63 protein-coding genes and 2 rRNA genes (1 of these 65 only partly in view) are annotated in these 54,759 nt (G+C 49.9%); 23 read left to right on the top strand and 42 right to left on the bottom strand.

All coding sequences use genetic code 11. The features are described 5' to 3' along the window. The 4 genes from ACI1P2_RS06780 to ACI1P2_RS06765 all read right to left on the bottom strand — a co-directional run. Nucleotides 1-170, bottom strand: the 5' end (the start) of a protein-coding gene (locus ACI1P2_RS06780) for a DRTGG domain-containing protein (RefSeq protein ID WP_355318091.1). It extends 1,165 nt beyond the left edge of the window; 170 of the gene's 1,335 nt are visible here — the first part of the coding sequence; its start codon is at nt 168-170; its stop codon lies beyond the left edge, outside the window. 434 nt (nt 171-604) lie between these two features. Next, nucleotides 605-871 (bottom strand): hypothetical protein, encoded by a 267-nt coding sequence (locus ACI1P2_RS06775; protein WP_355318089.1) that lies wholly within the window; start codon nt 869-871, stop codon nt 605-607. Nucleotides 872-1,014: 143 nt separating this feature from the next. Further along, the gene (locus ACI1P2_RS06770) at nt 1,015-1,149 is read right to left on the bottom strand and encodes a hypothetical protein (protein WP_355318088.1); all 135 of its coding nucleotides are present in this window, start codon (nt 1,147-1,149) and stop codon (nt 1,015-1,017) included. A gap of 4 nt (nt 1,150-1,153) precedes the next feature. Beyond that, nucleotides 1,154-1,498: a YlbF family regulator gene (locus tag ACI1P2_RS06765; RefSeq protein WP_355318087.1), complete on the bottom strand. Its 345-nt coding sequence runs from the start codon at nt 1,496-1,498 to the stop codon at nt 1,154-1,156. Nucleotides 1,499-1,689: 191 nt separating this feature from the next. Between ACI1P2_RS06765 and ACI1P2_RS06760 the strand changes: the two genes are divergently transcribed. The 6 genes from ACI1P2_RS06760 to ACI1P2_RS06735 all read left to right on the top strand — a co-directional run bounded on the left by ACI1P2_RS06760 (nt 1,690) and on the right by ACI1P2_RS06735 (nt 8,506). Then, entirely contained in the window at nt 1,690-3,057 is a 1,368-nt protein-coding gene (locus tag ACI1P2_RS06760; protein WP_355318085.1) for a YheC/YheD family endospore coat-associated protein, read from the top strand. Nucleotides 3,058-3,113: 56 nt separating this feature from the next. Next, nucleotides 3,114-4,280, top strand: a complete 1,167-nt coding sequence (locus ACI1P2_RS06755; protein ID WP_355318083.1) for a YheC/YheD family endospore coat-associated protein — start codon at nt 3,114-3,116, stop codon at nt 4,278-4,280. Between the two features lie 62 nt (nt 4,281-4,342). Continuing rightward, nucleotides 4,343-5,713 carry a YheC/YheD family endospore coat-associated protein gene (locus ACI1P2_RS06750; protein WP_355318081.1) on the top strand — a complete coding sequence of 457 codons (1,371 nt, stop codon included), beginning with the start codon at nt 4,343-4,345 and terminating at the stop codon, nt 5,711-5,713. Beyond that, nucleotides 5,710-6,819, top strand: a complete 1,110-nt coding sequence (locus ACI1P2_RS06745; protein WP_355318079.1) for a YheC/YheD family endospore coat-associated protein — start codon at nt 5,710-5,712, stop codon at nt 6,817-6,819. Before ACI1P2_RS06750 ends, ACI1P2_RS06745 begins: the two co-directional genes overlap by 4 nt. Nucleotides 6,820-6,839: 20 nt before the next feature. After that, complete coding sequence (locus tag ACI1P2_RS06740; RefSeq protein ID WP_355318077.1) at nt 6,840-7,277, top strand: GNAT family N-acetyltransferase; 438 nt, start codon at nt 6,840-6,842, stop codon at nt 7,275-7,277. Beyond that, the gene (locus tag ACI1P2_RS06735; protein WP_355318075.1) at nt 7,259-8,506 is read left to right on the top strand and encodes a YheC/YheD family endospore coat-associated protein; all 1,248 of its coding nucleotides are present in this window, start codon (nt 7,259-7,261) and stop codon (nt 8,504-8,506) included. The genes ACI1P2_RS06740 and ACI1P2_RS06735 overlap by 19 nt, the downstream gene beginning before the upstream one ends. A gap of 28 nt (nt 8,507-8,534) precedes the next feature. Here the strand turns inward: ACI1P2_RS06735 and ACI1P2_RS06730 are convergent, their stop codons facing one another. The 11 genes from ACI1P2_RS06730 to ACI1P2_RS06680 all read right to left on the bottom strand — a co-directional run bounded on the left by ACI1P2_RS06730 (nt 8,535) and on the right by ACI1P2_RS06680 (nt 18,272). Then, nucleotides 8,535-9,221 (bottom strand): HAD family hydrolase, encoded by a 687-nt coding sequence (locus tag ACI1P2_RS06730; RefSeq protein ID WP_355318462.1) that lies wholly within the window; start codon nt 9,219-9,221, stop codon nt 8,535-8,537. Between the two features lie 99 nt (nt 9,222-9,320). Beyond that, nucleotides 9,321-10,643, bottom strand: a complete 1,323-nt coding sequence (locus ACI1P2_RS06725) for a stalk domain-containing protein (protein WP_355318073.1) — start codon at nt 10,641-10,643, stop codon at nt 9,321-9,323. Between the two features lie 255 nt (nt 10,644-10,898). Further along, entirely contained in the window at nt 10,899-11,111 is a 213-nt protein-coding gene (locus ACI1P2_RS06720) for a hypothetical protein (protein ID WP_355318071.1), read from the bottom strand. Between the two features lie 751 nt (nt 11,112-11,862). Continuing rightward, on the bottom strand, nt 11,863-12,381 hold the full coding sequence (locus tag ACI1P2_RS06715) for a DUF6886 family protein (protein WP_355318067.1): 519 nt from the start codon (nt 12,379-12,381) through the stop codon (nt 11,863-11,865). 139 nt (nt 12,382-12,520) lie between these two features. Next, nucleotides 12,521-13,396, bottom strand: a complete 876-nt coding sequence (locus ACI1P2_RS06710) for a metal ABC transporter permease (RefSeq protein ID WP_355318065.1) — start codon at nt 13,394-13,396, stop codon at nt 12,521-12,523. A gap of 3 nt (nt 13,397-13,399) precedes the next feature. After that, entirely contained in the window at nt 13,400-14,314 is a 915-nt protein-coding gene (locus tag ACI1P2_RS06705; protein ID WP_355318063.1) for a metal ABC transporter permease, read from the bottom strand. Beyond that, nucleotides 14,311-15,048: a metal ABC transporter ATP-binding protein gene (locus tag ACI1P2_RS06700; protein WP_355318061.1), complete on the bottom strand. Its 738-nt coding sequence runs from the start codon at nt 15,046-15,048 to the stop codon at nt 14,311-14,313. The genes ACI1P2_RS06705 and ACI1P2_RS06700 overlap by 4 nt, the downstream gene beginning before the upstream one ends. A gap of 1 nt (nt 15,049) precedes the next feature. Then, on the bottom strand, nt 15,050-16,015 hold the full coding sequence (locus ACI1P2_RS06695; protein ID WP_355318059.1) for a metal ABC transporter solute-binding protein, Zn/Mn family: 966 nt from the start codon (nt 16,013-16,015) through the stop codon (nt 15,050-15,052). 197 nt (nt 16,016-16,212) lie between these two features. After that, nucleotides 16,213-17,121: a Vgb family protein gene (locus tag ACI1P2_RS06690; RefSeq protein WP_355318058.1), complete on the bottom strand. Its 909-nt coding sequence runs from the start codon at nt 17,119-17,121 to the stop codon at nt 16,213-16,215. A 227-nt stretch (nt 17,122-17,348) separates the two neighbouring features. Then, nucleotides 17,349-17,771, bottom strand: a complete 423-nt coding sequence (locus ACI1P2_RS06685; RefSeq protein WP_355318056.1) for a nuclear transport factor 2 family protein — start codon at nt 17,769-17,771, stop codon at nt 17,349-17,351. A 36-nt stretch (nt 17,772-17,807) separates the two neighbouring features. Beyond that, entirely contained in the window at nt 17,808-18,272 is a 465-nt protein-coding gene (locus tag ACI1P2_RS06680; RefSeq protein ID WP_355318054.1) for a DinB family protein, read from the bottom strand. 214 nt (nt 18,273-18,486) lie between these two features. On the opposite strand from ACI1P2_RS06680, the gene ACI1P2_RS06675 reads away from it, so the two are divergent. Both ACI1P2_RS06675 and ACI1P2_RS06670 read left to right on the top strand, forming a co-directional pair. Further along, nucleotides 18,487-19,398 (top strand): LysR family transcriptional regulator, encoded by a 912-nt coding sequence (locus ACI1P2_RS06675; protein WP_355318052.1) that lies wholly within the window; start codon nt 18,487-18,489, stop codon nt 19,396-19,398. 98 nt (nt 19,399-19,496) lie between these two features. After that, nucleotides 19,497-19,670 carry a hypothetical protein gene (locus ACI1P2_RS06670; protein WP_355318050.1) on the top strand — a complete coding sequence of 58 codons (174 nt, stop codon included), beginning with the start codon at nt 19,497-19,499 and terminating at the stop codon, nt 19,668-19,670. A 91-nt stretch (nt 19,671-19,761) separates the two neighbouring features. Here ACI1P2_RS06670 and ACI1P2_RS06665 read toward each other — a convergent pair whose 3' ends face one another. Continuing rightward, nucleotides 19,762-19,977, bottom strand: a complete 216-nt coding sequence (locus ACI1P2_RS06665) for a hypothetical protein (RefSeq protein ID WP_355318048.1) — start codon at nt 19,975-19,977, stop codon at nt 19,762-19,764. Between the two features lie 195 nt (nt 19,978-20,172). Then, on the bottom strand, nt 20,173-21,585 hold the full coding sequence (locus ACI1P2_RS06660; protein ID WP_355318046.1) for a helix-turn-helix domain-containing protein: 1,413 nt from the start codon (nt 21,583-21,585) through the stop codon (nt 20,173-20,175). Nucleotides 21,586-21,799: 214 nt separating this feature from the next. Here ACI1P2_RS06660 and ACI1P2_RS06655 point away from each other — a divergent pair, with 214 nt between their 5' ends. Next, nucleotides 21,800-22,873, top strand: coding sequence for an SDR family oxidoreductase (locus tag ACI1P2_RS06655; RefSeq protein ID WP_355318044.1), 1,074 nt, complete (start codon nt 21,800-21,802; stop codon nt 22,871-22,873). A 22-nt stretch (nt 22,874-22,895) separates the two neighbouring features. On the opposite strand, the gene ACI1P2_RS06650 is transcribed toward ACI1P2_RS06655, so the two are convergent. After that, a complete protein-coding gene (locus tag ACI1P2_RS06650) occupies nt 22,896-23,285 on the bottom strand; it encodes a winged helix-turn-helix transcriptional regulator (RefSeq protein WP_355318460.1) in 390 nt (129 codons plus the stop codon). A gap of 209 nt (nt 23,286-23,494) precedes the next feature. Between ACI1P2_RS06650 and ACI1P2_RS06645 the strand changes: the two genes are divergently transcribed. From ACI1P2_RS06645 to ACI1P2_RS06635, 3 genes are read left to right on the top strand one after another with little or no spacing between them, the layout of a single operon-like run. Continuing rightward, nucleotides 23,495-23,809: a PadR family transcriptional regulator gene (locus tag ACI1P2_RS06645; protein WP_355318042.1), complete on the top strand. Its 315-nt coding sequence runs from the start codon at nt 23,495-23,497 to the stop codon at nt 23,807-23,809. Nucleotides 23,810-23,827: 18 nt separating this feature from the next. Further along, nucleotides 23,828-24,472, top strand: coding sequence for a hypothetical protein (locus ACI1P2_RS06640; protein WP_355318040.1), 645 nt, complete (start codon nt 23,828-23,830; stop codon nt 24,470-24,472). Between the two features lie 21 nt (nt 24,473-24,493). Further along, entirely contained in the window at nt 24,494-25,105 is a 612-nt protein-coding gene (locus ACI1P2_RS06635) for a DedA family protein (protein WP_355318038.1), read from the top strand. A 71-nt stretch (nt 25,106-25,176) separates the two neighbouring features. On the opposite strand, the gene ACI1P2_RS06630 is transcribed toward ACI1P2_RS06635, so the two are convergent. Further along, a complete protein-coding gene (locus tag ACI1P2_RS06630) occupies nt 25,177-25,812 on the bottom strand; it encodes a DUF1349 domain-containing protein (protein WP_355318036.1) in 636 nt (211 codons plus the stop codon). A gap of 87 nt (nt 25,813-25,899) precedes the next feature. On the opposite strand from ACI1P2_RS06630, the gene ACI1P2_RS06625 reads away from it, so the two are divergent. Together ACI1P2_RS06625 and ACI1P2_RS06620 are read left to right on the top strand one after the other, a co-directional pair. Then, a complete protein-coding gene (locus ACI1P2_RS06625) occupies nt 25,900-26,142 on the top strand; it encodes a DUF6199 family natural product biosynthesis protein (RefSeq protein ID WP_355318034.1) in 243 nt (80 codons plus the stop codon). A 39-nt stretch (nt 26,143-26,181) separates the two neighbouring features. Next, nucleotides 26,182-26,307, top strand: a complete 126-nt coding sequence (locus ACI1P2_RS06620) for a hypothetical protein (RefSeq protein WP_355318032.1) — start codon at nt 26,182-26,184, stop codon at nt 26,305-26,307. On the opposite strand, the gene ACI1P2_RS06615 is transcribed toward ACI1P2_RS06620, so the two are convergent. Continuing rightward, nucleotides 26,308-26,436, bottom strand: a complete 129-nt coding sequence (locus tag ACI1P2_RS06615) for a hypothetical protein (RefSeq protein ID WP_355318030.1) — start codon at nt 26,434-26,436, stop codon at nt 26,308-26,310. Nucleotides 26,437-26,463: 27 nt separating this feature from the next. Between ACI1P2_RS06615 and ACI1P2_RS06610 the strand changes: the two genes are divergently transcribed. Then, the gene (locus ACI1P2_RS06610) at nt 26,464-26,883 is read left to right on the top strand and encodes a DUF1259 domain-containing protein (RefSeq protein ID WP_408976155.1); all 420 of its coding nucleotides are present in this window, start codon (nt 26,464-26,466) and stop codon (nt 26,881-26,883) included. Between the two features lie 472 nt (nt 26,884-27,355). Here ACI1P2_RS06610 and ACI1P2_RS06605 read toward each other — a convergent pair whose 3' ends face one another. The 8 genes from ACI1P2_RS06605 to ACI1P2_RS06570 all read right to left on the bottom strand — a co-directional run bounded on the left by ACI1P2_RS06605 (nt 27,356) and on the right by ACI1P2_RS06570 (nt 34,997). Next, complete coding sequence (locus ACI1P2_RS06605; RefSeq protein ID WP_355318026.1) at nt 27,356-27,925, bottom strand: manganese catalase family protein; 570 nt, start codon at nt 27,923-27,925, stop codon at nt 27,356-27,358. Nucleotides 27,926-27,955: 30 nt separating this feature from the next. Next, nucleotides 27,956-28,243, bottom strand: coding sequence for a spore coat protein CotJB (locus ACI1P2_RS06600; protein ID WP_355318024.1), 288 nt, complete (start codon nt 28,241-28,243; stop codon nt 27,956-27,958). A 2-nt stretch (nt 28,244-28,245) separates the two neighbouring features. Continuing rightward, nucleotides 28,246-28,470, bottom strand: coding sequence for a spore coat associated protein CotJA (locus ACI1P2_RS06595; protein WP_355318458.1), 225 nt, complete (start codon nt 28,468-28,470; stop codon nt 28,246-28,248). A 246-nt stretch (nt 28,471-28,716) separates the two neighbouring features. Next, a complete protein-coding gene (gene ytvI, locus ACI1P2_RS06590) occupies nt 28,717-29,748 on the bottom strand; it encodes a sporulation integral membrane protein YtvI (RefSeq protein WP_355318022.1) in 1,032 nt (343 codons plus the stop codon). A gap of 21 nt (nt 29,749-29,769) precedes the next feature. Beyond that, complete coding sequence (locus tag ACI1P2_RS06585) at nt 29,770-31,116, bottom strand: hemolysin family protein (protein ID WP_355318020.1); 1,347 nt, start codon at nt 31,114-31,116, stop codon at nt 29,770-29,772. 43 nt (nt 31,117-31,159) lie between these two features. Further along, nucleotides 31,160-32,293, bottom strand: a complete 1,134-nt coding sequence (yfkAB, locus tag ACI1P2_RS06580; protein ID WP_355318018.1) for a radical SAM/CxCxxxxC motif protein YfkAB — start codon at nt 32,291-32,293, stop codon at nt 31,160-31,162. Nucleotides 32,294-32,404: 111 nt separating this feature from the next. Further along, nucleotides 32,405-33,514 carry an HD-GYP domain-containing protein gene (locus tag ACI1P2_RS06575; RefSeq protein WP_355318016.1) on the bottom strand — a complete coding sequence of 370 codons (1,110 nt, stop codon included), beginning with the start codon at nt 33,512-33,514 and terminating at the stop codon, nt 32,405-32,407. A 43-nt stretch (nt 33,515-33,557) separates the two neighbouring features. Next, nucleotides 33,558-34,997, bottom strand: a complete 1,440-nt coding sequence (locus ACI1P2_RS06570) for a bifunctional metallophosphatase/5'-nucleotidase (protein WP_355318014.1) — start codon at nt 34,995-34,997, stop codon at nt 33,558-33,560. Nucleotides 34,998-35,161: 164 nt separating this feature from the next. Here ACI1P2_RS06570 and moaD point away from each other — a divergent pair, with 164 nt between their 5' ends. Both moaD and ACI1P2_RS06560 read left to right on the top strand, forming a co-directional pair. Continuing rightward, a complete protein-coding gene (gene moaD / locus ACI1P2_RS06565) occupies nt 35,162-35,893 on the top strand; it encodes a molybdopterin converting factor subunit 1 (RefSeq protein ID WP_355318012.1) in 732 nt (243 codons plus the stop codon). A gap of 79 nt (nt 35,894-35,972) precedes the next feature. After that, nucleotides 35,973-37,031: an HD-GYP domain-containing protein gene (locus ACI1P2_RS06560; RefSeq protein WP_355318010.1), complete on the top strand. Its 1,059-nt coding sequence runs from the start codon at nt 35,973-35,975 to the stop codon at nt 37,029-37,031. 68 nt (nt 37,032-37,099) lie between these two features. Here ACI1P2_RS06560 and sufB read toward each other — a convergent pair whose 3' ends face one another. The 6 genes from sufB to ACI1P2_RS06530 all read right to left on the bottom strand — a co-directional run bounded on the left by sufB (nt 37,100) and on the right by ACI1P2_RS06530 (nt 43,216). Continuing rightward, nucleotides 37,100-38,497, bottom strand: a complete 1,398-nt coding sequence (gene sufB, locus ACI1P2_RS06555; RefSeq protein ID WP_355318008.1) for a Fe-S cluster assembly protein SufB — start codon at nt 38,495-38,497, stop codon at nt 37,100-37,102. Nucleotides 38,498-38,586: 89 nt separating this feature from the next. Next, complete coding sequence (gene sufU / locus ACI1P2_RS06550; RefSeq protein WP_355318006.1) at nt 38,587-39,009, bottom strand: Fe-S cluster assembly sulfur transfer protein SufU; 423 nt, start codon at nt 39,007-39,009, stop codon at nt 38,587-38,589. Next, nucleotides 38,999-40,222 carry a cysteine desulfurase gene (locus ACI1P2_RS06545; protein WP_355318004.1) on the bottom strand — a complete coding sequence of 408 codons (1,224 nt, stop codon included), beginning with the start codon at nt 40,220-40,222 and terminating at the stop codon, nt 38,999-39,001. The genes sufU and ACI1P2_RS06545 overlap by 11 nt, the downstream gene beginning before the upstream one ends. Continuing rightward, the gene (sufD, locus tag ACI1P2_RS06540) at nt 40,219-41,529 is read right to left on the bottom strand and encodes a Fe-S cluster assembly protein SufD (protein ID WP_355318002.1); all 1,311 of its coding nucleotides are present in this window, start codon (nt 41,527-41,529) and stop codon (nt 40,219-40,221) included. The genes ACI1P2_RS06545 and sufD overlap by 4 nt, the downstream gene beginning before the upstream one ends. Nucleotides 41,530-41,552: 23 nt before the next feature. Continuing rightward, nucleotides 41,553-42,335 (bottom strand): Fe-S cluster assembly ATPase SufC, encoded by a 783-nt coding sequence (gene sufC / locus ACI1P2_RS06535; protein ID WP_355318000.1) that lies wholly within the window; start codon nt 42,333-42,335, stop codon nt 41,553-41,555. A gap of 347 nt (nt 42,336-42,682) precedes the next feature. Next, entirely contained in the window at nt 42,683-43,216 is a 534-nt protein-coding gene (locus tag ACI1P2_RS06530; protein WP_355317998.1) for a YbhB/YbcL family Raf kinase inhibitor-like protein, read from the bottom strand. Between the two features lie 176 nt (nt 43,217-43,392). On the opposite strand from ACI1P2_RS06530, the gene ACI1P2_RS06525 reads away from it, so the two are divergent. After that, a complete protein-coding gene (locus ACI1P2_RS06525; RefSeq protein WP_355317996.1) occupies nt 43,393-44,058 on the top strand; it encodes a GntR family transcriptional regulator in 666 nt (221 codons plus the stop codon). 140 nt (nt 44,059-44,198) lie between these two features. Here the strand turns inward: ACI1P2_RS06525 and ACI1P2_RS06520 are convergent, their stop codons facing one another. Together ACI1P2_RS06520 and ACI1P2_RS06515 are read right to left on the bottom strand one after the other, a co-directional pair. Continuing rightward, a complete protein-coding gene (locus ACI1P2_RS06520; RefSeq protein WP_355317994.1) occupies nt 44,199-44,771 on the bottom strand; it encodes a DUF1802 family protein in 573 nt (190 codons plus the stop codon). Then, entirely contained in the window at nt 44,768-45,238 is a 471-nt protein-coding gene (locus ACI1P2_RS06515) for a Dps family protein (RefSeq protein WP_355317992.1), read from the bottom strand. The genes ACI1P2_RS06520 and ACI1P2_RS06515 overlap by 4 nt, the downstream gene beginning before the upstream one ends. Before the next feature lie 354 nt (nt 45,239-45,592). Here ACI1P2_RS06515 and mtnK point away from each other — a divergent pair, with 354 nt between their 5' ends. Further along, the gene (mtnK, locus tag ACI1P2_RS06510) at nt 45,593-46,816 is read left to right on the top strand and encodes an S-methyl-5-thioribose kinase (protein WP_355317991.1); all 1,224 of its coding nucleotides are present in this window, start codon (nt 45,593-45,595) and stop codon (nt 46,814-46,816) included. Continuing rightward, on the top strand, nt 46,813-47,886 hold the full coding sequence (gene mtnA / locus ACI1P2_RS06505) for an S-methyl-5-thioribose-1-phosphate isomerase (protein ID WP_355317989.1): 1,074 nt from the start codon (nt 46,813-46,815) through the stop codon (nt 47,884-47,886). The genes mtnK and mtnA overlap by 4 nt, the downstream gene beginning before the upstream one ends. An 80-nt stretch (nt 47,887-47,966) precedes the next feature. On the opposite strand, the gene ACI1P2_RS06500 is transcribed toward mtnA, so the two are convergent. Then, nucleotides 47,967-48,269 (bottom strand): YunC family protein, encoded by a 303-nt coding sequence (locus ACI1P2_RS06500; RefSeq protein WP_355317987.1) that lies wholly within the window; start codon nt 48,267-48,269, stop codon nt 47,967-47,969. 206 nt (nt 48,270-48,475) lie between these two features. Between ACI1P2_RS06500 and ACI1P2_RS06495 the strand changes: the two genes are divergently transcribed. Further along, nucleotides 48,476-49,012, top strand: coding sequence for a hypothetical protein (locus ACI1P2_RS06495; protein WP_355317985.1), 537 nt, complete (start codon nt 48,476-48,478; stop codon nt 49,010-49,012). A 61-nt stretch (nt 49,013-49,073) separates the two neighbouring features. On the opposite strand, the gene ACI1P2_RS06490 is transcribed toward ACI1P2_RS06495, so the two are convergent. Continuing rightward, nucleotides 49,074-49,457: a DUF423 domain-containing protein gene (locus ACI1P2_RS06490; protein ID WP_355317983.1), complete on the bottom strand. Its 384-nt coding sequence runs from the start codon at nt 49,455-49,457 to the stop codon at nt 49,074-49,076. A gap of 141 nt (nt 49,458-49,598) precedes the next feature. Between ACI1P2_RS06490 and ACI1P2_RS06485 the strand changes: the two genes are divergently transcribed. Next, nucleotides 49,599-50,447 (top strand): DegV family protein, encoded by an 849-nt coding sequence (locus tag ACI1P2_RS06485; RefSeq protein WP_355317981.1) that lies wholly within the window; start codon nt 49,599-49,601, stop codon nt 50,445-50,447. Between the two features lie 160 nt (nt 50,448-50,607). Next, complete coding sequence (locus tag ACI1P2_RS06480; protein ID WP_355317979.1) at nt 50,608-52,218, top strand: S-layer homology domain-containing protein; 1,611 nt, start codon at nt 50,608-50,610, stop codon at nt 52,216-52,218. Between the two features lie 56 nt (nt 52,219-52,274). On the opposite strand, the gene ACI1P2_RS06475 is transcribed toward ACI1P2_RS06480, so the two are convergent. The 4 genes from ACI1P2_RS06475 to ACI1P2_RS06460 all read right to left on the bottom strand — a co-directional run. Next, nucleotides 52,275-52,574 (bottom strand): hypothetical protein, encoded by a 300-nt coding sequence (locus ACI1P2_RS06475; RefSeq protein WP_408976154.1) that lies wholly within the window; start codon nt 52,572-52,574, stop codon nt 52,275-52,277. Continuing rightward, nucleotides 52,544-52,915: a hypothetical protein gene (locus ACI1P2_RS06470; protein WP_355317976.1), complete on the bottom strand. Its 372-nt coding sequence runs from the start codon at nt 52,913-52,915 to the stop codon at nt 52,544-52,546. The genes ACI1P2_RS06475 and ACI1P2_RS06470 overlap by 31 nt, the downstream gene beginning before the upstream one ends. 171 nt (nt 52,916-53,086) lie before the next feature. Then, nucleotides 53,087-53,203 (bottom strand): 5S ribosomal RNA (gene rrf, locus ACI1P2_RS06465). A 186-nt stretch (nt 53,204-53,389) separates the two neighbouring features. After that, nucleotides 53,390-54,759, bottom strand: a 23S ribosomal RNA gene (locus ACI1P2_RS06460); the annotation flags it as partial.

Here is a 54,759-nt window from a genome sequence, read left to right as displayed (position 1 = left end):
ATGACAATCCCCAGATTCTCCGCTTCCTTGACGGCACGGTAAGCCGTTCCTTCGCTGACCCCGGTCTCCCTGGCCAGCTTCCGCACGGATATTTTGGACCCGATCTTCAGCTCCTCAATATGCCGCAAAAGCTGCTCATGCTTCGTTACCGTTTCATCATAACCCTCCAAAACTGTTTCACCCCCACGGTTCGATCTGTATTAATCTGTATCTATTATACCCACTCCCTACAGCAGAAGTAAAACTAAGAAGGGATGCCTTAAAGTAATATTTCATTCAGCGAGATTACCTCTCTTTTTTAAGAACGTAAAAAAGTCAAGAACAAGGAAAAAATCTACACCTTGTTCTTGACCATTTAACCCTAATGCAGAAGTCCCTGGAAGTCCCTTTTGACCGCAGCAGCAACTCCTTATTTTTCAAGTGGGAATAAGCACGCAGTCAGCGGAGAGGACGAAGCAATTCCGGAAAAGCGGAGCGTTCGCCTTTGGCCCGGAGGGTCAACAGCGATTGTAGGAATGCTTCGTTCTCGGAGCGCTTAGGACCGCTTATGGGCACACAAAAGGGGAGCCCCCAGGTCAACAGGACCTTTCGGGACTCCCCACGATCATCTTCCGCGCTCCTTGTCCAGCTGCAGCTGCCACTGCTGCAGTTTCGCTTTGCGAACTCTTTCCAGCGCTTTGCGCTTCTCGTCGTCCACGCCCAGCAGGAAATAAAGATTTGCGCCAATGACCATCAGCGCAAACAGCACCCAGACAATGCCAAACCCGTTGACAAGGTTCAAGCCTCCGGTCAACGAAATGCGCGGCACGGCAATGAGCACCATCGCCAGGGCAATCAACACATAAACACCGTGTTTCCACTTCTTGTACATACCATACCGGTCCCCTTCCTTACCCCGCAATCAGACTGAACCTGATTGCGAATCTATGTATCTAGTCTATGAGGAAGGGAGCGCAAATATGAGACAAACTTATAGAGGTTGTTCAAAAAGTCATCTTTTGATCACGAAGTAATTCAGGAAGCGGACTCGACGTCGAATCTTGAATTCAGCCGGGACTTCCGATGCTCACGTACCCCCAGTACGCTCCGCTCCTCTGTCCCTTGCTTCATCCAACCTTCTCGGTGCTGAAAACCTGACTTTTTGAACACGTACTTACATGGAAGATCCGTACAAATGCTGCATGCTGTCAGTAATAATTTTGTTGACATCCTCAATAATGACGCTCAGGCGGCGTTCCGCATCAAAAAGCCTGCGGATGCTCAGGTTCATGCTGAGCACCTCAAACAGCTTTTCCAGCTTCTCCATCTCTTCCTGATCAGGCATGTCTCCACTCATCATACGCTGCTGCATTTCCATCTGCTGTCCCCGAAAATTATCCAGCATCCGCTTTGCTTCCGGGTCCGCATCAATCAGCTTCATGGCAGAAGTGATCTCCGTTACCTCGGGGCTTTCTTTCAGCGCTTTTGCCAGATCGTGGGCTTTGTCATAAATGTTCATGGTTTGCATTCCTCCAAGTTTTTCTTGCGATCTCAGGAAGCCTGTGCTTCGAAGATTATACTTTCTGAGATCTTAAATAACGGCCAATCACCAAGGGATATATGTCCTCATATGATGAACTACATGCAATGTACTGAAGCAGCCCTTGCCTCCCTCAGACATCGAAGTTGCAGCCCGGAAGGAGATCCATGATGTCCAAAAAAAAAATAACGGTTCAGGTTATGGGATCGGGCATCTTGCAGGATGACGTCCTTATGGTTGGTGACAAACTGCTGAAGCAACTGAAGCTTCAGGCCGGGTATCCTGTTCAGCTGGCATTTGGCTCATTCCGTCAAGAAATGACCACTATCTCTGTCCCGCGTTATGACGGAATACGTCTGGGAAGCGGAACCGCAAGCAGTATGGGAATCCCCTCAGACTGCACGCTTCGCATGCAATATAGCCCGAGAAACAAGACACTTCGGCTGGGCCCGCTGATCAGCGTCCTCATCAGCCGGGATTATCCCGAGCAAAACGACAAGCCTTTTGGTAAGATCACTCAATTTTGCCGTGAACTATCCAGTGCATGCGGTAGACAGGGCGCATTTGTCTATTTTTTTACACCCGATCATATTTCAGGCAATCCAGACCAGGTCGAGGGCTGGGTATTCAGCAATGGCTGGAAAAAGGCTACACTGCCGGCACCCGATGTCGTCAATAACCGCCTGACTTCCCGCAAGCTTGAGAACAAACCTAGCGTACAGTATTTCATGAAAGAAGTAAAATCCCGCTACGGCGCCTACGTGTTTAATGAAAAGTTTCTCGATAAGCACGAGGTTTTTGATGCGTTAAAAGGCAGCAGCATACTGCGGCGGTATCTGCCCGAGTCTCATTTGCTGGACAGCTTTGCCATTTTCAAACGGATGTGCGGCTTGTACAACCAGGTATTCGTCAAGCCGGTGCGCGGCAGCCTTGGCAAAGGGATTATACGCATTAACAAAAATGCCGATGGTTCGTTCACCATGCTGACGACCACCACGGGCTCGCCGCTAAAACAGAACTATCCGAATGCCACCAAAATGTTTGGCGGGCTGTCAGGCAAAATGCGGTCCACCAGCTACCAGATCCAGCAGGGGCTTACACTGATTCATCACAACACGCGCCCTGTGGATTTTCGCGCCCTGGTGCAAAAAAACGGCAATGGCGCATGGAGCGTGACCTCGATCGTTGCGCGCATCGCCGGCGGCAGCCATTTTGTGTCCAACCTGGCCAGAGGAGGTACACTCAGCACCGTAAAGGATGCGGTTGCCAAAACCACCCTTTCGGCTGCGGCAAAAACAAACGCCCACAGCAAGCTGAAGACAGCGGCGCTGCGAATCGCAGCGGGGATCGACCATGCGATCCCCGCCCACTTCGGTGAATTGGGTATTGATTTGGCTATTGATACTTCAGGGCGGGTCTGGCTGATCGAAGTCAATTCCAAGCCGTCCAAAAATGACAACACCCCCCTCGGGGATGTAAAAATTCGTCCTTCCGTTCTGAAAATGCTTGAGTATTCCTGTCATTTGACCGGTTTTTAGGCCGCGGTCCGGTCCATGGTTGCCGGGATATCCGTTCGAGTGAGGAGGTACTCCGTATGCTGGATTTACATGCAGTTTCCAAACCGATGCTTGGCGTGCTGGTCAGTACGGCCAGGGGCTCCGTCCCCATTGGCGAGCCGGGCTTCTGCCGCAGACTGATCCGGATGGGCAGACGGCTGGGTATACATGTCGCTGCCTTCAATGCAGAGGGCATTCACCCGGAAGCCGGGCGAATCGACGGCTTCGTTCATCGTGGCGGGGCTTGGCACACCTGCAGCTTCCCCCTGCCGGACATTATATATAACCGCTGCTGCAATTACCGGGAAGGAAGAACGGCCCGTTCCCGGCTGCGGCGCATGGCTTCCGGAATGGGGCGGCCATGCACCTTTCTCTCGGGCAGCCTGCCCGGCAAATGGCGGGTTTACGTTACATTAAGACATGATTCCCGGCTATCCGGCTATTTGCCTCTGACCGTACAGTTCAGCAGGGACCGCCTACGGGATCTTCTTTCCAGACATCAGAGCGTGTTCCTTAAACCGCAGTCCGGTATGCAGGGAAAAAGAACGCTTTGTTTGCAGAAGGAGGACAATTCCGGCGTGGCTCCGTTCTCCCTCCGGGGACGTGATCGCAGCAACCGGCCATTTTCCCTTGCTTATTCCAGTTTTGATGAAGCATATGACTGGATTGCCGCGTTTATTCGGGGGCGGCTGTATATTATTCAGCCTTTTCTGGATTTACATTCTTCCGCAGGCCGTCCTTTCGATGTTCGTGCCCTTGTACAGAAAGACGGAAAGGGACAATGGACATTGACCGGGACCGCCGTCCGCGAAGGTGAGTCGGGAAGCCTGACTTCCAACCTGCACGGAGGAGGAACAGCCCGGGAAGCTGCAGGTTATTTGCAAGACCAGTTCGGCACACAGAAGGCAAGCAGTGTTCTGAAGAAAATCAATGAGCTGTCTATGTATATACCACCAGTATTAGAGTCCCGGTACGGCCGGCTCGGTGAGCTGGGTATAGATTTTGGCATTGACCGTTCGGGGGGGCTGTGGATCCTGGAGGTAAATTCCAAACCGGGGCGGGCCGTTTTTACAGAGATTGGAGATCAAGCAGGTGCCGTTGCAGCTGTAACCCGTCCGCTTCTGTATGCGCGGCATTTAATGCACCGGCGTACACCGGCTGCAATCCGCACTGGCACACATGCAACTTTCCAAGTTTTCAGCTAAGCTGACCCGGCTGGCGTTCACCGCCGCGGGTTCATGCCCGGCCGGGATAGGAGGATAAATATATGAGGTTGACCCCTTGTAATGTTCATTTCACGGCACAGCCTGATCGAGTCGTCTATATCTCCAATGCGCTGTATAAAAATTTAAATCTCTCAGGAAACAAGTCGGTTCAGCTCAGGTTCGGGAAAGGCCGGATTCCGGCAACCGTGAAGCCGATTAAAAAAGCGGGGCGTCATTTATATCTGGCTTCCGGTATACGAAATGCGATCAAGGTGCCAAAAGCAGGAACTATCTATTTGAGGAATGAAGACGGTGTAATGCACCTCGGACCCCTGATCGGAGTGCTGTCCGACGGTCAAGGCTCCTCCACCAGCCCCTTCGGATCACGAACCGGGTTCATTAAACAGCTTCTGAAATCAGGAAGCAAACAATTCTATATTTTCGCTTTCACGCCGAAGGACATCAACTGGCAGACAGAGAAGGTGCTGGGTTATTTCCTAAATGAGAATGGAACATTTTCCCGGAAATCGGTGCCGCTTCCCGATGTTGTATATAACCGTCTTCCAAGCAGAAGATATGATTTCTCACCTTCCACCAACCAGCTGCGGGAACGTTTTATACGCCGGAAAATTCCTTTCTTCAACTGGAGCTTCTTTAACAAATCTGACATTTACCGCATGCTGGAGAGGGAGGCGTCGGTTGCTCGTTATATTCCGGAATATCACGTAAATCCTGGAAGGGAGCTTATCCAGGAAATGCTTGAACGGCATCAGATGGTGTACTACAAACCGAGCGCCGGCAGTCTCGGCAAAGGCATTTATCGTCTCTCCACACTTTCTCAGCGCGGATACTACGCCCGCTTTCGCAAAAATAAAAGCAATGCCCTGCTCCGCTTTTCCTCATTCAATTCTTTATACAGGATGCTGCAGGGGAGACTGGGATCATCCATGCGCGGATATGTCGTTCAGCAGGGAATCCGCCTGATTGAAATCGACGGCTGCCCTATCGATTTCCGGTTTCACATGCACAAAAACGGCTCCAACAGATGGGTCGTCGTCGGCATTGGAGCCAAGAAATCAGGCCGGGGCAGCGTCACCACTCATATTAAAAACGGCGGCTCTCTTCTGACTCCCGAACGCGCGCTCTCCCGCACCTTCGGAGAACGGTCCGGCGAGGTGCTTGAAAAGGCCAAAAAGGCAGCAATCACGTTAGCGGAAGCTATTGAGCGCCAGCATCCCCACCTGATCGGGGAGCTCGGCTTTGACCTTGGTATTGATCAATCCGAAAAAGTATGGATGTTTGAAGCCAACTCCAAGCCCGGAAGGTCCATCTTCCAGCATCCTTCTCTTCGTGCGGAAGGCAAGGCGTCCGTTGATCATATCCTTGAGCACTGTCTCTATCTCAGTAAGTTCCGCAGGAGGGAGGAAACGTGAACAACAGGAAGCAGGATAAGCCGATTGTCGCCATTCTGACCATGCATGACAACAAACGAATGTTCCGCGGGAATCTGGAAAATTTTCAGGAGATTTTGGAAACCGGATCACGAATGGGACACCTCGCCTATGTCGTTACAGTCAAAGAGCTTGACCCAACAAAATATTCAGTGAAGGGCTACAGCTACAACAGAAGCACGAGACAATGGGAGTCGGGGTACTTTCCCCGCCCCCAGGTTGTCTACAACCGGATTCCAGACAGGGTGGATGAGCACAAACCGTGGGTACGCAGCCGTATTGAGGAGCTGCAGCGGGCCAAGGGCATCTCTTTATACAATTCCGGCTTCTTCAACAAGTGGAATTTGTTTCAGTCGTTAAAGTCTTCCAGCAGAACGCGCGGGCTGGTGCCTGCCACGAGAAGACTGCTGAATTCGGGGGTACTGCTGAAAATGCTGCAGACCTACCCCTCCCTTTACCTTAAGCCGGAGAGCGGAAAAGCGGGCAAAGGCATCATGATGGTGAAGTGCAGCAAGAGGGCCCCAACGACTTATCGACTGAAAGTTCAGACTGACCGCAAAAGCAGTATTTACAAAACAAACAACTTCAACAGTCTGTGGTTACGAATTCAGCGCAAAACAGGCAGCATTCCTTACATTGTCCAGCAGGGCATTGAACTCGCCACCAGCCGCAACCGTCCGTTCGACCTGAGGGTATTGGCCCAGAAAAACCGGAGGGGCCTGTGGCGTGTTACCGGGATCGGAGCGCGGCTGGCCGGCAGCCGCAGCATCACGACCCATGTTCCGCGCGGAGGCAGCATCGAGGATCCGCAAAGACTGCTGTCCGCCAACTTTGGCGCAGAAATGACCGATGCCCACCTGCAGCGCGTTCAGGCATCGGCTCTGCAGATTGCGCGACAGATTGAAAGCAGCGCGAAAGGAATGATCGGGGAAATGTCGATGGACCTCGGAGTTGACCGCTCCGGCAACCTGTGGTTCTTCGAGGCCAACGCCAAACCGATGAAGTTCGACGAACCCGAAATTCGAAAAAAATCACTGGAACGAATTTTTTATTACAGCTCTTATTTGGCCGAACAGCAGAAGGAATAAGTCCGGGAGGTGATCAACGCTTGATACACATCGTTTCCATCAGAAGCTATCCCCCCGACGAATGGCTTGCATTCAGGCGTAAACTGCTGTACCTGGCATACAGCTGGAGCGACAATCACGCGTACCGCACTAAACTGAAGGAAGTCCTGCTTCTGACTCCCGAGCAGCTCCGCCAGCCCGGCTTCGCTCTCGTCTGCGGTTATGTCCGCACCGAGCTGGGACCGGAGCTGGCCGGTTTCAGTCTGATCATGGAGTACGGCACCAGGGCGTCCATTGTGGCGGTCAGACCGGTATACCGCGGCCATGGACTGGGGGCTCGTCTTTTTCATACTGCGCTCAGGCAGTCAAGCAGAAAGCGCAGAACGCCAATCAGCTTTAAGGCTCCGGTTCAGTCTGCAGCCTACCCTGCAGAATCCAGCGCCAAGGCAGGTGAATTGCTATGCAGCAGCCCGTCCTAGGCATTATGACACTCTACCTCAACAAGGCGAAGCAGTTCGAAGACCGGCGGGTTTATCAGAAAATGATTGAGGAGGGCCGCCGGCTTGGCCTGGATGTTTACGTCTTTACACCGGCGGATGTCCATCCGACACGCAGGCATCTGCTGGCGCATATGTACGACCCGTCTCAAGGCAAATGGACCCGGAAATGGCGTGAGTTCCCCCATATGGTTTTCGACCGCTGCCGCATTCAAAGGAACGTGCGGTTCCAGCAGCTGAAAGGGTTCAGGAATAGATACAGCCACCTGATCTACCTGAACCGTCCGCTCCGCAACAAGTGGACGATTCATGAGGTGCTTTCCGCCAGAGCCGCCTTCAAGCCGCACTTGCCGGAAACCGTTTTTTACCGAAGTTACAAAGACATCGAAGAGATGCTCAAAAAGACCCGCCTGGTATATCTAAAGCCTATTAACGGGACCGGAGGGCGGGGAATTCTGCGCATTGAACATTTCGGTACAGATGACAAGTATTATGTAATTCAAGGGCGGAATATGAAACGGCAGATTATCCCCCGCAAACGTATCCACCGGACACGGCTGCAAGCCTGGCTGCATTACTGGAACCTGGACCAATATTTGATTCAGGAAGGCATACCTAATGAGCTGGAAAGCGGGCGGGTACATGATTACAGACTGCTTGTGCAGAAAAACGGCCAGGGCAAATGGGAGGTGACCGGCTGCGCGGGGCGCGTCGGTCCGGTGCGAAGCGTAACTTCCAATCTGCACGGGGGCGGGCGGGCCATTTCCATGAAGACCCTGCTGGAGCACTGGATTAAAAACGACGAACTGCGGGCGCGCGTTCAGGAAGATGCAGGCAGGCTGGGTGTTCAGGTTGCCTCATTTCTGGACTCGGAATATGGCGGGTTATGTGAACTGGCTTTAGACCTGGCGATTAATAAAGAAGGCAACATCTATCTGCTTGAGGTCAATCCCAAACCTTCCAGGGAAGTGTTTGCGCGAATCGGGGAAAAGGATACCTATAGAAAAGCCATCATCCGGCCGCTTGAATACGCATTATGGGTGTATCGCACCAGACTGGCTGCAAGCGAAGCAGTAAAAAGAGTGAAGAATGTGAAAGCTGTGAAAGCTATGAAGAATATGAAAGCCGCAAAGAATGTTAAAGCCATGAAAGTCGTGAAGACTGCAAAGCCTGTCATCGGGAGAAAAAAGAAAAGAAAAGGTCCCGCCTGAGCGGGACTTTCTTTCTCCGGAACAAAGGTCATTGCGCCTCTTTGTAAAGACGAAGCAGTTCTGTAAAATCATTGATGATCACATCAGAGCCCTTCAGCTCATCTGCCCTGCCGAAGCCGGCATATGCGCAGCCGATGACCGTCTGTCCGTTTTCTTTGCCTGCCTCCACGTCAGAGGAACGATCTCCGACCATCCACGCGCTTGATACGCGGTGCTTTTCCAGAAGCAGTTCAACCAGATGGACCTTGGAAAGCGTATTGAACTCCCCGGCGCTGTACAAGCCTTCAAACAGCGGCACCATCTCATGCGCAGCCGCCACCCCTTTGACATAATCCTCAAGTCCGTTGCTCGCTACAAACAGCCGGACTCCCTGATCATGCAGCGCCTGCAGCGTCTCTTTGACCTGTGGATACAGCTGGTGGCTTCCATGCTGCAGCCCTTCGATTTCCAGCTCCAGCAGCAGCTCATCTGCCCTCGCGCGGGCAGCGTCACTCGCTTCAGGCATCACACGCATCCATATATCACTTAGCAGCATGCCGAGACTGTTCAGCATTCTTTCCTCCGGTGGGGTCTCCCCTTCAAACAGCCCTTCCGCGCGCAGCGTATCGAACAACTTGTGGTACGCCGGCAGCAGCAGGGTTTCCGTCTGAAACAAGGTGCCGTCCATATCGAAAATCATTGCTTCCGGCTTCTTCAAGAGCTTCGCGGTTTCCATTCTCACTTATCCATCCTTCCGTATTCCATACAATGTAAGCATCCTCTGTAATCATAAGCAAAAACGGAGAGCCGTGTAAACTAAAGAAGAAGCACTGCCTTAGAAACGGTCGAAATAGCTGCCTGTGTCATCTTTGTTGTAAATATATCCGTACACATTCGCATCAGGGAAGAATTTGAACGCATCATCACGCAGGTCCGACTTGAACGACGATTGGCGGTAGGAGCTTAGGCTGTCCCAATCTTTCTTGGTTACGTACACTTTTACGGTTATTGAATCATCCGCTTTCCCCTCCAGCTTGAAGCTGAAAGCTGCTCCATAATAACTGCCGAAATCATTGGCCAACTGGCTCGCGATGTCCTCAACATCCACATCGGAGCTCAGATTCACCTCTCCTCTGCTGCTGACGGTGAAGGACGACAGTTTGGAGGAATCGTAGATTTTGCCCGTTATTTTGGCATCTTCGTATTCAGCCCGCAGATCATCAACGATGTCCTGCAGATATCTTCTCTGCGTGCCGGTCGAAAGCTCGCGCCAGCCGTCTTTATTCACATCGATTCTGACGGTAATATCGTCTTCGTCACCGTCCAGCGAGATCCGCGAAGAAGTTTTTTTGTATCTGTCATATTCGTCCTTGAGCTCGTCCTCCATCTCGTCCAGATCCATCGCCGAGCTGCCGCTCAGGCTGACTTTGCCGCTGCTGCTGACAGAGAAGGATTCCAGCTTGCCGGAATCATAAATGCCGCCGGAAATATCCGCGTCTTTATATTCATTCAGCAGGTCGTCCACAATGTCCTGAACGAAGTCCTTTTTCACACTGCTGGTCAAATCTCTCCATTTAGACTTATTGACATCAATTCTGACGGTAATATCGTCCTCATCCCCTTTGAGAGAGAATTCGGCATCCGTTTTTTTGTAGTCGCTGTACCTGTCATTCAGTTTTTCCTCCATATCATCGAGGTCGACGGTCTTGCTCTGCTCCGTTTTCAGTTTCTCAATATCCGCCTTCAGAGACGTAATTTGGGAATCCTTGCTTGAAATAGAGGTTTTGGTGGCCGTCAGTTCCTGGTTCAGACTGTTAATCTGGCTGTTTAAAGCCGTTAATGTGGAATTGTCAGCGGACCCTGCCGCCCCGTTGTCAGTGATAATAACCCGTTTATTGTTTCCGTCCCAGGACACATTTTTGTCCAGGGCCGTTCCTACCAGGCGGAGCGGAAGATAGGTCGTGCCATTAATCATAAAAGGCTCGCTTTCGGCATCATAAGAGACCGCAGTACCCTTATACGTAATGCCGACATTGTTATACACCGCCTTAAGGGTCTTGGTGGCTTGAGCCGCGTATGTAGTCTGGCTGAAAATCACTCCGGAGGCGGTAAGTACGGATACTGCTGTCAGGGCAATGGTTTTTTTCTTGGATTTCATGACTGTCGTCTTCTCCTTTTCTATCAAATTTGCTCTCATCCTACTGCTTGATAGATACAGATGCCCAAAATTCATTATGGGACTTAAAAACGCAGTTTTTCCCTCCAAACAGAGAAAAAATGGATAGGCTTATTCTACTAGGGTAACATTAATAGGATGATTTGATAACCCTTTAGGACATTTTTCCGGTTAAAATCTTCCTGTTTTTTTGATGCTTTCTGCAAAAAAAAGACTCTACCGGCGGGCGGTAAAGTCTCATATTTCCGTTCTGAATTCAAATCGGTCCCTGAAGTAAAATCCTCCGTTAATTTTTACAGCTTCGGGAGTAAACTTCTCGATTGGTCCTCCACTATTTACAACTACATCTGAAATATGATCCATCGGCATGACTACATGAACCTTCACTTGAGCTACGACAGCTGCAAATAATTCCAAATCTGTATGTAATATCTTGTATGTAGAGTTCATTTCTATCACCTCGTTTCCTTAGATGTCTGTATTCGACATCTTTTTCCCAATCCCTCCTTTTGAACCATGAAAAAAGCACTGATATTAAAAAAATTTTAGGCACTATTTCTTTCAACTATGTATCGCTTACAGATCAGACCTGCCCGGCGCCCAGCCGACCGCTTGCGACCAGAGATAGGCCCTGTGTAATATATCCCAAACTATAGGCCCTTTTCCTTCGACATACTTTGGACCTTCATTCTTACTAATGCGAGTTCAAAAAGTCAGGTTTTCAGCACCGAGAAGGTTGAATGAAGATAGGGACTGAGGAGCGGAGCGTACGTGGGGTACGTGAGCACCTGAAATGTTTCCGCAGGAAACATGCTTCGGAAGCACCTGCTTAGGCCCGGCTGAATTCAAGATTCGATGTCGAGTCCGCTTCCTGATTTACTTCGTGATCAAAAGATGACTTTTTGAACAACCTTTTATACAGCTGCATGAGACGGTGCTTTTCCCGGGCATACCTCAAGCCGTCCTCCGGATGTGTCCGCAAATAGTCCCTGAAGACCAGGGTTACTTGTTCCGACAAGCCTCACGCTTGCCGTAGATGGATGTGGGTCCTACGTGTTCCCGGCACCTCGCGAAAATACCTTTTCGTCCTGTCCGGATTTTCTTCCCTTAGCGCGAAGCCCACTCTTTCAATTCTGTGCCTGTAACTGGCAAGTCATTATAATCGAAAACGGAAATCTGAATATCGATGAACACCAAAATTTTAAAATCCGCCTTTTGCATTCGCAAATTTATGGATGCCAAAGTATTTTACAGTAGAGTTCACGAGCTCATTTCTTAATGGAACGAGGCTATCCGTAAATCTGAGCTCAACTGGAAGCTGCATGAGTCTGCCCAACAGATGATCAAGGGGTTCTACCTCCAGTGGGATGATGGTTTGAGGAGAAATGTAATATCCTGCAATGTCATCGAACAACTCGAAGGATTCAAAGGGAAAACGGTACCTGTAGATCCTAGTTTTCCTGATTCGTTCATACCAGTCTTTTTCCACCGTGATGACGACATCTGCTGAAGACAATCCGAAAAATTTAATCCGGTCCGCCTCGCTCATATGTTCCGTCCTTCGATACACGATTCTGGGGCATTCCCTGGGAAAAAAGAACGTGAATTCATGGGCCTCATCGATGGCCCAGACGACGGGCGGCATAGTTCTTCGGTTTTCCTTCACCCTGGGTACAAATACATCAATCGAGCTCTCCTCGCTAAAATGAAACAGCTTCATAATATCCCCCCTCCTCTGACAGTCGGTTGACGGACAAAAGAGACTGCCGTCATTTTGCGGCAGCCTCGTATGGAAAAACGTGTAAGTATATTCTATATGAACAGAAAACGGTATAAAAGTCAAGGGAAAAATTATGGCCTTACGCTTCGGCATCCACAGGCCGGACCAGCCTGGCCGCAAGCCCATGCCGCGGCGAACAAAGAAAGCTCACCAAAAACACAATTCCCGTCGAAAATGCCATCGAGCCGGAAATCGAGGTGTTCAGCCACAACGCTATATAATATCCCATGAAGGCAGACAGCACGCCGAACAGCCCGCTCAGCCCCATCATAACCAGCAGACGGTCCGTCCATAAATAGGCTGCGGCGGCCGGGGTAATCAGCATAGCTACAACCATAATGGCACCGACAGCGTCAAATGCAGCCACCGTTGTGATCGAGACGAGAGACATAAATACATAATGCATCAGCACGACAGGGATACCAAGACTGGCGGCCAGCGCAGGGTCAAACGAGGTGATTTTCCACTCCTTATAGAACGCAAGAATGACTGCCAACACGATCATCAGGACCAATGATAACAGAAAAACGGCCTCAGGCACTTCACCGATCCACGGCAGCTCCATCAGCTCCCAGGGAATAAAGGTGATTTCCCCCATCAGCGTATGCTGGATGTCCAGATGGGCATTGCCCACCCGTGTGGCGATCAGCACCACTCCAACCGCAAATAACCCGGTAAACACCACACCGATGGAGGCCTCCTGCTGCACGCCCCGCGCATGAAGCCATTGAACAAACAGTGATGTAAGCAGCCCTGCTGCCACAGCACCGATGAGCATGTGTACTCCGCTTAACTCACGTGTAACGAGATAAGCAACCACGATACCCAGCAGCACCGTATGGCTGATCGCATCCGCCATCATGGCCATTCTGCGCAAAATAAGCAGCACGCCGATAAAGCCGCAGGATAGTCCCACCAGAGAAGCGGTCATCAATATCCATCCGCTGTAAGACATGTGTCATCCTCCCCTTTCAACAGACTCGCGGGCAGGTGTCTGCTTCGTCACTTCCAGCCTTTGGGCACGCTGCTGCAGGAAGGTGACAAGCAGCCCTTTGCGTGAGCCAAACGCCAATGAAACGACAAACAGGGAAGTGGCCGAAAGAACGATAAAAGGCCCTGTCGGCCACCCGTCGCCCAAGGTGCTGATCAGCGTGCCCGCAATGCCCGAGCCTCCCCCGAACAAAGCGGCCAAACCCAGCATCGCTGTATAGGAATGCGTCCAGTAGCGGGCGCTTACGGCGGGAATAATCAGCAGGGCCGCCATCAAAATAACTCCCGCCGCCTGAATCCCGATGACGATCACGAGCACTAGCAGGACCATATACACCGAGTTCATCAGACGGCCGGACAGCCCGAGCCCGCCAGCAAATTGCGGATCGAACAAAAACAGTTTCCATTCCTTCCACCCTGCAAGCGCGGCAATGAATACGAGCAGCGTAATGCCGATCATCGTATACACATCCTGCCTCACCATGGACGCCGACTGGCCGAAAATAAAGCTGTCCAGCCCGCTTTGCTGCCCGCCCGGCATCCTGTTGACGAGCGTAAGCAGCATGATCCCCAGTCCAAAGAAGACGGACAACACAATGCCCATCGCTGCATCCTCCTTGACCCGGCTTGATGTACGTATCCAGTGGATGAACAGGGCGCCCAGCAGGGCGCTTAAGGCTGCGCCGGCGAGCATGAACGGCAGGCTCTTCGCCCCCAGAACAGCGAATCCGGCGACCACACCCGGAAGAGCGGCATGAGACAGCGCATCGCTCATCAGGCTTTGTCTCTTCCAATAGGCAAAGCAGCCCACAACACCGGCAGCCATGCCTAGCAGCATGGTGCTCAGGAGCACCCACTGTGTGTTAGCGGAAAGTATCATCATCCCAGCTTATCCCCCATCCAGCGTAATGAGCCGCCATAGGTTCTCGCGATATTGGACTGATTGAATATATCCTCTGTCGAGCCATGCGCAATGACGGTGCGGTTCAGCATCAGCACGTGGTCAAAATACTCCTCCACCGTCTGCAAATCATGATGAACGACCAAAACCGTCCGTCCCTTACTTTTGAGTGTATTCAGCGTGTCCATAATGACTTTCTCCGTGGCTGCATCCACCCCGGCGAGCGGCTCATCCAGGAAATACAGATCGGCATCCTGCACAAGCGCCCTTGCAAGAAAGACCCGCTGCTGCTGCCCGCCGGACAGCTGGCTGATCTGTCGCTCCGCATAGCTGCCCAGCCCCATCTCTTCCAGAGCGGACAGGGCCAGCTCCCGGTGCTGGCGCCTCGGCCATTTCAGCCAGCCGATTCTGCCGTACAGCCCCATCATGACAACATCCAGCGCATTTGTGGGAAAGTCCCAGTCTACCGTTCCCCGCTGTGGCACATAACCAATCCTTGATTTGACCTGGGTATAATTTGAGTCAAAACAGGACACCGCTCCTGACAAGCGAGGGTGGAGCTCCAAGATAACCTTCAGCAGAGTGGATTTTCCGGCCCCGTTCGGTCCCACAATCGCCGTCAGCGTTCCCGGCTGCACCTGGAAGCTTACATTGTCCAGCACTTTATTTTTGCGGTATGAAGCGGTCAAGCTCTCTACTTTCAATACACTGTCCATGTTACTCCCCCTTTCCGCTCAAGGATTTATGGATCGTAACCACATTATGACGGTACATGCCGATATACGTGCCTTCTTCCGTCCCTGCCGCTCCCATGGCGTCAGAGAACAGCTCTCCGCCAAGCGAGACTTGAAGTCCCTTCTGCCTTGCGCCTTCGATAACCGCGTTGACCGAGGCCGGGTTAATGCTGCTTTCCACAAAAACCGCAGGCACGTTATGCTCCAGCAGAAGATCGACGGTTCGCTCAATATCCGACAGTCCGACTTCATCCTCCGTGCTGAGCCCCTGCAGTCCCACCACCTTAACATCCAGCATGCGCCCGAAATAACCGAAGGCATCATGCGCGGTGATGAGCACTCTCTTTTCCTCGGGAATGCCCGCCATTTTGTCTGTTGCCTCCTGCTTCAAGCGGTCCAGCTCGGCAAAATAGGCCTTCTTATTCGCTTCAAAGTATTCCGCATCCGCAGGAGAGGCCTTCTTCAGTTCCGCCACCGCCGCTTCAAGCGCCTGCTTCCACAAATCAATATCAAACCAGACATGCGGGTCAATCGCTCCCCCCGCATCCTTCAACAGCTGCTCCTCCGGAATGGTATCCCCAATTCCGACTGCGGGTTTGTTCTTCCCAAGCTGCTCGAACACCTTGATCATATTGGCCTCCAGGTGCAGCCCGCTGTAAAGGATCATTTCGGCACCATCAAGCTTCTCGATATCCCCTGGTGTCGGTTTGTATAAATGCGGGTCCACCCCAGGCCCCATCAAGCTCTCTACCTGAACCCGGTCGCCTCCGATGATGGAGACGGGTTCGGCAATTTGGGCAATGGTTGTCACGACATGCAATGGCTGTCCAGGGTCACGGGTTTCCGGCGGGTTTCCCGCCGTTGAGGAACAGGCCGAGAGTATAAGCGCCAGTCCTAATGCCAAACACAGCCTTATCTTCCTTTTGCTTCTGAACATGCTCTTTTTCATAATTTAACTCCCTTCACCACTTTTTTACGAATGCAAAAATGATTGCTTATGTACAATAAGTTTCCCATGAGAAACATTTATGTTTAAATACAAGTTATTTGAATGAAGTCATTTTGTCAATAGTTTTTTTGATAAAAACAGGCAAACAAAAACCGCCTCCGGACAATACCGGAAACGGTTAATATTTAAAGCTTATTTCATTGCTGTTCCCGCTGGGCTGAAACCATCGTTAAACGCCCGATCTGGTCGCACTCCTCAGCAAACCAGACGGAGCCATCCGGGCCCAGCACGATTCCGTGCGGCTCCGCATTTGCTGTCTTGATCGGATACTCTGTGATAAATCCGTCTGTTGTAATCCGTCCGATCCGGTTGCTGCCCCATTCCGTAAACCATAGCTCTCCCTTAATACCGGCAGCAATGGCATGCGGGCGCGCATTTTTAGTCGGAATCTCATATTCGCTGATCTGGCCGGCCGTTGTGATACGTCCGACTTTATTTCCCTTGATTTCGACAAACCAGAGCGCGCCGTCCGGACCGCTTGTAATCCCCACCGGTCCAGCGTTCGCTGTCGGGATTGTGAATTCCGCAAGCTCCCCTGCTGCTGTCATTCTGCCGATTTTGTTGCCCTGGTTTTCCGTGAACCATACCGCGTTATCTGCCCCAACCGTAATAAAAGAGGGATAGCAACCTTCCACAGGCAGCGAATACTCGGCGATCTTTCCATCTGGTGTGATCCTGCCGATTTTATTTCCCGTCATCTCTGTAAACCAGATGGCTTGATCAGGACCCGCTGTGATCCCGAACGGGGAGCAGCCCTCCGTCGGCAGTTCATATTCGTGAAAAATACCTTCCAACGTCAATCTGCCGATTTTGTTAGCGTGATATTCCGTGAACCATAAGTCGCCTTTCATATCTGAAACGATAGACATGACACCGGCCTCGGCGGTTGGTACGTCAAAGAAGCTGTAATCCCCCTGAGTCGTGATGCGCCCAATCCGGTTGCCCTTTTGCTCCGTAAACCAAATAGCCCCATCCCTGCCTGCCGCAATTCCGTATGGGCCGGAATTTAGACTGGGTATCATATATTCATGGAATTTCACCTGCATCCTCATGACCTCCTTGATTTATGTCAAGTACACTGTCATAACTGCAAAGATTAATAGATCATTGGATTGGGTCACCCTTCCATGAATTAGTTCCCCATAACTATAACATAAGTTGCTTCTCCATTGTTGCTTCACTGCTGCGATCACAATGCTCCAACCTCAAGCCAAGCCAGTAAAAAATGGGAGTCGTTCGACATATGAACGATTCCCATTTTTTAAACTCCAGTTTATCTTGAGTGAATGTATTGATTCGAATCCCCTCTAAAAGAATCCTCCAGGGCACCCGTATCTTCAAAACCCCGGAAGTACTTAATCTTGCCGTCCTCCACTTCGCACACGACCGCCCAATAGCTTTCAAACATTTTATTAGTCGGTCGCACCCGATGCTGAAATCTTCCCCAGGCAAAAGCTGTGATTTCGTCGCCCAGTACTTTATGGATTTCAAATTCCTGGGTATCGAGATCTTTTTGAAACTTGGACAATAGCGTCCTTACGCCTTCTACCCCATAATACGTCCCATAAAAATGATGTCTGTCCGTCTCTTGCTCGAATGCGGCGATAAACTTTGCATCTCTGTGAACATAATTGAGTGCACTGTCCATATCCTGTAAATTTTGAAAATACTGTTGTAACACTTGGGCAGCTTTCATATAACATCAGTCTCCTTTTTCGAGATTGAGTTTACCTTATTGCATTGCTTTAAGCAGGCCGGAAGTGGTACCCAGGTGAATTCCTTCGTGAATCAAAGCAAAGTTGAACAGCTCGCCTGCCGTATCGAATTGGAATGGTCCCATAACAAATGGCGATTTCAATGCTGCGTTCAGCATGGAAGGTGTCAGCTCGGATAAACTGGAAAGCTGCATCGTTAACATTTGAATTAATTCTTCTTTGTCTGGGGGAGCTATGGACCAGGATGATGGTTTGGTTCCGGAATTAAACAATGACTCATAATGATCCGGGATCGCAGATGGTATATCGAAGCAAAGCGTGGAGTAACGATCCATCCAATAGATCATGTGACCGACATTCCAGCGGATTGTGTTGTTAAAGCCCTTGGGCTGCACGTCCAGCTGCTCCTCGGAAATCGCTTGAACCTGACCAATGACAACCTGACGAAGCACTTTACTTGTGTTGATAATTGCCTGACTCATAAGAGACGCCTCCTCTTTGTGGGTGTTGCTGTCTTTAGCTCCAGTGTAGTCGTCCCCTGATCATGCAACAATCACACGATTCCGATCCAATGGATCGGTCTTACTAATGGATCAATGGTCGGCTAGTGAAAATAATCCAAGTCTTCGTTATACTGGAGGCAAGCAAGATCTGCTTCTATACTGAACAAAACAACAGAAAAAGGAGCATCACGGAATGGAACTTAGACAGCTCCAGTATTTCGCCGCCATATGCAAGGAGATGCACTTCTCCAAAGCGGCAGAAAATCTCTGTACGACTCAGTCGAATCTCAGTCAGCAAATCAAATTTCTGGAAAATGAGTTGGGAGTTCCGTTGTTTGACCGCATGGGAAGACGGATTGCTTTAACGGATGCAGGGCAGATCCTTTTGGAGCAGAGCAAGCTAATTTTCGAGCGCATAGACTATATTCAAGCGGCCATATCGGATCTAAAGCAAATCGAGGGGGGAAAGCTGGACATCGGCATCCTGCCCGGAGACGGAGATCTTTTGTTTGACGCTCTGCTGATCGACTTTCATCGGTCGTATCCCAAGCTGTCGATTAAGGTCACGGAGACAACGGATGTATATGAACAGGTTGTTGACGGCATCCGGGATCTCGGCGTTACCACGACACCTGACAAACCGGATGATCGGATATCCGTTATCCCGCTGTTCCATGAAGAGTTTGTGTTGGCTGTGAGGTCGGACCACCCTGCTGCAAAATTGAAAGCCATTCCTTTTGAACAATTGCAGCACATGAAGATGGTCATGTTCGGGCCGGAGCACCAGATTTCGAAGATTATTAATGCTTGCTGTCAGCAAAGGGGAATCACACTCGATAGCCCCATCGTATCTTCCACCCTATCGACTCTGCTTTCCCTGGTCGAGCAGGGTGTCGGAGCATGCATTCTCCCCCGGCTGTTAGTGGACTATCTTAATCGGGATCAGATCACCGCCGTTACACTGCTGAACCCCACACCAAGTCAAGATATTTGCATTATCTACCGTGCAGACAGGTTTATGGGCAAAGCAGCCAAATTGTTCATTGAGGTTTTGCAGTCCTATATCCAAAGCGTCATGGAGCACAGCAGCCGATCCTTAGGCTGAGCGCTTCTACTTTCTCATGATCAATTTGCTGAGCACAAAAAAACACTGTAAGAAATCATGTTACATGTAAGAATCATACAGAAGGAGGTTTTTCCATCATGGATTTTAGAAACCCGCCTGACCAATATGATCCTGAAGCCCATAAGAAAAAGCATGAAGAAATGGAACCTAAGTACCTGTCCGGAAGCTACAGCCTTTGGCGGAATGTAGTCAACCTGCTGATCGTTGTTGGCATTTTTGCGGTTATTTTTGTGCTGTTCCGTTTCCTGTAACCATCAGTACACCGTATGCTGAGGTAGCATTCGGCGATGGGGCGGCATGGAGATTTCAGTAAAACGAAAAAGCACCCCGCAGGATGCTTCGTCAACGCAAAAAACGGACTGCCCAGAAGCCTAAAATCAGCAGCAGGCCGATGCCGCCAATGACGCCGGTGGTTTTGTTATTGCGCTGTTTGTTCAGCTTTCGATTCATAAACACACAGATGATAAGCCATACAACCACCATCCCGATAAGCAACCACACTTTATTTCCTTCCAAACCGTCCAGGTCGTTTGCAGTTGTTAACCTCAATATGTTCACGGGACTCCCCCTGCTCAATTTAAAATTTGACATTAGGGAGGTTTTCCCAATTGGTCTGAAACTATACGATGCCTGCTGCACCTGACCAATCTCACTTAGAACGTTAGATGGACTGCTTAATTATTTCACTGATTTTAATATCATAATTCTATGTTAACAAGTACTTACCTTTGGGTAAGTCCCTTGTCTAATTGCTTAAAAATAATAACCCCAGTTTTTCTTATACAACTCCTCAAATAATTTTTTATAGATCGTTGATGGTTCTGAGGAGTCCTTTTCCTTGTAACGTTCAAATAAACCTACGCATTTCACTAAACAAGATTTAAGGTTCCCTATAGAAGATATTTGCAAGGCCCGAACCAAATAACTAAATCCCCCGGAATATAGGCCGTTGCGTAGATAGTAGTCAGCCAGTTCGCTGGAGAGTCGGGCAGTCTGTTCATTTACAAGTTTTTTTGAGTATATAACGTTTATCGCTTCTTGATGCTGCAAGTGATGCTTGATTTTCGGGTCAAAGCGTTCAAGAATTTCATCAACATTAACATTAAACCTGTTCGCTGCATCAAGGATATTTAGCAGGGAAACAACAATCTCATCTTTTCTAGGTGCGATAAATTCTACATATTCTGAAAGTATACTCATATCCCCGCAAAATAGTTTACTTACATAGGTATTTGCCTGTGCCCAGTCTTTAAATAGATTCATCCAATGAATCGTCTCTTCGTCTGTCTCCTTAACCCAACTTAAGTCGGCATAAGCTTCTGTATATTTCAATGCCTGCTCATAATCCCTGTTTGCCTCATAAGCGCTGGATATTAGTAAATCCGAATAGGCCACGTAAAAAAACGGCGGCCTGCTTAGCCTATTCTGTGCGTATATTTCTTCTTTATCTTTTTGGAATGTAAAATATAGAATTTTTGCTTTCTCCCCCATATTTCGAGCTATTTCTTCAACCTTATTCCACTTGCGCAGTGATCGGTATGTATTCGCTAATTCTTTTAAGGCATCCAACTGATCCACTTCATCCAGTCGTTCAACATATGGCTCAAACTGGATGGCCACCTGATTGTTGAGCTCCTGGTCATCGCCTAACCGGATTGTAAATAACCGAAATTGGCACAGGGCCAGACGCTCGGAATGCTGACTCTTCTCACTCATCGCTATGCTTTCGAACAACACAGCTGCTGCTTCACGTTGGTCACACTTAAAAAAGTCTTCTGCAACTTCAAACAGCAAAGGAGAGTATGTCAGATTATCCAATAACAACCCAACGGTCTGGCGGATGCATTCCAGCTTGTCCAATGCTGCGCAGCGGTACAGGAAAGGCCTGATTCTGCGCCAGTTCGGTTCGGCCTCGTTCAGATACTCCTCAATGTACTGCTCGTAGAAATGACCTTCGGACAAACCCAGCGTCGCCGTAAGCCGATCCAATTGGGTTACAGCCATGACCCTGTGTCCATGGAGGAGAGAGCTCATGGTTCCCGCGTTGATCCCGGCCATTTGGGCCAAACGGGTAGTGTTTAAATCCCCCTGTTTCATGAATCGTTCCAGCTCCATGCGAATCGTGGTTGTATTGTGCAAAATAAACCACCCCTTAATCTGCTGCATTCGTATAATATTTCCTGTTTTTTTCTCCGTATCAGTATACCACTTTCTGGAATGCTTGTGTATCTTTTTTAAGTGTTTTTTTCAAAATCCTTCTTCAAGCCTTCTCCAGACCATTATTACTTTTTGGTAACTATATGACTTTAAAGTGCGTACTTTTAAGTTCCCCTTCTTTGTTTCACAATCAAAGCAGAAAAAACCTGGGAGGGAAACATTGATGAAACAGGAGCACTCAGAAAAAAACAGTAAAACTGCATTGGTAGTCGGGGCCAACGGTGTCATTGGACGGAATCTTATTGATTATCTCTTGACGCTCCCTGACTGGAATATCATCGGGGTATCACGTCGCGGCGGGAAAGATAGCGGGCGGCTGCGGTATGTAGCGGCTGATTTACTGAATGAACAGGAGACAAAGGAGAAACTGGGCATTTTGAACGAAGTAACTCATATTTTCTACGCGGCATATCAGGATCGCCCGACGTGGGCAGAACTGGTTGAGCCAAACCTGTCCATGCTTGTGAACGTGGTGAACGCGGTCGAACCGATTGCCCCAAATCTACAACATATCAGCCTCATGCAGGGCTACAAGGTGTACGGAGCCCATCTCGGGCCATTCAAAACACCGGCGCGGGAAACGGATGCCTATCATATGCCGCCTGAGTTCAATGTGGACCAGCAGCAATTCCTCGAACAACGACAGCCTGGAAGCAGCTGGACCTGGTCGGCACTGCGTCCGTCGGTCGTTTGCGGATTTGCTTTGGGCAATCCGATGAATCTTGCTATGGTTATTGCGGTCTACGCCTCCATATCCAAAGAGCTGGGCTTGCCGCTCCGTTTTCCCGGAAAGCCAGGGGCTTATCACAGCCTGCTGGAAATGACGGATGCCGGACTGCTGGCACGTGCAACGGTCTGGGCGGCAACCGAGCCGCGCTGCGCGAATCAGGCCTTTAACATCACGAACGGGGACCTTTTCCGCTGGAACGAGCTTTGGCCGAAGATTGCCGCCTTTTTCGAGCTTGAGACTGCCCCGCCGCTGCCAATGAAGCTGGAGACGGTTATGGCTGATAAGGAAATGCTGTGGGATTCTATGGTTGAAAAGTATGGCTTGGAGAAAAACAGCTATCAGGACGTTTCTTCCTGGGGCTTCGGTGATTTTGTATTTTCATGGGATTACGACTTTTTTGCCGACGGGTCCAAAGCACGCCGCTTCGGTTTCCATGAATTCGTCGATACAGAAAGGATGTTTATGGACATCTTTGCGGATTTCCGCCGCCGCAAAATCATACCTTAATAAAAATACCGGTCCTCTATCATTAGGGGCCGGTATTTTCCTCATCCTCTACTTGCGGTGGTGTGAAAAGTATACTTACTTTATCGCCGTACACCCTTTCAGCATGCATATCTCCCCATCTGCACATGAGATGAAGAAGCTCTTTCAAGCTCCACCCATATTCCGTCAATTCGTATTCGACCTTGGGCGGGACCTGGTTGTACGAAATACGTGCTACAATGCCAGCCTCTACCAGCTCGCCGAGCTGTTGAGTCAGCATTTTTTGTGTGACGCCAGGCATCAGCCGCATGAGTTCGCCGTTACGCTTTTTGCCGAAGGTCAGGTGAAAAAGAATTACCGGCTTCCATTTGCCGCCGATCACCTCAAGAAATGCTTCGACCGCTGTGTTATAAATTTTAATCGGCTCCTGCATCACCTTAACTCAGCCCCCTTTGACTTCACTTTACCGACTGGAGCACCGGTTTGCAAGCCAACCGTTCGATAAAACATACCTTGGCTAAAGATATTGAAGCGAATGAATCGGATTACTTTTCCAAAAAAGTATATTGCATTATTAAGTAATATAGCTTATGATTTTTATGTACTCAATAATGTTGAGTAATTAGTTTGGAGGTAATGTCAATGAATGCGGAAATGCTGAAAGGAACAATCGATCTCCTCATTCTGTCTGTATTGGTCAGACAAGATAACTACGGTTACGAAATCTCCAAAGCCATTAAAGAACAGACGGAAGGAGCCTTCGAAATTCAGGAGGCTACGCTGTATCTTTCTCTGAAGCGTCTGGAGAAGCAAGGGGCAATTTCTGCATATTGGGGGGATCAAAGCCAAGGCGGGCGGCGTAAATACTATACCGTAACTGAAGATGGCCGAGGATTGCTTGCAAAATTCATTTCGGACTGGAAGAAGACAACCGAGATTGTAAATCGGTTCATTTGAACTCGGGAGGTGAGAAAAATGGCGAATTTTTCACGGAAAGTTTTTAGTCTGGGAGAAATCAGATACACCTGGGTATTGCTGCTTTCTATTATCATTTGTATCGTTACATTCTTTTGCGATGAGCATTTGAGTCCCGACGACCAAATTTGGCTGGCCGTTTCGTATTATGCTTCCTTCATCTTGGCGACCATTTGGAGTGTGGCAAACTATGCAGGACATATTCAAATGAACAGCATATACCGTAAGCAAAACAACATCGATGCTTACGTGTCCCAGCTCGCTCTCAACAAAGAAGATAAATTGGAGCTTCAAAATTATTTGGAGGATTTTGCAGCAGATCTCGAACAGCAAGGAAGGTCAAAAGAAGACGCGGCCAAAGAAGCAATTAATCAGTTCAAAGTCAAAGAGTTTCTCTCAATGTCCAAGCATACCCAACCTTTCGAATTGCATGGCCATCATTATTTGATAGGGTACGCTTTGCTTATGCTGGTCTCGGCACTTCTGCTGTTCATTCTTGACCAAGCCATTGCCCCGGGCACATTGCTTCTGTTCATTATGCAGGTCGTGTTGGCGGTTTATGGAGTTTGCTTCATAGCGTTATTTATGCTGTACAGAATTGCGGACAAACTCATTCACCGTAAACTGAAACAGTATTTTTCTTAAGAAACTAAGGAGTGTGCTGAAATGGAACATTGGATTACCGAAATTATGGATTCTTATGGCTACTTGGGCATTTTTCTGCTTATTGCTTTGGAAAACCTATTTCCTCCCATTCCTTCGGAGGTGATCCTTACCTTTGGCGGGTTTATGACCACTACGTCGGGGCTGAGTATAATCGGAGTGATCGCTGCCGCTACCGCCGGATCGGTAGCCGGAGCTATCTGTCTTTACGGTGCTGGAAAAATACTATCTGTTAACAGGCTGGAAACCCTTATCATGCGTTATGGAAAAGTTTTTCGCTTAAAACCGGAAGATATCAGGAAAGCATATGCGTGGTTCGACAAATATGGGGCTTGGGCTGTATTCCTGGGCCGGTTAGTGCCACTAATCCGCAGTCTGATCTCTATTCCTGCCGGGAGTGCAGGAATGAGCTTTCCCCCGTTCCTGGTCCTCACCACGATCGGATCTCTGATCTGGAATACTGCTCTTGTGTATATAGGCTCGGCAGTTGGCGCTTCCTGGGAAACAATCGTAGGATACATGGACCTTTACTCAAATTCCGTGTATGCCCTTCTGGCACTGGGGATGCTTGTGATATGTTTTCTGTTTGTGCGCAAGCGAATTATTAAAAGCTGAGGATTGCCGATAATCCGGACAAAAGATAGCGGATGTTTGCCTTAACGTCAAACGTGCCGCTATCTCACCTTTTAAAGATAAACTTCTTTCGTATCGTCAGATATTTCTTCTATAGTCAGAAAATCAAAGTAAACAACCTGCCCTTTCCCCTGAGGACTGCACGCGTACAATCCAGCCAAAACGGGCTCGTTGTCCGGTATATCCATATGAGCTATGCGAATCGGGTTCCAATCTTGCCCGTTCCACGAGAAATCCACATAACAGTTCTGGGCAATCCTCGATATTCTGAAATACAGATTAACATCTGTGCGATCTACATATTGTGTTGACCAGTCTGAGTATCCGTGATTTGTAACTACAGCCCCCAATTTGCTAGGGCCATCAGGTATGTATTCTAAAGAAGTTTTAACCCACACATCCTCCGAATAGCGAATCATCAAACCCGCCTGATCATATTTTGACTTGGGAGAAGCTTGGACCTTTGTGGTCATCCGAAAATTTCGGTTTGTTTGGATAGATAGAAAATGTCCATTATCTGCCCGAAAACCGTAATGGGTCCGCTGCCAGAAATCCGTTTCTGCTTCTGTTTCTACAACAAGCTTTGAATGAGCTTTATCTACGAACCACTTGTTTGGCTCACACCGCCACTCAAGCTGGCTATTCCATTGTTCGGTGTCAAACTTCTCGTTCAGAATCCATTTTTCCATGTTCATAAACCTCCTGTGCACTCAATAGTCCCTATGGAACTCATTCCCAATCCATTGCGTAGTTATTACCAAAGGAGGGGATCCAAAATGTCTATTTCTAGCGGAATCTTTTTGATCCTGTTCGGTCTGATCAGTATTGCATTAGGTTTACTGTCCTTCCTGAAACCCTCAATCGGATGGTATATCAATGAAGGCTGGAAAGTAAAGGGAGACTCCGAACCCAGCGAAACTTATTTAAGTGTAACAAGGTTTGGAGGAATCGTTTCTATGATGCTTGGGGGAATTTTACTTTCTGCGGGTATTATGCATATTGTAGCATCTGTTTTATGATTAGAGTTACTTTACTTTTAAAAAAACGGAGGGTTTACGATGGAAAAATCCATGAGATCAAAAATCACTTCAAGGGAGTTTTTGCAAAAGCCATTATGGAGTGCCCTGGATTGGTTTATTGCCATGCCGGGAACCATTGTCCGCATAATCGCCAACTTGTTTTAATCACTTCCGGTTCCTATGGACAAGGCTGGTCATGATGCCGGCCTCTCGGCTGTCACGGATTTTGCTCTTCAGCGGGATGCTTGCCTGCTCACCGATAGACCGATGCTCGTTTCCTCCCTTCTTGAGCACTCATACTTTATAGCAAAATGAAGGGAGATGATCATGTTGAAGATTTCCAAGTCGCTTTGCGACCGGTTAGCTGCCATTCTGGGTGGTACAGGCATGTCTGACGGCAAAAGCTGCTCGATTATGGTTGAGAGAAAGCTGGGTGCCAAAATCCTTGGCAGAAACTACGAAACCGAACATGAAATCGTCATTCAATCTCTTAAAAACGGAAAGACTCTGAATACAGGTGAAATCACCCTCCTGCAATCAGAAGTACAGCGCTTTGTCAATGCCGCCCGCAGACGCAAACTGAAAATTACCGCCATACACAACCATTGGTTATTCGAAAAGCCAAGACTGATCTACCTCCATCTTGAAACCGTTGAAAATCCAATTGTATTTGCTAGAAAATTAAGATCTGCTCTAGATGTTCTGAAGAAGCAACTTTCAGTAATCGCATTGCCTGAATAATTTCAATGTGGTAACATGAGAATAGAAACAAGGGAGGCGCAACCCTCCCCCAGGATAACGAGGTGTGCCTCACGGCGCGCATCTGTTACGATGAACAGAAAACCCACCGAGGCGATCAACCTTTAGCGGTGGGTTTTGCTTTGCGCTTGTTGCGTCTTTTCCTGATCCATCGGTAAAGCTTACGAGAGCTAAACCATAGGCTTAGCAATGTCGCAATTACTTTCAAGATCCAGTAAAACGCACCCAGAGCAGTCATGGCGTCAATCACCTCCTTTGCAGAAGGCTGCGCCGTGACTCCCACCCGTTATCCAATCCAGATTATAGCATAAGTTTTCCTCGAATGCGAACATTTGTTCTCTTTTAGATAAAATAGCCTGTTCATATTCCAAACCAAAATGCCCTGCCAGCTAGATCTGACAGGGCTGTTTTATATACAAATCAACGTTATATCCCCAGCTTTAAAAATCCTCCGTCAAAACACCTTCTTCGCGTCCCGCTCCGACTTCAGAATTTCAACCGCTTCGCGGAAGCGGAGGGAGTGAATGATCTCCCGTTCACGGAGGAACTTCAGTCCATCCTGCAGATCCACATCATCCGTCATGTCGATCAGCCACTGGTATGTAGCCCGTGCCTTCTCTTCGGCCGCAATGTCCTCATACAGATCCGCAATCGGATCACCCTTGGCCTGAATGTATGCCGCCGTCCAGGGAACACCGCCTGCATTTTCGTAAAACAGAGCACGGTCATGCGCCACATAGTGAGCGTCCAGACCTGCCTCCTGCAGCTGCTCCACCGTGGCATCCTTGGTTAGCTTGTAGACCATTGTGGCAATCATTTCCAAATGGGCGAACTCTTCAGTTCCTATATCATTCAGCAACCCAATCACTTTGTCCGGGATTGTGTAGCGCTGATTCAGATAACGAAGCGCTGCCGCCAGCTCACCATCGGCTCCTCCATACTGCTCCAGCAGCAGTTTGGCCATACGTGGATCACACTTGCTGACACGGACGGGATACTGCAGCTTTTTCTCATAAATCCACACGGAACCATCTCCTCACTTTGGATTCCCGCTCTATACCTGCCATGGCCAAGGCGCTTTGCTCCATTCCCAGGGATACTTGGAATAGGCATGGCCGAAATTTTGCAGCGGCCCGTACAACAGCTGAAAATGATGAGCCACCTGCATGCGGTCGCGTGTCAGCTGGTTGTACTGTTCAATCGCCTGCAAATCATTGGGATGGGTGTTCAGGTACAGATTGAGCTCCACCAGGACAAAATCAAGCTCCTGCAGCCGCTCAAGCAGCTCATAATATTGCTCGTCACAGGGTATCGGCTGCTGGGTCCGCTCTTCATCGCTCATCCTCAGTCAGCCTCCTTTGTATTCATTTTCGACACATACCGGCTATACAAATCAGGCCACAGGGTTCCCCGCCTCAACGCCTCCCTGGGACTGAACTGAGGCAGACCCGGGGGCTGGAAATGGATGAACAGGTTCGGGGGAAGACTGTATGTTTTTAGCTTGATGGGCGGGCAGGGGTCAAATGGACCGATAAATGGGGCATACACTCCCTCTTGCGGAAACTGCATGGTGTTCTTGGTATGCATAACATTCGTATCCATAACATTCTCATCCTTCACAACATATGCCTCCTTCCTTCTCTAGAAGCTGAAACCGTGTGCGCTGAACGGCTTGCCGCTTAGTAAACCTCTATTTTCAAACGTATGCGGACAGCAGGCAAAGCTGAACTGGAATCTTTTGAGGGAAAAACAAAAAAAGGCTCCCGCCAGCCTTCCGGCTTGTGGAGAACCTTTCTGGTGACAGCAGACTGCACCTTAGAACTTGATTTTGATTTGAAAAAGTCCAGCTTTCCTCATGGCTGAGTAAATAATAATGACAAGAGGGCCGATGAAAAAGCCCACAACACCAACGAGCTTGAAACCGATATACAAACTGATCAGGGCGGGCAGCGCCCCGATGCCGACCGCATCGCCGATGACCTTCGGCTCAATGACTCTGCGTAGTACCGTAATGGCGATAAACAGGATGATCAGCCCGATGCCTGTGAAGATATCACCTGTAATAAACAGGTACACGGCCCATGGCACAAGCACGGAACCGACCCCTAAGATGGGCAGGAGGTCCACGAGCATGACCAGAAGCGCAATCGCCAGGGGATAATCAACCCCCAGGATCAGCAGACCGATCAGCGTTTCTACATAAGTCAGAACACAAAGAATGATCTGGGCACGCAGGAAGCCGAAGATGGACTTCTTGAGGCTTACAAGCACATCGCTTACCTGATCACGCGACTTTTCCTCGAAGAAGGACAGCACCGACGCCCGCATCGTATCCAAACTGAAGGAAAACAGATACACCGCTACACAGAATACAATAAAGAAAATGAACATATTCGGTATTTCCTTGGCAAACGAGAGCACACCGGAGGAAAGCGTATTGACCAGCGACATTGCGTAGTTGCTCACATTTTCCATAAAGGTCTCAATGCCGTTTGCCGTCTCCGCAGGAAGCTGCTTGAACAGGCCTTCGGCCTGCACGAACGTATTCTGTAAAAAGTCATTGGCGGACTGGAAGTAGGCAGGAGCGTTTCTCCAGTATTCGACCAACTGTGTAAACAACTGAAGCCCCAGTATGTAGGCCAGTACGAACAGCAGCACCAGGAATGCCGAACAGCTGACCGTACACGCTACCACTCTGCTCATTTTCAGCCTGTTCATCAGAAGCCCGACCAGCGGCTCCAGGAAGATGGCGATGATAAATGCGAGCAGAAAGGGGGCTCCGACGGTGAAAGTCCCGTACAGCAGGACCAGACCTATAGCAATAATAATCAGTTGTTTTCCCGACATGATCCACTTCCCTCAAATAGCTTAATGCGCCTCGCCTACAGCTTCATCCCCCAACCTCGGTATAGGGTGAATTTTAACCCTTAAAATGCGCAGCTTGGTCGATTCCTCAATCTCGATTTTGAAGCCATCCAGCAGGATGCTTTTCCCTTTTTGTGTGTTGCCTTCAAGCTCTTTGTACAGCCAGCCTCCTATCGAATCCACCTCATCATCCTCGATCTCCGTTCCCGCCACCTCATTGACCTCCTCCAGCAGCAACCGGCCGTCTACGGATATCGCGTCGCCGACCATTTCTACCGATGGTCTTTCATCCTCGAATTCATCGTACAGATCGCCCACGATTTCCTCAAGAATTTCCTCCGTAGTGAGGATGCCGGCTGTTCCGCCGTACTCATCCATGATAAGCGTCATTTGCACATGATTTTTCTGCATCAGACGCAGTACCTGACTGATCTCCATCGACTCCGGCACGCTCAGAATGGGTCTTGCGATCGAGGCCAAGTCCGGCTTGTCACCGCACTCCGGCAGGAAAATATCCGCGATGTGCACAAACCCGATAATCTGATCCTTGTCCCCCACAGCCACCGGATAGCGTGTATGCCGCGTCTCGTTGATGATCTTCAGATTTTCCTCAAAAGAAAGGTTGGTGTACAGGCAATCCATATCCGTTCTGGGTTTCATGACTTCACGGGCGAGCAGGTCAGAGAAATCGAAAATATTGTCCATCAGCTTGATTTCATTGCTATCTATAACGCCGCTCATGGCGCTTTGATTCATCAATATGCGGATTTCCTCTTCCGAATGCGCCGCTTCCGCCTCACTGGCCGGCTGAATGCCGAACATGCGCAGCAGCCTGTTGGCGGCTGCGTTCAGCACCCAAATGACCGGGAAGAATATCTTGTAAAAAAACAGCAGCGGGGCAGACAGCAGCAGGGCAACGCCCTCTGTCCGCTGAATCGCAAGCGACTTCGGAGCAAGCTCACCCAGCACAATGTGCAGAAACGTAATGACGCAGAAGCCGATCACGACTGAAATCGTCGTAATCAGTGTCTCATCGGCAACTCCCAGCCGATACATGATTGGCTCCACGAGCAGCTCGGATATGGCCGGCTCGCCAAGCCAGCCGAGCCCCAGTGAGGCTAGAGTAATACCGAGTTGGGTAGCGGATAGATAGGCATCCAGTCTGCTGTTCACCTCGATGGCATACCCCGCCAAGCGGTGTCCCTCGCTTTCCAGCTGGGCTAATCGCGATTGGCGCATTTTCACAAGGGAGAATTCAGCGGCTACAAATACCCCGTTCAGAAATACAAGCAGCAGCACCAGGAACAGATTTATGAACAGCTCTCCAAAATGAAACTCGGTATGGACCAAGGTTTATTCCTTCTTTCCGTCATGTCTGTAGTGGCATAAATGATCAGATGATTGCCTCTTTCGTTTTAAAATCAACATCTTTATAATACATATCCGCCACAAGCAGGTTCGGGCCGCAACAATTAGCCGCAGCACAGTGGCAGTTCACCGTCTGATAAAGCGGGTGCTCGCTGAGCCAGCTGCCGAAGATGTCGTCCAGCTTTTGCTGATGAATGTTGCCAAATGCCGGGATATCGGCAAAATCCGTTACGTACACACTACCTGTGAACATATTCACGTTAACCCTGTTGCGCCCGTCGGGGTCATTGCGTACCGTGACGTTCCGCTCAGCCCGCAGCCGCCGCAGCAGTTCCTGATCCATCGGATTACCGGAGCAGGCAAAGAAAGGCAGCGTACCAAACAGCATCCACAGTTCCGGATTGCGATGATCAAGCAGACGATGGATCGCGGCCCGCATATCCTCCAGCGACAGCATCGGCAGGGATGCCGCAAAATTGGATGCATACATCGGATGCACCTCATGCCGCTGGCATCCCATTTCCTGAATGAGCCGGTGGATTTCCGGAAGCTTCGTGTGCGTTCTGTAATTGATCATGGATTCCGCAGAAATGAACATGCCCATGCGGCTCAGCTTGACGGCATTATCCATCATTTTCTCATACAGCCGGGAAGCCACAGCCCGTGGAGCCGGACGGCTCGTATTCGCGAAGCCCACCTCGTAAAAGTTGTCAGCATCCGTGTAGTTATGCGAGATATGCATCACGTCCAGGTAAGGCAGCATTTTCTCGTATCTGCCGATGTCCAGCGTAAGATTGGAGTTGATTTGCGAACGGATGCCGCGCTCTCTCGCATACTTCAGCAGCGGGACGATGATCTCGTCGACGGTTTTCTCCATCAGGGCCGGCTCGCCCCCTGTTATGCTGATCGTCTGCAGATTCTCCACCTCATCCAGCCGCTTCAGCATCAGCGATAAAGGCAGGAAAGGCTCCTCCTTCATTACCAGCGAATCACCGACAGCACAGTGCTCGCAGCGCATATTGCATAAATGGGTCACTGTCATTTCCACACTGGTCAGCGTATGCCGGCCAAATTGCTTTAAAGAATCGATTGGGTCCCACGGATCATACTCCGGGGATAAAGGTTTTAGCGAATGGCTTGTGCCATATAGTCCTGACATTTAGTTTTCCACCTTATTTCTTCTTGTTATGCTGATTACATAGGAACATAAATTTCCTGTTATATAATCATAACACGAGGCGGGCGGCCGCTGCACAGTTTCAGGTTTGAACTATCCCCGTCCGGCAGGCTCCTCCGCCTTCTTAACCCCGCCTGCTTCCGTGATGATCACGGATAAAACCGCTGACAGATCGATTTCATAAGGAGCTGCCAGCTCCTGTCCGTCCTGATCCTTCAACACCCGGATGACGGGCCGGTGCGGAACACCGGGATCAATCCGCACGACAACTCCCTCTTCGCCCGTGCTTAATACGACAGGGAGCCCAAGGGGATAAATAGCCACACAGTCACGGAATTTTTCCAGCATATATTGCTCGTACAGGGTTCCTGCCCCCGTATAGAGCGCTTCTACCGCCTGATGGGGGAGCATAGGTGCTCTATAGCTCCGGTTCGCTGTCATGGCATCATAGGAGTCTGCAAGCCCAATCCACTTGGCATATTCATGAATTTCTCCGTTATGCAGCCTGTTAGGATAACCCGTTCCATCGATCCGTTCATGATGCTGTAAAGCGCAAATTGCGGACAGCAGGGAAATATCCGGCACCTTTTTTAAAATCTGATATCCGATCTGCGCGTGCTTTTGCACCTCCAGATACTCTTCCCGGGTCAGCTTTCCCGGCTTCAGCAAAATACCTGGGGAAAGCTGCGTTTTGCCGATATCATGCAGCAATGAACCGATGCCCAGCTCCAGCAGCTGCTGACGGTTGTAGCCATTGGCCTTGCCCATCACCAGGGTATACAGACATACCGTCAAGGAATGCTGGTACAAATTTTGATCCGTGCTGCCCAAGTCATTGAGCATAATCATTGTATCCTGCCTGCTTCCGATATCTTCCAGAATGGATTCCATGATACTGCCAAATGCTTTTCCCAAATGGGGGACAGATCTTTGCAGCGAAAGACCGGAAATTTCCCTGAACTGCTTTCGGATTTCCTGCAGGGCCTTCTGCCTCGTCTTTTCCTGAATCATCTCCGGGATATCTATATCGTCGGTTTTGGGGTCCTGAATATACACGTATGCAATCCCCACCTCGCCAAGACGCTTGATCATCCGGTCATTCAGTTCTACCTCCTCCGACAGCAGAACCAGTCCGTCCTCATTATAAATTTTTTTGCCGAGCTTCATTCCCGGACGTAATGAACTAACCGCTAACAGCCGCATTGCAATACCCTCTTCCGCACCAAAGATAACTTATGACCTGCTCCTATTCATGAACCGCAATCCAGCGGGATACCATGCTGTCCTTCAGGGCATTCGGGCGCTGAAGCTCATCTCCGATCAGATCCCTTAAAAATTCCGGCAAACGATATTCAAGCTCCGTCCCTGCAGCCAGACTTTCATACCCTATTTTGAAGGAAAACATATCCAGCGTACCCACGTTATAGCTCGCATCATCCGACATCAGGCTGCCATCCAGCCTGACTTCAATGACTCTGTCATACGGCTGTCGCTGAAGATCGTATAGGACCTGAATCCCGTCAACGCACAGACTGCCCAGCACCTCGCCCCTGAATCCGAAACCTATAATCTTTTTATCGGCAAATTCGGGCAAAAGTGATTGCTCCAGCGCAAGACGGATTGCCGCCCCCTTCAAATTCATCGTACAGGCGTTGATCGGTGAAGGGCACAGCTGATGCAGGAGCCCCTTCGAAATGCTGCCTTCCGGCAGTGGTCCCAGAAGCTGTCCCGAGTTGACTATGGCGAGCTGAGCCCCTGTAAAATGACGCACTGCCTGGGCCATAATATTGCCAAACTCCGATTCCATGTCATAAGCAATGGGGCAGACGTGGTCTGTGAAAGCTACGGTTTCCTGCAGCCGGATATCCGCCTGCTCGCGATGGACAGCGATAGCAGCCGCCACGCTTTCATCCAATATGGAGGTGTTCAGGGGCAGACATTCCCCGAAGATCACCTTAAAGGGCTCTTGGTCTCCTGAGCGGCTCAGAACCACCTTGCCCATCAGCATTCCATGCTTGCCTGCGGCGCACAGCGCCGTTCCATTGATCATGAGAGGTGTTTCCAGCACATGATGCGAATGTCCGCCGAGAATGACATCGATGCCATTGATTTCACTGGCAAGCCTCTTATCTGTATGTAACCCCAAATGCGACATTACAATCATAACATCCACGCTGCCGCGGATCGCTGCCACTTGCTCCTTCAGGCTCTCAACCGGATCTATTGCCTCCCAGCCAAGCAGCCTGTAAAAAGCCGCAAAAGGCGCCGTTGCTGCGACCAGTCCGATACGGATACCATCCTTGTCTAATACCAGGGACTCTCTCATCCAGGAGGGGGCGAATCCTGTCGATAATTCTCGAATATTGCCGCATACTACAGGGCATTGGATACCTGCATAAACCCGCTCCAACATGTCGGGAGTGAACGTCAAGCCCTCATTATTGCCGATCGTTACCGCATCATAGCCTGTCAGATTGATTACATCCACATTGGCCCCACCATAGGTGCCTTCCGTTTCCGGGGCCATTCTGTCCATATGATCACCGATATCAAGGAGAAGCACGGTTCCTTCACAGACTCGCTTCTGCTCGGCAGCCATAGCTGCGAGCGAAGGCATGCTTCCGAAACGGCTGTGGATATCGTTCGTGTGCAGAATCGTTAAAGTTTGCTTATAAGCGGATTCCATGTCCGTTCCTGCCTCCTATACCGGATCCGATTCTTACATGTATCTTGTTCATGCCATGAAATATATAGGATATCTAATTGTTAAGAATAACATTTTACTAGGCAATATGATATATTGAAGGAGCTAAAAATTTGCAGCAAAACATAAACCGAGGTGAATCATCCATGAATATAGAAGTGCTGCTGTTCGCCGGACTTGCCGAACGTATCGGTTCATCCCGTGTAGTGATCAGCTTTGCGGCCGCTTCCGTTACTGCCGATCATATCAAGATACAGCTCGCCGCCGATTATCCGGATGCCGCAGCCGCAATACAATCGTCTTTTGTGGCCGTAAATCAGGAATTTGCATCCCCGGAAACCCCTGTCATAGAAGGCGACGAGGTCGCAATCATTCCACCGGTTTCCGGTGGCGACGGGCATGACAGTCATCCCGTATATACGAGCAGCGACGGTTGGCATAGCATTACGCAAAACCCGCTTTCGCAGGAGGACATTACAGCCAAAGTTATTACTGCGAACCATGGCGCTGCCCTCGTATTCGTCGGTACGACAAGGGAAATGACCGCAGGACAACGAACCGTACATCTTGAATATGATGCGTATGTTCCCATGGCGCTGAACAAGCTGTCCGAAATCGGCCGGGACATCGCCGAACGATGGCCTGGCACGCTTTGTGCAATTGCGCATCGAACCGGCAAAGTAGACATCGCGGAAGCGAGCGTCATTATCGCTGTATCTGCCCCGCACCGTGATATATGCTACGAGGCCAGCCGTTATGCTATTGAAGCCCTCAAGCACAAGGTCCCGATCTGGAAGAAGGAGATCTGGGAAGACGGCTCCGAATGGAAGGGTTCACAACTAGGACCTTGGAACCCTACGCTACCGCCACAATCCTAGTAACAAAGTCGTTGTCATGGGATTTTTTTCTTGATATAGTATTCTTATCACTTCAAGAAAAAAAAGGTGGTAGAACCGATTGAGAGTCCACGTCACCGATGCCCAACCAGGAGACCGTCTACAGAGCGATACATACAACGACAACGGTGTGCCAGTCTTGACCAAAGGTACCACACTTAGACATGATGACATTCGCAAGCTGTTGATGCACAATATTGAATATATCGATATAGAAGCAAGCGCTTCTAATAACGCGCACGGTTTTGGTCAGGATGAACCGGCTGCCCCTAATTCATTCGCGCACGTTGTTCCTCTGTTCAACGATGCCATCGATGGTATGCAGGCTATGTTCTTATCTGCTTCCGCTTCAGGCCAATTCAATTCTCATCGGGTGGATGAGTTGTTTGCTCCTATTGTTGACGAGTTAGCCCAGCAGAAGGACGTCGTCTCCATGCTGCTGCTATTGGGTCAAGAAGACGAGTACACCTACAATCATTCCCTCGAAGTGGGTGTTTTATCTTATTACCTTGCCGTTTGGCTCGGGTACTCCCAGGAAGAGGCCTATACGGCCGGCAGAGCCGGCTATCTGCATGATATCGGGAAATGCATGGTCCCGGCTCATATTTTGAACAAGCCCGCCAAATTAACGGAAGAGGAGTTCCGTGAAATCAAGAAACACACTCAATACGGATACGATCTCATCCGGAATTCAACGTCAGATGAGATTGCGGCAGCAGTGGCGCTTCAGCATCATGAACGCGAGAACGGAACGGGCTATCCCCACGGCTTGTTCAAGGAAGAGATCCATCCTTTTGCTCGAATTACGGCAGTTGCGGACGTATACAGCGCTATGACCTCCAACCGTGTCTATCAATCCAAGCAGGAATTGCTGGCCGTTCTGAGGGAACTGCACGCCATGAGCTTCGGCCATTTGGACCCGGTTGCTACCCAAACCTTTATCCGTCATATGCTGCCTAATTTTATCAAGAAGAAGGTGCTGCTCACCAACGGGCTCACCGGCACAATCATTTTGAATAATCCAGTTGATTATTTCCGGCCCCTGATTAAAATGGATGACGGTCGTTTCATCGATCTGGCTAAAGAGCGGGATCTGGCTATTGAGGAAGTATATATTTAGTATGGTTGAAAAAAACTGCCTACAGCAAATTTTATGCTGTAGGCAGTTTTATATTGCAATAAAGCAGCTTAACCGATGGAGCCTTCCATCTCGAACTTGATCAGACGGTTCATTTCAACTGCGTATTCCATTGGCAGCTCTTTCGTGAACGGCTCGATAAAGCCCATAACGATCATTTGTGTCGCTTCCGCCTCGGACAAGCCACGGCTCATCAAGTAGAAGAGCTGATCCTCAGACACTTTGGATACTGTAGCCTCATGCTCCAGCGTAATGTTATCATTCATGATTTCATTGTATGGAATCGTATCTGAAGTGGACTCGTTGTCCAGAATGAGCGTATCACATTTGATATTGGACTTCGCGCCTTCCGCCTGGCGTCCGAAGGATGCCAGACCGCGGTAGGTTACCTTGCCGCCATGCTTACTGATGGATTTGGACACGATCGTTGACGTTGTGTCAGGAGCCAGGTGAATCATTTTTGCACCTGCGTCCTGATGCTGCCCTTTGCCTGCTACGGCAATGGACAGAACCATACCTTTCGCGCCGCGGCCCTTCAGAACAACGGCCGGATATTTCATGGTCAGCTTGGAGCCGATGTTGCCGTCAACCCATTCCATCGTAGCATTTTCTTCCGCAACCGCCCGCTTGGTCACCAGGTTGTAGATGTTAGGCGCCCAGTTTTGAATCGTCGTATAACGCACGCGCGCATTTTTCTTCGCAATAATCTCAACCACGGCACTATGCAGGGAGTTGGTGCTGTAGATCGGAGCCGTACAGCCTTCCACATAATGAACGAAGCTATCTTCGTCCGCAATGATGAGCGTACGCTCGAACTGTCCCATGTTCTCCGAATTGATCCGGAAATAAGCCTGCAGCGGAATTTCACATTTCACGCCTTTAGGCACGTAGATAAAGCTTCCGCCGGACCATACGGCACTGTTCAGTGCTGCGAATTTGTTGTCAGCCGGAGGTACCACAGTCGCGAAATATTCCTTGAAAATTTCAGGATGCTCTCTAAGAGCCGTGTCCGTATCCGTAAAAATAACGCCCTGATCTTCGAGATCCTTCTGCATGTTGTGATAGACAACCTCGGACTCGTACTGTGCGGATACTCCTGCCAGGAACTTCTGCTCCGCTTCTGGGATACCCAGCTTGTCGAAGGTTTCCTTAATTTCAGCCGGAACTTCCTCCCACGTCTTGCCTTGTTTCTCGGAAGGACGCACATAGTACTGAATTTCGTTGAAATCCAGATCGTTCAGGTCGCCGCCCCACTGCGGAGTGGCCATTTTTTCAAACTGCTTCAGCGATTTAAGCCGAAATTCCAGCATCCATTCCGGTTCGTCTTTAATCCGGGAAATTTCTTTAACAATTTCCGGTGTCAGACCTTTGCCGGTTTGGAAGATGGCTTTGTGTTCATCGCGAAAACCATACTTGTACTCCTCTAACTCAGGTGCCTTTTTCGCCATTTCGTTCAACCCCTTCTGGATGGGAACCGGCAGCCTCTTGCATCCCCGGCTGTTCCCACTGCAGCTAAGCTGCATAAAATTTTTGAATCTTAATGCTCAAGATCGATGCCCTTGCGCAGCGCATTCCAGGCGAGTGTCGCACATTTGATGCGGGCAGGGAATTTATTCACACCGGACAATGCCTCGATATCTTCGTATTCTTCAAACTCCGCAGGCTCCCCTTTCATAAGGGAAGAGAAGCGGTCCGCCAATTGAAGCGCCTCATCCAAGGACTTGCCTTTAACAGCCTCTGTCATCATGGAAGCGGACGACATGCTGATGGAGCAGCCTTCACCCGTGTATCTGGCATCTTCCACAAGTCCGTCCTTCAGCTTTAGCTGCAGGGAAATCTTGTCGCCGCAAGTTGGGTTGTTCAGGTCCACCGTAACGGCATCCTCATCAAACCGTCCCTTGTTGCGCGGATTTTTATAATGATCCATGATGACGCGCCGGTACAGATCGTCAAGTTGCATCGCCAAAGTACTCCTTTGTCTGAATTAGGGCGCTAACCAATGAATCAATCTCTTCTTCTGTATTATACAGGTAAAAGCTCGCACGTGCAGTAGAACTTACCTTGAGCCAGCGCATCAGCGGCTGGCAGCAGTGATGGCCTGCACGAATCGCTATTCCTTTGCTGTCAAGCACTGTCGCCACATCATGCGGATGAACATCACCAAGGTTGAAGGTAACCACGCCGACGTGGCGTTCCTTAGGACCGTAAATCGTGAGTCCTTCCACTTCGCTCAGCCTGTTCAGCGCATAAGCTGCAAGGCGGCTTTCATGAGCGGCGATTTCGTCCATGCCAATGCCCTGAAGAAAGTCTATGGCTGCTCCCAGCCCGACGGCGCCCGCAATGATCGGCGTACCGCCCTCAAACTTCCACGGCAGCTCCTTCCAAGTCGAGTCATAAAGCCCGACGTCGTCGATCATTTCGCCGCCGAATTCCACCGGCTCCATGGCATCCAGCAGCGCTTTTTTGCCATATAATGCGCCGATGCCTGTCGGACCGCACATTTTATGGCCGGATAACGCATAGAAATCACAATCAAGGTCCTGTACATCCACCTTCATATGCGGCGTGCTTTGCGCCCCGTCAACGACCATTACTGCACCGTTCCGATGAGCAATCTCGGCTATTTCTTTCACCGGATGGATCACCCCGAGCACGTTGGATACGTAAGCAATGGACACAATTTTGGTGCGCTCCGTCACAGTTTGCTCAACGTCAGCCAGACGTATGCTGCCATCCTCCTGCAAGGGGAGATACTTCAGAGTAGCCCCTGTCGCCTTCGCCACTTGTTGCCAAGGAATCAGATTGCTGTGATGCTCTGCGGCCGTGATGACAATTTCATCGCCTTCCTTGCAGTTCGCTCTACCGTAAGAGGAAGCCACAATATTCAGCGCTGTTGTCGTGCCGCGTGTAAATATAATTTCCTGGCTGCGCTTGGCATTAATGAAACGCGCAACCTTCTCCCGTGCCCCTTCATAGGCATCGGTCGCCCGGCTTCCCAGGGTGTGTACCCCGCGATGAACATTGGCGTTGTCGAACTCATAATAACGCTTGATCGCCTCAATCACGGAGACAGGTTTCTGGGAAGTGGCCGCATTATCGTGATAGATCAACGGATGGCCGTTAATCTCCTGATTCAAGATCGGAAATTGCTCGCGTATTTCTGCGATATTCATTGTCCCAGCTTCCTTTCCACCAGACGCTGCAACTGCTGCTGCAAAGCTTCCAGCGGAATATCGGAAACAACGGGAGCAAGGAAACCGTAAATGATCAGCCGTTCTGCATCAGCACGGCTCACACCACGGGACATCAGGTAATAGATTTGCTCCTGATTCACCTGTCCGACGGAAGCCGCATGGCCTGCGGTTACATCATCCTCGTCAATCAGCAGAATCGGATTGGCGTCCCCGCGGGCTTTGCCGCTGAGCATCAGCACCCGTTCCGTTTGCTGGCCGTCCGCTTTTGTAGCGCCCTTTTCAATTTTGGTAATCCCGTTAATGATCGCAGAAGCTTCTTCTCTCATAACCGCTCTTGTGATCATCTGACTTTCGGAGCTTTTGCCGAAATGCTGCGCTTGTGTCGTGTAGTTCAGCTTCTGGCTTCCGGAGCCGACAGCAATCACTTTTGCGTCAGAGATCGATCCGTTGCCCTTCAGCACAGACATTGTATTGCTGGCTGTGTTGCCGTCGTTCATTTCACCGACAATCCACTCGATGGAAGCATCGTTATCCAGCACGGCACGGCGGGTAGAGATGTCCGTAGCAGCTTCGCCGAACTGATGCACAGAAGCAAAACGGACCTTGGAGCCAGCCTTGGCGAACACCTCTACAATACCGTTATGAAAAATAGGAGCAGTCAAATCTCCCGAAACATAGTTATCCACATAGGTGACAGAGCTGTTGCTTTCAACGACGATCAGGACGTGAGGGACAAACGACGCGGAAGCATCATCCGTCAAAAACACAGCCTGCAGCGGAATATCCTGAATTTCCACATTTTTCGGTACATACAGGAATACGCCGCCGTTCCACAGCGCCGAATGCAGCGCAGCAACCGCATTCTCATCCGTCTTTACAGCCGTATGAAGGTAAGACTGAACCAGATCGCCATGCTCGCGCGCCGCTGTTTCCAGGTCAGTGAAAATAACGCCTTTAGCCGCAAGCTCATCATTCAGTTGTGTAAAGACAACGCCGGAATTCCGCTGAATAACCAGTCCGCCGTTATTTTGCTGGCTCTCGACAAGCTCGGCGATGGAAGCAGGGGCATCCTGCAGGGAAGCCAGCTTCTGAACATCCTGATGCTTACCGTACTCACTGAGGTTCCAGCGGTCAATTTTCGTTTTCTCATATACCGGAAGCTCCAGCTTGCCCGCAAGCTCAAGCGCTTTAAGTCTTTGCTCGGCAAGCCAGGCAGGCTCGTTCTTTTGAACGGACAGGGCACGAAGCTGCTCAGAGTCAACCGGAAGCATTGTTTGTGTTGTCATCAGTTATCCTCCTCCGCTCCGGCTTACGCCTCTTGGCCTACAGTTTCATCAACAATTCCGAGTTCCTCTTTAACCCATTCATAACCTTCCGCCTCAAGACGCTCAGCCAGTTCCGGTCCGCCGGATTTCACGATCCGTCCCTGCATCATAACATGCACAAAGTCAGGCTTGATGTAATTCAGCAGACGCTGATAGTGGGTAATGATAAGGAAACCGCGGTCTTCCGAGCGCATTTCGTTTACACCGTTCGCTACGATTCTCAAAGCATCGATGTCGAGACCGGAGTCGATTTCGTCCAGAACGACAATTTTCGGGTCCAGCATCATCATTTGCAAAATTTCGTTCCGCTTCTTCTCACCGCCGGAGAAGCCTTCGTTCAAATAGCGGTGCGCGAATTCAGGGTTCATTTCCAGATCCTTCATCTTGCCTTCCATCTGGCGGATGAATTTGATCAACGAAATTTCCTTGCCTTCCTCCATGCGCGCATTGATAGCACTGCGCAGGAAGTCCGAGTTGGTAACACCCGCAATTTCGCTTGGATACTGCATCGCCAGGAACAAACCTGCACGAGCACGCTCGTCAACTTCCATTTCAAGCAGGTCTTCACCGTCAAGCAGAACCGTACCCTCGGTCACTTCGTACTTCGGATGCCCCATCAATGCGGAAGCCAGCGTACTTTTTCCTGTACCGTTCGGTCCCATGATGGCGTGGATTTCTCCACCCTTCATTTCCAGGTTAATGCCTTTCAGAATCTCCTTGCCTTCAATGGTCGCTTTCAGACCTTCAATCACGAAATTTGTAGCCATGTCAGTTATGTCCCTCCGTTTATCGTAATAGCGGCCTGCAAAATAATGACATTATTCCGCAAATGCCAGTAAAGAAATCGCAAGTAAAATGAACAGGCTGGTGCCTGATTCCGAATTACTTTGTTTCAGCAGAATGAATAGCTCGTTTTCTGCTTATTTATAATCATTCTAAACTGATTCTCAATGATTCTCAAGTCATTTTATAACATTCGTATTTGCAATTGCAAACAATCTGCCGTATTTCCAGCTTCTTAATAGCTCAAGCTTTCGCAAACCGAAAATCCCAATTGGACAAACTGGCTACTTTGCCCACAGAATGGGATGTTTTTCAGTTGTTTCGGGCTAAGTTACTTGGTTTCTCCTGTTACCACGAGAACGGCTCTCCCCAGCGTATGGCCCAGCATGGTGAATCCTAAGAGAGCCGGTGTGGCGTTAGGGTCGACGCCGATATTCTCGACATCCAGCGCATGAACGACAAAATAATAGCGATGAGGACCGTGTCCTGCTGGAGGTGCCGCACCGATAAAGCGTTCGAGTCGCAAATCGTTCGGCAGTTGCAAGGCGCCTTGCGGCAAGCCGCTGCCATGCTCGTCGCCTGCGCCGGTTGGCAGTTCGGTGACGCTGGCTGGGATGTTGATGACGGCCCAATGCCAAAGGCCCGATCCGGTCGGAGCGTCCGGGTCATACGCGGTTACGGCGAAACTCTCTGTCCCTTCAGGCGCACCTGACCATTTCAAATGTGGCGAAAGATCCTTGCCACCCTCCACTCCTGACATCCCCGAGTATTGCTGGGGCGGTAGAGGAAAGCCTTCCTGAATATCGTTACTCGTCACCTGAAATACTGCGACTTCCGGTAATTTGGCAAATGGGTTGTTGCTCATTGTAAATGACCTCCTTGTCATGAATGTAAACCGATTATAATCCTAATAATCGATTCTGTAAATATAAATCGTTTAATTTTCTAATTATCGAATTTGGTCTATGTTTTTTTATGGATTTAGTGTAAACTATTTAAACGTGTAAAATCCCGATGTGTATGAAGGATGGTGTTGGCTTCATGGCCAAAAGAAACGGTTCCTCCACTTTAAGCGAAAATGTCACGAAAAAACTGCAGTCCGAAATTCTTGCCGGACAATATGAACCAGGCTCTCCATTAACCATTTCGGAATTAGCCAAAGGTTTCAATGTCTCGGTTGCCGTCGTTCGAGAAGCACTGACCCGGTTGGCGACCCAAGGCCTCGTCTCGCAAAACCCGAATCACGGATTTTCAGTGAGGATGGCGTCGGAAGAAGAACTGAATAGCATCATAGAAGCGCGGTTGATCAATGAATCGGCAGCATTGCGCCTGTCCATCGCCCACGGCGATCTCACATGGGAATCCAATGTGATCGCCGTTCACCACAAATTATCGCAAACGCCCGAATACAAGGATGTGAATCAAAAGCTTGCCATCCGCGAAGAGTGGTCCGACATCCACCGTCAATTTCATTACGAACTTATTGCCGCATGTCCGAATCCGGTTCTCCTCGATATCTGCAGACGCCTTTGGGATTTGAGCGAATTTTATCGACATTGGTCGACCCAGCAGCTGCCGACTCGCGATGGCCGGGCCGAACATAAGGCATTAACGGATGCCGTTCTTAACCGCGACAGCGATCGTGCCGTCGAGATCTTCAGAGCGCACATCCAGCTCACCGCGGATGTCCTGTTTGACAACCGATAAGCGGATTGTGCCTACAAATCGCCACCATGACCCAAATCCATTGCATACAAAAAGGAGCAGTTTGCTCAATGGCAACTGCTCCTTTTTGTCCCAATAACTGAAACAGGCTTGACTGAATTTATCAGTCAAGCCTGTTTCGTTCAAGCATTTAACACGCTTTTGATTTCACGCACCTGCGCATCAAACTCCCGGGCGTCCAACGCCGGCGTCATTTCGCTCGCCACCGGACGTGTAACCATGGAAATCCATGATCTGCAGCCCAAATATTCCGGGTGAATCTCGATTTCCACCGGCTGCTTCAATTTATATACGCGAAGCAGCAGGATGTGCAAAGGGTTCTTGCGCTTCCATTTAAGCCGCTCGGCCGCAAAATCGTCAGTCCACATATGATATTCGCGTAAAAGGTCCAGCGTGCTTTGATCGTGAACCTCGATATCCTCAACAACCTCCGCGTAAGTCCGCAGCTGGACTGTGGTGTTGTCAGGGTGCCAATGTTCAAGCGAATCATCGATTCTGCGCCGGTCCGCTTCCTTTACCAGTTCTCTGCGCTGATGCTCATATGTGGGGTATAAGTAAAATGCATTGCTTTGCAATTGAAAATGCCTGGTCTCCTCCGCTATGCCGCCTTTGCGCATCAGGATAATCTGGCGTCCGTTTTCCAAAGCGCCAATAGCTGAAGCCCATTCCTTCAAGGCAACTGCCGGTTCATTCATCCGAGGTAGGAACGCAGCATCCACATATGTTTTTCAAAATCCGTCTTAAAGCCTGTCAGCATATCTGCGGTAGGCTGATCCTCAGCCTTCTCCGCCAGCTCGATGCCTTCCTGGAATTCTTCACATACGGTGGCAAAATCCTCGATAATCGTCTGCACCATCGTATTGGCATCCTCCGATCCGGATGCTTCATTGATGGAGCTCAAATCCAGGTGTTCCTTCATCGTTGCTGCAGGCGAGCCTTTCAGCGTCAGCAGGCGCTCCGCAACCTCGTCCATTTTCAGCGTCACTTCATCATACAGCTCTTCGAATTTGGCATGCAGCGTGAAGAAGTTCGAGCCTTTTACGTACCAATGGTAATTATGGAGCTTCACGTAGAGTACATTCAGGTTGGCTACCTGGCGGTTAAGCAGCTCTTCTACGGATTGTGCCTGTGTGCCTGCTGTGTTTTTAGTCGATTTAGCCATGTTCATCCCATCCTTCTTCAAAATAATTTAGGCATTCAGAAAACGGGCATGAGCCCGTAATTCTGCTGGTCCTTGTGTACTATCTGCCAGGAGGCGTCATCCTATTATAAAGTCTGGACAAGAGACAGAATAGTCATGAAAGGGTGACGCCAGCTGGCCACCTTGCTTCGCCTGCCTGACGCCTAATTCTTTCTTACCCTTCCGCGAAAAGGGCGAAACAAGCAGAAGTTCCTCGGACGCCAGTTGGCCGGCTCATTCATTTTCGAAAAAGCTATATTAAATTTAGACCATTTTCGTTATACTGTCTATACCAAGTGAACCAGTAGGTTTTAGTATATTACGGAGGTGTCCTCTTTGTCTGCTTATCATCCATTATCCAATGAAGAAGCCATCATTCTCGCCAAAACGATTCCCGGCTTTTTCCCGGAAGGCGCCAAGCTCGATTGCCGGGAAATCGGAGACGGTAATCTGAATCTGGTGTTCCATATCAAAGATTCCGATAGTGGTAAGAGTATTATAATCAAACAGGCTCTGCCTTATGCGAAAGTTGTAGGCGAATCGTGGCCGCTCAGCCTGGACCGCGCGCGCATTGAACGCGAAGCCCTTCAGGTGCAGCACCGGCTGTGCCCTGACCTGGTGCCCGAAGTGTACAGCTATGACGATGAGATGGCTCTCACGGTCATGGAGGATCTCAGCGACTATACCATCATGCGGCACGCCTTGATTGAAGGCAAAGTATTCCCGCATTTTGCGGACCATATCGGCACCTTTATCGCCAATACCCTCTTCTTCACCTCCGATCTTGCGCTGGACCCGCGCGCGAAGAAGGAGCAGGTCGGGAGGTTCATCAATCCGGATTTGTGCAAAATTACGGAGGACCTGATCTTCGACGATCCGTACAGGCTGTCGGACAACAACAATTACCCTGCTGCCATTGAGGATGAAGCGGAAGCCCTGCGCACAGATAAGGCGCTCCATCTGGAGGTTGCCCTGCTGCGCGAGAAGTTTCTGACCCGCACGGAAGCTCTCCTCCATGGCGACCTGCATACAGGCAGTATTTTTGTTACACAAGAGTCAACCAAGGTCATTGATCCCGAATTCGCATATTACGGCCCCATGGGCTTTGATATCGGGGCCGTCATTGCAAACCTGCTGCTTAACCTTGCCGCCCAGATCGGCTGGAAGGAGGATGAGGCGGACCGCCGCAGCCATCAGACCTGGCTCCTGCAAACCTCACTTGATGTATGGACCAGATTCGAGGCGGAATTCCGCAAATTGTGGGACGAGCATGCTGTTGATCCGCTGGCCCATGCGCCTGGCTATCAGGATTGGTACATTCGTAAAATACTGCAGGATACCGCAGGTTTTGCCGGTGCCAAAATGATCCGCCGTATCGTCGGTCTTTCCCATGTGGCAGACATTGATACCATTCCGGATGAGCCCCTTAGGGAGCGTGCCCAGCGCCTGGTGCTCTCGATTGGCAAAGCCTTGATCATGAACTGCAGAAAGATCGATTCCATCGCCGAGATTGACGATATCGTCCGAACTGCTGCCGGGAACAGAGGTGAAGTGATATGAACCAAACATTTGAGCAAGCCGGCGCGCCCGTGTCCCTGATCTGGAAAGGAGACCTGCTGGCCATGCTGGATCAGCGCCTGCTTCCCGAATCCATCGTCATGCTGGATTTGTTCACGCCAGAAGAGGTATGGGAAGGGATTCACGCCATGCAGGTGCGGGGAGCTCCTGCCATCGGCATGGCGGCTGCTTACGGTGTCGTACTCGGGGCGAAGGCTTATGGGGCTGCGGGAGCGGAAGGCTGGCTTGAGCATGTGCAAGCCGTATGCGGCTATCTGGCCACCTCCCGTCCGACAGCCGTAAACCTGTTCTGGGCTCTGGACCGTATGAAGAAGCGCGCCCAGGAGCTTGTGCAGACCGGAACGGTAGAAGACTGGAACGCAGGACTTGAACAGGAGGCCATCGCGATTCAGGCAGAGGACGAGCAGGTATGCAAAAGCATCGGAGAGCACGCTCTCCCGCTGTTCGAAGACGGCATGGGGGTGCTGACCCACTGCAACGCGGGCGGACTGGCCACGGCCAAATACGGCACCGCTCTTGCACCCATGTATCTTGCGCAGGAGAACGGAATTCGCCTGAAGGTGTTTGCGGACGAAACCCGCCCTGTTCTGCAGGGAGCGCGCCTGACGGCATTTGAGCTGCAGCAGGCAGGCATCGATGTTACCCTGATCTGCGACAATATGGCCGGCATGGTCATGTCTAAAGGATGGGTTCAGGCAGTTATTGTAGGTACTGACCGCGTGGCGGCCAACGGAGACGTAGCCAATAAAATTGGAACCTATAGCGTTGCTGTACTGGCGAAGGCGCATGGTATCCCTTTTTATGTGGCGTCCCCTTTGTCAACCATTGACCTGAATACACCGACAGGCGCCGATATTCCGATCGAAGAAAGAGCTGCTGAAGAAGTTACCGAAGGTTTTGGCAAAAGAACGGCTCCACAAGGTGTGAAAGTGTTTAATCCGGCATTTGACGTTACTCCGAATGAATATGTAACAGCGATCATCACCGAGAAGGGCATTGTCCGCCCGCCTTACTCCGATAATCTCGCTGCTCTGTTCAAAGCATCCCGCTAACGCGGTAAAGTATTTTATCAAACCGGAGCCGATCGCTCCGGTATTTTTGTACTTGTGCAGCAGCTCTCGGCACCTGGTGTTTATACCATTTTCAATAGTGCCTCATAACCGGGTAATCCTGGGTGAATGCCAAGCGCCTCAGCTTCGGCAGTAACGGACTCCATTGGAGCTTCCAGCAGCTCTTTGAGGGTGCGTACTCCTACAGCCCTGGCGGCAATAATTTTGCGGTCTGCGAGCCGATCATTCAACAAACCGACATCCAGCGCACCACACATGATATAGCCGCGGTCATTGGAAATGGAAATCAGGGTGGTTTTAGGCAGCTTCACTTCCACTCCAATGAAGGTATGCTCACCCACTTGAATAGGCTCCACATGAATCAACTTAAAAACACCTCCTCTTTGTGCGGCGTTTGTTCCAGTTTATGCATCAGCTTTTGACAGGTGTGGACACGTGTGATCATAAAGTCGCATTTTATATGTAAAAAGTTCATAAAGTCGATCATTAGGACTATTCTGATTTGCATTTTAATGATATATTGAGAAACGAAAAACTTTAAAATTTGATTGAAATCAGGGCTGGAGGAAATATGGACAAGGTAACGCCGAGAGAGGAATCGAGTTATTTATTTAACGTGGATGTCTTAGTAAAGGGCAGCTCCAACGCCGCCGCGCTTCAGTCCCTAATGGAAGTTCTCAACAGCTTTGAACAGGTCGCCGATTACCGCGTCGTTTCGGGTATTGAATTAGGCAGGCTTATTGAAACAGCTCTCGAAATGAAAAAAAAGGCATTGAGTGGACATGCAAATACATCAGGCAACCTTCAAAATGGACAAAAAAACAAACAGCAGAAGCCTGGCGCAAGCAAGGCTGCTTCCAAAAATAACGCATCACCTGAACCATCAGCCGGGAGTCAATCCAGCAGCATGCATGATTTGATTAATACTTATATTAAGAAAAATTCGCTTGTCCGTTTGGTCGTGAACCGTTACGGCGGCCAACGCAGCATCCCGTGCCGGATTATCAACAATGATCAGGACAGCGGAATGATGAGCGTCTATCATGTGGATGAAAAGCAGGTATACACCTTCAAAATCAATGAAATTGATGAAATCTACCCCACCTAAGAGGTACATATACACAAAAACAAACCGCTTGCGGAAGCGCCCGCAGACGGTTTGTTTTTGTTCAGGAATCTTTTTTCAATCCGGCAGCAGCCAGCATAAGCATCAGCCATCCGCCCATAAAGCATACTCCGCCAAGCGGTGTGATCGCTCCAAGAATGCGAATATTGGTGATACTCAGAAGATAGAGGCTTCCCGAAAATAAAATAATACCGGCAAACAGCAGCCTTGCGGCCCATCTGAGTTTGGATGAACCCCCCCATTGGCCCGCCGCCAATCCTATAATCAGCAGACCTGCCGCATGTATCATATGATATCTGACGCCCGTTTCATAGATCGCCAGATTATCCTCACCAATCCGCGGTCCAAGCGCATGTGCGCCAAACGCCCCGATAGCTACGGAAAGCAGCATCATCAAAGAACCAAGCATTACCCATCTGCGCTGCATTTGTACATCCCCTTTTAATCTGTTTAACTTATTGTACAAGGAAAGAAGCCCCATTTCCAATCTCGGCGGCCCATCCTTGATTTCTCACGTTCTTTTGTGGAAAATAATGAACATGATTTCTGTATTGCGAGAGGAGCATTTATGAATCCTGTTAAAATTTTTACGGACAGTACAAGCGATCTTCCCAGGCCATGGATTGAACAATATGACATTGGCATCGTTCCGCTTTACACCGTTTTTGGAAGCGAGTCCCTGCGGGACGGAGTAGATATCACCACCGACCGCATATTCGAACGAGTCTCCCGTGAAGGAAGCCTGCCGAAAACAGCCGCCCCTTCCCCTGCCGACTTTATTCAGCATTTCACACCTTATATTGAGCAGGGTATGGATATTTTATATATCAGTTTGTCCTCTGAACTTTCCTCTACCTATCAGAACGCGCTTTTGGCAGGCGGAGAGTTTCCGGAGGGCAGAGTTCATGCCGTGGATTCCAGAAACCTGAGCTGCGGCATTGGGCTGCTTGTCATGAAAGCCGTCAAAGCGGCCCGGAATGGTCTGGCTATTCCTGAAATCGTGCGCCTGTTGGAGGAAGTTAAGCCCCGGGTCGATACCGAGTTTGTGATTGACACCCTGGAGTATCTGTATAAGGGCGGCAGATGTTCGGGCATGCAAAATCTGATCGGCAGCCTGCTCAAGATCCGGCCTGTCATTAAAGTGATCGACGGTAAAATGACACCGGCATACAAGGTACGTGGAAAACGGGAAAAAGCGCTGGAGCAAATGCTGAACAACGCCCTCAGTCAAAAAGATAACATGGACCTGGAACTGGTCATTGTTGTGCATGCCATGGCAGAAGAAGATGCGCTGGAGCTGCAGAAAAAGCTGCAGGTGCAAACGAGAGCCGAAGTGGCCCTGGCAACGGCCGGCTGCGTGATCTCCAGCCACTGCGGCCCAAAAACGATTGGTATTATCTATGCCAAAAAAAGCTGAAGCTTCCCCTGGACCACCATCAAGCGCCGCCTGAGAAAGGCGGTTTTTTTGCTTCCATAAATTTTACAATGCAAGTCCGCAGCTCGAGTGATACCATTCATTGATGGGCTCTTTTTACTAGAGTCTGCCCTATAGACTTTATGAAAAGAAGGTATATATCGTGAAATGGTTACGTCAGAGCTGCGTTCGCATCTCTTCTTTTTTGGCTGGTGCCGTATTGATGGCCTTCAGTCTTGTTCCTGCTTCAGCGGCAAACGCCTCAAGTCGGCCTTTTGACGATATCAAGGGCAGCTTTGCTGAGCAGGCTATTATACAGATGCATGCAAAAGGATATCTCAACGGGAAGAGCAACCGCCAATTCTCTCCCAAAGCGGATATGACCAGGGGCGAATGGGTTGCGGTACTTGACCGTATATTCGGGCTTCAGCCGGTGTACTCATCAGTTGCGGCCTATCGTGATGTAAACACGAACGACTGGTATTACGGTTCGGTTGAAACGGCAGTAAATGTAGGACTGATTCAAGGTACAAACAGCTCCACCTTTATGCCCAAATCCCCCATCACCCGCCAGGAGGCGGCTGTCATGCTGAGCAGACTGATGACCAGTACTCCTGCTGCCGCCGGCTGTACCCGCTACACAGACGACGGTGATATCGCTGCCTGGGCGGCAACTGCTGTATGCCAGGCAGGGCAGAAAGGCTTGATGATCGGCTCAGACGGTCAGTTTAACCCTCGAAAACCGTTGACACGTGAAGAGGCTGCCGTGCTGCTGCAGCGTATTACACAGGCGGTTAAGGTGAATGAGACCGCGGCAGAACCCATTCAATTGGGCTGGCAATATGACCAGACGACCGAGCAGTATGAATCTTCCGTTATTCATTCCAATATTAATACATTGTCACCGCGTTGGTATTTTCTTGAAGATGAAGGCAGCCAAATCAGCAGTAATGTTGATACGTCGCTTCTGAGCTGGGCAGAGCAGCATGGCAAGCAGGTATGGCCCATGTTCGGGAACCGCTCTGATGCGGATTCCACACACCTGATGCTGACGGATTCGGCAAGAAAAAATCAAATTATACAGCTTCTGACCGATGAAGTCCAAAAGTATTCTCTTGATGGCATTGTGCTCGATCTGGAAAATGTCTACCCCTCGGACCGCAGTGCTCTGACAGCCTATGTCAAAGAACTGGCGGCAGCTCTGCACCAGGCCGGGGCTGTGCTCTCGATCTGTGTTTCCCCGGATCAGGGTTCAGATTGGACAGCGGCCTTTGATTATGCCTCCCTTGGCAAAACTGCGGATTATATCATTCTGATGGGTTATGATGAGCATTGGGCCGGCCGCATAGATCCCGGTTCCGTCGCTTCCCTTCCTTGGGTCGAACAAGGATTGGACAACTTGCTTAACGAGGTCAGCGCCGACCACATCATTCTTGCGCTGCCGCTGTATACCCGTGACTGGAGCGTAGATGAAAACAACCGAACCGCTGCTGAAACAGATATTTCCCTGATTCAGCAGAATCTCCTCACTCACCTGATGAACAAGCAGGTAAGCTGGAGCGACACGCTTGGGCAGTACACAGGGTCATATTATGACAATCAAAGTGTTCTGCACAAAATATGGCTTGAGGAAGGGCGATCGTTAAGTTTGAAAATGCAGCTGGGATTAAACGAGCATATCCGTGGCTTCGCCTATTGGTACACCGGCGGAGCTTCTGATGATGTCTGGACAAGCCTGATAAATGCTGAAAGCTATCACAACAGAGTATTCTAAAAAAATAGAGCGGCTTCCTGGAAAGGAGCCGCTTTTTTTGTGGTCGGACCGCCTCTTCAACCGCCCAAATCATACGTGTTGCGGATATAATCCGTGTTGAAGGAACCCCGATTGCCAAAATAGATGGATACAAGCTTGGCCGGATCCGTCGCCAGCATACCTCTTGTCAGTTGACCACCATCGTCTTTATCGTCCCACCCCCATGGAGCATTGGCGCCGCCACTGCCGTTGTTACCATTGAAAGAGCCCCAGCTTGAGAAGGTTTGCGGATCAAAACGGTGATCCCACATACCGTCTTTCGCAAAGATGTCCACAAGCTTATACTTCACATTGCGGTCGTTGCCTCCGTCAGGCACCTCGGCAGTATCCTTGCTTGGATAATAGTAAATGACGTCCGTAATGTCATAATTCGTGATAGCTCGCCCTCCAAATCATTTTCATGCTCGTCCAGGCCAAAGAAAAGAAAGTCTGTCCAATCTCTCGGATGATAGAATGCATACATGATGAACCAGTGGGTTGACGTCTCGACAATCGAATAATAAGCCGTTCCCTGCAAACGGTTGACATCAGCCGGCTGATTCTCCCAATTGTTCGAAGTATCCCATTCACCATCGAAGTCGATAGCACTTAAATAATCCGCATCATAATCGCTGCTGTCTGTATCCTGAATATGAACAGGAGCCCATCTGTAAGCCAAATCCAGATCACTTGTGTGTTTATTTTTTATAAATCTACTGAAGCAAAAAAATAGCTCCAAAAAGCCTATGGGTATTAGGCCTTCTGGAATCATAACGTAGAGGCGAGATTTTAAAAAACATAAAAAACCGCTAATCATAAGGATAGTCCTTATAACTAGCGGTTTTGCTTTGCCTGGCAACGTCCTACTCTCCCAGGACCCTTCGGTCCAAGTACCATCGGCGCTGGAGGGCTTAACGGTCGTGTTCGGGATGGGTACGCGTGGAACCCCTCCGCTATCGCCACCAGACGTGATTTTTCGAAGCTTCCGCTTCTCGAAATCGCTGCGAGAAAATATCAGTCCTTAGAAAAGACATGCAGCTTCATGCTACCGCGAGAAATTCGGTACACCACGTACAGTGTGTATGAATTTCACAGCGTATCAAGGTGTTACACCCTGAAAACCGGATCCGAAACGTCATTACGTTTTATTCATTAGGATAAGCCCTCGACCGATTAGTACTGGTCAGCTCCATGCATTGCTGCACTTCCACCCCCAGCCTATCTACCTCGTCGTCTTCAAGGGGTCTTACATACTGGGAAATCTCATCTTGAGGGGGGCTTCACGCTTAGATGCTTTCAGCGCTTATCCCTTCCGTACATAGCTACCCAGCGGTGCTCCTGGCGGAACAACTGGTACACCAGCGGTACGTCCATCCCGGTCCTCTCGTACTAAGGACAGCTCCTCTCAAATTTCCTACGCCCACGACAGATAGGGACCGAACTGTCTCACGACGTTCTGAACCCAGCTCGCGTACCGCTTTAATGGGCGAACAGCCCAACCCTTGGGACCTACTTCAGCCCCAGGATGCGATGAGCCGACATCGAGGTGCCAAACCTCCCCGTCGATGTGGACTCTTGGGGGAGATAAGCCTGTTATCCCCAGGGTAGCTTTTATCCGTTGAGCGATGGCCCTTCCATGCGGTACCACCGGATCACTAAGCCCGACTTTCGTCCCTGCTCGACTTGTTGGTCTCGCAGTCAAGCTCCCTTCTGCCTTTGCACTCTTCGAATGATTTCCAACCATTCTGAGGGAACCTTGGGGCGCCTCCGTTACTCTTTAGGAGGCGACCGCCCCAGTCAAACTGCCCGCCTGACACGGTCCCTGCACCGGATTACGGTACCAGGTTAGAATCTAGATACGATCAGGGTGGTATCCCAAGGCTGCCTCCACAGAAGCTGGCGCTCCTGCTTCCTAGGCTCCCACCTATCCTGTACAGATCGTACCCAAATTCAATATCAAGCTGCAGTAAAGCTCCATGGGGTCTTTCCGTCTTGTCGCGGGTAACCTGCATCTTCACAGGTATTAAAATTTCACCGGATCTCTCGTTGAGACAGCGCCCAAGTCGTTACGCCATTCGTGCGGGTCAGAATTTACCTGACAAGGAATTTCGCTACCTTAGGACCGTTATAGTTACGGCCGCCGTTTACTGGGGCTTCGGTTCACAGCTTCGGGTTACCCCTAACCGCTCCCCTTAACCTTCCAGCACCGGGCAGGCGTCAGCCCGTATACTTCGCCTTGCGGCTTCGCACAGACCTGTGTTTTTGCTAAACAGTCGCTTGGGCCTTTTCACTGCGGCCCCCTCGGGCTATTCACCCTACCGAGGCACCCCTTCTCCCGAAGTTACGGGGTCATTTTGCCGAGTTCCTTAACGAGAGTTCTTCCGCGCGCCTTAGAATTCTCTTCTCGCCTACCTGTGTCGGTTTGCGGTACGGGCACCTTCACCTGGCTAGAGGCTTTTCTTGGCAGTGTGAGATCATGACCTTCGCTACTGTAATTTTCACTCCCCATCACAGCCCAGCCTT

Origin of the sequence: Paenibacillus jiangxiensis (assembly GCF_046098255.1) — a bacterium.
GTDB classification, from domain to species: Bacteria; Bacillota; Bacilli; order Paenibacillales; family Paenibacillaceae; genus Paenibacillus; species Paenibacillus jiagnxiensis.
Note: the sequence above shows the minus strand (reverse complement) of the source record. Positions and strands in the feature narration are given on the sequence as shown.

What these genes read in the sequence shown, in the direction of transcription:
- ACI1P2_RS06720 (WP_355318071.1), bottom strand. Translation starts at nt 11,111, where the DNA reads ATGAACTCTACATACAAGATATTACATACAGATTTGGAATTATTTGCA.
- ACI1P2_RS06655 (WP_355318044.1), top strand. Translation starts at nt 21,800, where the DNA reads ATGAAACAGGAGCACTCAGAAAAAAACAGTAAAACTGCATTGGTAGTC.
- sufU (WP_355318006.1), bottom strand. Translation starts at nt 39,009, where the DNA reads ATGCAACTTGACGATCTGTACCGGCGCGTCATCATGGATCATTATAAA.
- ACI1P2_RS06730 (WP_355318462.1), bottom strand. Translation starts at nt 9,221, where the DNA reads ATGGAAACCGCGAAGCTCTTGAAGAAGCCGGAAGCAATGATTTTCGAT.
- sufB (WP_355318008.1), bottom strand. Translation starts at nt 38,497, where the DNA reads ATGGCGAAAAAGGCACCTGAGTTAGAGGAGTACAAGTATGGTTTTCGC.
- ACI1P2_RS06670 (WP_355318050.1), top strand. Translation starts at nt 19,497, where the DNA reads ATGGATTTTAGAAACCCGCCTGACCAATATGATCCTGAAGCCCATAAG.
- ACI1P2_RS06660 (WP_355318046.1), bottom strand. Translation starts at nt 21,585, where the DNA reads ATGCAGCAGATTAAGGGGTGGTTTATTTTGCACAATACAACCACGATT.
- sufD (WP_355318002.1), bottom strand. Translation starts at nt 41,529, where the DNA reads ATGACAACACAAACAATGCTTCCGGTTGACTCTGAGCAGCTTCGTGCC.
- ACI1P2_RS06595 (WP_355318458.1), bottom strand. Translation starts at nt 28,470, where the DNA reads ATGCAGTTTCCGCAAGAGGGAGTGTATGCCCCATTTATCGGTCCATTT.
- ACI1P2_RS06760 (WP_355318085.1), top strand. Translation starts at nt 1,690, where the DNA reads ATGTCCAAAAAAAAAATAACGGTTCAGGTTATGGGATCGGGCATCTTG.
- ACI1P2_RS06695 (WP_355318059.1), bottom strand. Translation starts at nt 16,015, where the DNA reads ATGAAAAAGAGCATGTTCAGAAGCAAAAGGAAGATAAGGCTGTGTTTG.
- ACI1P2_RS06525 (WP_355317996.1), top strand. Translation starts at nt 43,393, where the DNA reads ATGGCCAAAAGAAACGGTTCCTCCACTTTAAGCGAAAATGTCACGAAA.
- ACI1P2_RS06775 (WP_355318089.1), bottom strand. Translation starts at nt 871, where the DNA reads ATGTACAAGAAGTGGAAACACGGTGTTTATGTGTTGATTGCCCTGGCG.
- ACI1P2_RS06735 (WP_355318075.1), top strand. Translation starts at nt 7,259, where the DNA reads ATGCAGCAGCCCGTCCTAGGCATTATGACACTCTACCTCAACAAGGCG.
- ACI1P2_RS06625 (WP_355318034.1), top strand. Translation starts at nt 25,900, where the DNA reads ATGTCTATTTCTAGCGGAATCTTTTTGATCCTGTTCGGTCTGATCAGT.
- moaD (WP_355318012.1), top strand. Translation starts at nt 35,162, where the DNA reads ATGAATATAGAAGTGCTGCTGTTCGCCGGACTTGCCGAACGTATCGGT.
- ACI1P2_RS06545 (WP_355318004.1), bottom strand. Translation starts at nt 40,222, where the DNA reads ATGAATATCGCAGAAATACGCGAGCAATTTCCGATCTTGAATCAGGAG.
- ACI1P2_RS06650 (WP_355318460.1), bottom strand. Translation starts at nt 23,285, where the DNA reads ATGCAGGAGCCGATTAAAATTTATAACACAGCGGTCGAAGCATTTCTT.
- mtnA (WP_355317989.1), top strand. Translation starts at nt 46,813, where the DNA reads ATGAACCAAACATTTGAGCAAGCCGGCGCGCCCGTGTCCCTGATCTGG.
- ACI1P2_RS06715 (WP_355318067.1), bottom strand. Translation starts at nt 12,381, where the DNA reads ATGAAGCTGTTTCATTTTAGCGAGGAGAGCTCGATTGATGTATTTGTA.
- ACI1P2_RS06530 (WP_355317998.1), bottom strand. Translation starts at nt 43,216, where the DNA reads ATGAGCAACAACCCATTTGCCAAATTACCGGAAGTCGCAGTATTTCAG.
- ACI1P2_RS06490 (WP_355317983.1), bottom strand. Translation starts at nt 49,457, where the DNA reads ATGCAGCGCAGATGGGTAATGCTTGGTTCTTTGATGATGCTGCTTTCC.
- ACI1P2_RS06515 (WP_355317992.1), bottom strand. Translation starts at nt 45,238, where the DNA reads ATGGCTAAATCGACTAAAAACACAGCAGGCACACAGGCACAATCCGTA.
- ACI1P2_RS06575 (WP_355318016.1), bottom strand. Translation starts at nt 33,514, where the DNA reads ATGCGGCTGTTAGCGGTTAGTTCATTACGTCCGGGAATGAAGCTCGGC.
- ACI1P2_RS06675 (WP_355318052.1), top strand. Translation starts at nt 18,487, where the DNA reads ATGGAACTTAGACAGCTCCAGTATTTCGCCGCCATATGCAAGGAGATG.
- ACI1P2_RS06495 (WP_355317985.1), top strand. Translation starts at nt 48,476, where the DNA reads ATGGACAAGGTAACGCCGAGAGAGGAATCGAGTTATTTATTTAACGTG.
- ytvI (WP_355318022.1), bottom strand. Translation starts at nt 29,748, where the DNA reads ATGTCGGGAAAACAACTGATTATTATTGCTATAGGTCTGGTCCTGCTG.
- ACI1P2_RS06600 (WP_355318024.1), bottom strand. Translation starts at nt 28,243, where the DNA reads ATGAGCGATGAAGAGCGGACCCAGCAGCCGATACCCTGTGACGAGCAA.
- ACI1P2_RS06705 (WP_355318063.1), bottom strand. Translation starts at nt 14,314, where the DNA reads ATGATGATACTTTCCGCTAACACACAGTGGGTGCTCCTGAGCACCATG.
- ACI1P2_RS06610 (WP_408976155.1), top strand. Translation starts at nt 26,464, where the DNA reads ATGATCATGTTGAAGATTTCCAAGTCGCTTTGCGACCGGTTAGCTGCC.
- ACI1P2_RS06520 (WP_355317994.1), bottom strand. Translation starts at nt 44,771, where the DNA reads ATGAATGAACCGGCAGTTGCCTTGAAGGAATGGGCTTCAGCTATTGGC.
- ACI1P2_RS06630 (WP_355318036.1), bottom strand. Translation starts at nt 25,812, where the DNA reads ATGGAAAAATGGATTCTGAACGAGAAGTTTGACACCGAACAATGGAAT.
- ACI1P2_RS06700 (WP_355318061.1), bottom strand. Translation starts at nt 15,048, where the DNA reads ATGGACAGTGTATTGAAAGTAGAGAGCTTGACCGCTTCATACCGCAAA.
- ACI1P2_RS06765 (WP_355318087.1), bottom strand. Translation starts at nt 1,498, where the DNA reads ATGAACATTTATGACAAAGCCCACGATCTGGCAAAAGCGCTGAAAGAA.
- ACI1P2_RS06680 (WP_355318054.1), bottom strand. Translation starts at nt 18,272, where the DNA reads ATGAGTCAGGCAATTATCAACACAAGTAAAGTGCTTCGTCAGGTTGTC.
- ACI1P2_RS06570 (WP_355318014.1), bottom strand. Translation starts at nt 34,997, where the DNA reads ATGGAATCCGCTTATAAGCAAACTTTAACGATTCTGCACACGAACGAT.
- yfkAB (WP_355318018.1), bottom strand. Translation starts at nt 32,293, where the DNA reads ATGTCAGGACTATATGGCACAAGCCATTCGCTAAAACCTTTATCCCCG.
- ACI1P2_RS06725 (WP_355318073.1), bottom strand. Translation starts at nt 10,643, where the DNA reads ATGAAATCCAAGAAAAAAACCATTGCCCTGACAGCAGTATCCGTACTT.
- ACI1P2_RS06750 (WP_355318081.1), top strand. Translation starts at nt 4,343, where the DNA reads ATGAGGTTGACCCCTTGTAATGTTCATTTCACGGCACAGCCTGATCGA.
- ACI1P2_RS06690 (WP_355318058.1), bottom strand. Translation starts at nt 17,121, where the DNA reads ATGCAGGTGAAATTCCATGAATATATGATACCCAGTCTAAATTCCGGC.
- ACI1P2_RS06620 (WP_355318032.1), top strand. Translation starts at nt 26,182, where the DNA reads ATGGAAAAATCCATGAGATCAAAAATCACTTCAAGGGAGTTTTTGCAA.
- ACI1P2_RS06640 (WP_355318040.1), top strand. Translation starts at nt 23,828, where the DNA reads ATGGCGAATTTTTCACGGAAAGTTTTTAGTCTGGGAGAAATCAGATAC.
- ACI1P2_RS06635 (WP_355318038.1), top strand. Translation starts at nt 24,494, where the DNA reads ATGGAACATTGGATTACCGAAATTATGGATTCTTATGGCTACTTGGGC.
- ACI1P2_RS06485 (WP_355317981.1), top strand. Translation starts at nt 49,599, where the DNA reads ATGAATCCTGTTAAAATTTTTACGGACAGTACAAGCGATCTTCCCAGG.
- ACI1P2_RS06710 (WP_355318065.1), bottom strand. Translation starts at nt 13,396, where the DNA reads ATGTCTTACAGCGGATGGATATTGATGACCGCTTCTCTGGTGGGACTA.
- ACI1P2_RS06685 (WP_355318056.1), bottom strand. Translation starts at nt 17,771, where the DNA reads ATGAAAGCTGCCCAAGTGTTACAACAGTATTTTCAAAATTTACAGGAT.
- ACI1P2_RS06645 (WP_355318042.1), top strand. Translation starts at nt 23,495, where the DNA reads ATGAATGCGGAAATGCTGAAAGGAACAATCGATCTCCTCATTCTGTCT.
- ACI1P2_RS06755 (WP_355318083.1), top strand. Translation starts at nt 3,114, where the DNA reads ATGCTGGATTTACATGCAGTTTCCAAACCGATGCTTGGCGTGCTGGTC.
- sufC (WP_355318000.1), bottom strand. Translation starts at nt 42,335, where the DNA reads ATGGCTACAAATTTCGTGATTGAAGGTCTGAAAGCGACCATTGAAGGC.